This window comes from Streptomyces sp. NPDC006261 (genome assembly GCF_040613515.1).
Classification (GTDB): domain Bacteria; phylum Actinomycetota; class Actinomycetes; order Streptomycetales; family Streptomycetaceae; genus Streptomyces.
In genome coordinates this window covers 1-55,999 of the sequence record NZ_JBEXSI010000041.1, presented here as the reverse complement: position 1 = coordinate 55,999, position 55,999 = coordinate 1, and the positions used below count along the sequence as shown (strand labels likewise).

55 protein-coding genes and 2 riboswitches (1 of these 57 cut by a window edge) are annotated in these 55,999 nt (G+C 72.3%); of the genes, 32 read left to right on the top strand and 23 right to left on the bottom strand.

Going from position 1 to position 55,999, the window contains the following annotated elements:
* Positions 1-500, top strand: partial view of an anthranilate phosphoribosyltransferase gene (trpD, locus tag ABZ154_RS24835; protein ID WP_356836052.1) — the 3' portion only. Its footprint begins 565 nt before the window's first position; the window shows 500 of its 1,065 coding nt (coding positions 566-1,065); its start codon lies beyond the left edge, outside the window; the stop codon is at positions 498-500.
* Positions 501-583: 83 nt separating this feature from the next.
* A riboswitch (SAM riboswitch) is annotated at positions 584-701 on the top strand.
* A gap of 175 nt (positions 702-876) precedes the next feature.
* The gene (locus tag ABZ154_RS24830) at positions 877-2,256 is read left to right on the top strand and encodes an aminotransferase class V-fold PLP-dependent enzyme (protein ID WP_356836050.1); all 1,380 of its coding nucleotides are present in this window, start codon (positions 877-879) and stop codon (positions 2,254-2,256) included.
* A gap of 67 nt (positions 2,257-2,323) precedes the next feature.
* On the opposite strand, the gene ABZ154_RS24825 is transcribed toward ABZ154_RS24830, so the two are convergent.
* Together ABZ154_RS24825 and ABZ154_RS24820 are read right to left on the bottom strand one after the other, a co-directional pair.
* Entirely contained in the window at positions 2,324-2,605 is a 282-nt protein-coding gene (locus tag ABZ154_RS24825) for an Lrp/AsnC ligand binding domain-containing protein (RefSeq protein WP_356836048.1), read from the bottom strand.
* Positions 2,602-3,366, bottom strand: a complete 765-nt coding sequence (locus ABZ154_RS24820) for a rhomboid family intramembrane serine protease (RefSeq protein ID WP_356836046.1) — start codon at positions 3,364-3,366, stop codon at positions 2,602-2,604. The genes ABZ154_RS24825 and ABZ154_RS24820 overlap by 4 nt, the downstream gene beginning before the upstream one ends.
* A gap of 194 nt (positions 3,367-3,560) precedes the next feature.
* Between ABZ154_RS24820 and ABZ154_RS24815 the strand changes: the two genes are divergently transcribed.
* The 5 genes from ABZ154_RS24815 (at position 3,561) to ABZ154_RS24795 (ending at position 9,147) form a co-directional block, all read left to right on the top strand.
* The gene (locus tag ABZ154_RS24815; RefSeq protein WP_015608051.1) at positions 3,561-3,803 is read left to right on the top strand and encodes a hypothetical protein; all 243 of its coding nucleotides are present in this window, start codon (positions 3,561-3,563) and stop codon (positions 3,801-3,803) included.
* Positions 3,804-3,842: 39 nt separating this feature from the next.
* A complete protein-coding gene (locus ABZ154_RS24810; protein ID WP_356836044.1) occupies positions 3,843-5,204 on the top strand; it encodes an NYN domain-containing protein in 1,362 nt (453 codons plus the stop codon).
* A 289-nt stretch (positions 5,205-5,493) separates the two neighbouring features.
* Positions 5,494-6,528: an NlpC/P60 family protein gene (locus ABZ154_RS24805; RefSeq protein ID WP_356836042.1), complete on the top strand. Its 1,035-nt coding sequence runs from the start codon at positions 5,494-5,496 to the stop codon at positions 6,526-6,528.
* Positions 6,529-6,792: 264 nt separating this feature from the next.
* Positions 6,793-7,821 (top strand): C40 family peptidase, encoded by a 1,029-nt coding sequence (locus ABZ154_RS24800; RefSeq protein WP_356836040.1) that lies wholly within the window; start codon positions 6,793-6,795, stop codon positions 7,819-7,821.
* A 69-nt stretch (positions 7,822-7,890) separates the two neighbouring features.
* Positions 7,891-9,147: a hypothetical protein gene (locus ABZ154_RS24795; RefSeq protein WP_356836038.1), complete on the top strand. Its 1,257-nt coding sequence runs from the start codon at positions 7,891-7,893 to the stop codon at positions 9,145-9,147.
* Here ABZ154_RS24795 and ABZ154_RS24790 read toward each other — a convergent pair.
* Positions 9,123-10,403: a glycosyltransferase family 87 protein gene (locus ABZ154_RS24790; protein ID WP_356836036.1), complete on the bottom strand. Its 1,281-nt coding sequence runs from the start codon at positions 10,401-10,403 to the stop codon at positions 9,123-9,125. The genes ABZ154_RS24795 and ABZ154_RS24790 overlap by 25 nt on opposite strands.
* 112 nt (positions 10,404-10,515) lie before the next feature.
* Here ABZ154_RS24790 and ABZ154_RS24785 point away from each other — a divergent pair, with 112 nt between their 5' ends.
* Entirely contained in the window at positions 10,516-11,658 is a 1,143-nt protein-coding gene (locus ABZ154_RS24785; RefSeq protein WP_356836034.1) for a glycosyltransferase family 4 protein, read from the top strand.
* Positions 11,659-11,725: 67 nt separating this feature from the next.
* On the opposite strand, the gene ABZ154_RS24780 is transcribed toward ABZ154_RS24785, so the two are convergent.
* On the bottom strand, positions 11,726-13,522 hold the full coding sequence (locus ABZ154_RS24780; protein ID WP_356836032.1) for an AMP-dependent synthetase/ligase: 1,797 nt from the start codon (positions 13,520-13,522) through the stop codon (positions 11,726-11,728).
* A gap of 279 nt (positions 13,523-13,801) precedes the next feature.
* Here ABZ154_RS24780 and ABZ154_RS24775 point away from each other — a divergent pair, with 279 nt between their 5' ends.
* The 6 genes from ABZ154_RS24775 (at position 13,802) to ABZ154_RS24750 (ending at position 18,864) form a co-directional block, all read left to right on the top strand.
* Positions 13,802-14,611, top strand: a complete 810-nt coding sequence (locus ABZ154_RS24775) for a metallophosphoesterase (RefSeq protein ID WP_356836031.1) — start codon at positions 13,802-13,804, stop codon at positions 14,609-14,611.
* A 109-nt stretch (positions 14,612-14,720) separates the two neighbouring features.
* Positions 14,721-15,170: an SRPBCC family protein gene (locus ABZ154_RS24770; RefSeq protein ID WP_356836030.1), complete on the top strand. Its 450-nt coding sequence runs from the start codon at positions 14,721-14,723 to the stop codon at positions 15,168-15,170.
* Between the two features lie 5 nt (positions 15,171-15,175).
* Positions 15,176-16,369 (top strand): ArsA-related P-loop ATPase, encoded by a 1,194-nt coding sequence (locus tag ABZ154_RS24765; RefSeq protein ID WP_356836029.1) that lies wholly within the window; start codon positions 15,176-15,178, stop codon positions 16,367-16,369.
* Positions 16,370-16,486: 117 nt separating this feature from the next.
* Positions 16,487-16,975, top strand: a complete 489-nt coding sequence (locus ABZ154_RS24760; protein WP_356836027.1) for a DUF5304 domain-containing protein — start codon at positions 16,487-16,489, stop codon at positions 16,973-16,975.
* A gap of 119 nt (positions 16,976-17,094) precedes the next feature.
* Positions 17,095-18,036 carry an ROK family glucokinase gene (locus ABZ154_RS24755; protein WP_356836025.1) on the top strand — a complete coding sequence of 314 codons (942 nt, stop codon included), beginning with the start codon at positions 17,095-17,097 and terminating at the stop codon, positions 18,034-18,036.
* A 69-nt stretch (positions 18,037-18,105) separates the two neighbouring features.
* Positions 18,106-18,864 (top strand): endonuclease/exonuclease/phosphatase family protein, encoded by a 759-nt coding sequence (locus ABZ154_RS24750; RefSeq protein ID WP_356836023.1) that lies wholly within the window; start codon positions 18,106-18,108, stop codon positions 18,862-18,864.
* 162 nt (positions 18,865-19,026) lie between these two features.
* On the opposite strand, the gene ABZ154_RS24745 is transcribed toward ABZ154_RS24750, so the two are convergent.
* Both ABZ154_RS24745 and ABZ154_RS24740 read right to left on the bottom strand, forming a co-directional pair.
* A complete protein-coding gene (locus ABZ154_RS24745; protein WP_356836021.1) occupies positions 19,027-19,749 on the bottom strand; it encodes a hypothetical protein in 723 nt (240 codons plus the stop codon).
* Positions 19,742-20,521, bottom strand: a complete 780-nt coding sequence (locus ABZ154_RS24740) for an alpha/beta fold hydrolase (protein WP_356836019.1) — start codon at positions 20,519-20,521, stop codon at positions 19,742-19,744. Before ABZ154_RS24740 ends, ABZ154_RS24745 begins: the two co-directional genes overlap by 8 nt.
* A 183-nt stretch (positions 20,522-20,704) precedes the next feature.
* On the opposite strand from ABZ154_RS24740, the gene ABZ154_RS24735 reads away from it, so the two are divergent.
* The 4 genes from ABZ154_RS24735 (at position 20,705) to ABZ154_RS24720 (ending at position 24,567) form a co-directional block, all read left to right on the top strand.
* Entirely contained in the window at positions 20,705-21,463 is a 759-nt protein-coding gene (locus tag ABZ154_RS24735; RefSeq protein ID WP_356836068.1) for a lysophospholipid acyltransferase family protein, read from the top strand.
* 33 nt (positions 21,464-21,496) lie between these two features.
* Positions 21,497-22,747, top strand: a complete 1,251-nt coding sequence (locus tag ABZ154_RS24730) for a DUF5931 domain-containing protein (RefSeq protein WP_356836017.1) — start codon at positions 21,497-21,499, stop codon at positions 22,745-22,747.
* On the top strand, positions 22,744-23,463 hold the full coding sequence (locus ABZ154_RS24725; protein WP_356836015.1) for a response regulator transcription factor: 720 nt from the start codon (positions 22,744-22,746) through the stop codon (positions 23,461-23,463). Before ABZ154_RS24730 ends, ABZ154_RS24725 begins: the two co-directional genes overlap by 4 nt.
* Positions 23,464-23,571: 108 nt before the next feature.
* The gene (locus ABZ154_RS24720; RefSeq protein ID WP_356836013.1) at positions 23,572-24,567 is read left to right on the top strand and encodes a 2-hydroxyacid dehydrogenase; all 996 of its coding nucleotides are present in this window, start codon (positions 23,572-23,574) and stop codon (positions 24,565-24,567) included.
* A 10-nt stretch (positions 24,568-24,577) separates the two neighbouring features.
* On the opposite strand, the gene ABZ154_RS24715 is transcribed toward ABZ154_RS24720, so the two are convergent.
* Complete coding sequence (locus ABZ154_RS24715) at positions 24,578-26,476, bottom strand: anthranilate synthase family protein (protein ID WP_356836011.1); 1,899 nt, start codon at positions 26,474-26,476, stop codon at positions 24,578-24,580.
* A 128-nt stretch (positions 26,477-26,604) separates the two neighbouring features.
* A complete protein-coding gene (locus ABZ154_RS24710; RefSeq protein WP_106429850.1) occupies positions 26,605-26,673 on the bottom strand; it encodes a trp operon leader peptide in 69 nt (22 codons plus the stop codon).
* A 102-nt stretch (positions 26,674-26,775) separates the two neighbouring features.
* Here ABZ154_RS24710 and ABZ154_RS24705 point away from each other — a divergent pair, with 102 nt between their 5' ends.
* Both ABZ154_RS24705 and ABZ154_RS24700 read left to right on the top strand, forming a co-directional pair.
* The gene (locus ABZ154_RS24705; RefSeq protein WP_026241475.1) at positions 26,776-28,122 is read left to right on the top strand and encodes a class II 3-deoxy-7-phosphoheptulonate synthase; all 1,347 of its coding nucleotides are present in this window, start codon (positions 26,776-26,778) and stop codon (positions 28,120-28,122) included.
* 163 nt (positions 28,123-28,285) lie between these two features.
* Positions 28,286-28,588, top strand: coding sequence for a (2Fe-2S)-binding protein (locus ABZ154_RS24700; RefSeq protein ID WP_356836010.1), 303 nt, complete (start codon positions 28,286-28,288; stop codon positions 28,586-28,588).
* Positions 28,589-28,611: 23 nt separating this feature from the next.
* On the opposite strand, the gene bfr is transcribed toward ABZ154_RS24700, so the two are convergent.
* Positions 28,612-29,091, bottom strand: coding sequence for a bacterioferritin (bfr, locus tag ABZ154_RS24695; RefSeq protein ID WP_084745461.1), 480 nt, complete (start codon positions 29,089-29,091; stop codon positions 28,612-28,614).
* 152 nt (positions 29,092-29,243) lie between these two features.
* Between bfr and ABZ154_RS24690 the strand changes: the two genes are divergently transcribed.
* Positions 29,244-29,876 (top strand): sulfite oxidase-like oxidoreductase, encoded by a 633-nt coding sequence (locus tag ABZ154_RS24690; RefSeq protein ID WP_356836007.1) that lies wholly within the window; start codon positions 29,244-29,246, stop codon positions 29,874-29,876.
* Here ABZ154_RS24690 and ABZ154_RS24685 read toward each other — a convergent pair.
* The 5 genes from ABZ154_RS24685 to thiO all read right to left on the bottom strand — a co-directional run bounded on the left by ABZ154_RS24685 (position 29,840) and on the right by thiO (position 35,035).
* Entirely contained in the window at positions 29,840-30,727 is an 888-nt protein-coding gene (locus ABZ154_RS24685; RefSeq protein ID WP_356836005.1) for a deoxyribonuclease IV, read from the bottom strand. The genes ABZ154_RS24690 and ABZ154_RS24685 overlap by 37 nt on opposite strands.
* 28 nt (positions 30,728-30,755) lie before the next feature.
* A complete protein-coding gene (pknB, locus tag ABZ154_RS24680) occupies positions 30,756-32,678 on the bottom strand; it encodes a Stk1 family PASTA domain-containing Ser/Thr kinase (protein ID WP_356836003.1) in 1,923 nt (640 codons plus the stop codon).
* A 133-nt stretch (positions 32,679-32,811) separates the two neighbouring features.
* Entirely contained in the window at positions 32,812-33,606 is a 795-nt protein-coding gene (locus ABZ154_RS24675) for a thiazole synthase (protein ID WP_356836001.1), read from the bottom strand.
* Positions 33,607-33,608: 2 nt separating this feature from the next.
* A complete protein-coding gene (gene thiS / locus ABZ154_RS24670; protein WP_356836000.1) occupies positions 33,609-33,830 on the bottom strand; it encodes a sulfur carrier protein ThiS in 222 nt (73 codons plus the stop codon).
* Positions 33,827-35,035, bottom strand: a complete 1,209-nt coding sequence (gene thiO / locus ABZ154_RS24665; protein WP_356835998.1) for a glycine oxidase ThiO — start codon at positions 35,033-35,035, stop codon at positions 33,827-33,829. The genes thiS and thiO overlap by 4 nt, the downstream gene beginning before the upstream one ends.
* A riboswitch (TPP riboswitch) is annotated at positions 35,033-35,145 on the bottom strand. Its footprint overlaps the gene before it by 3 nt.
* A 52-nt stretch (positions 35,146-35,197) precedes the next feature.
* On the opposite strand from thiO, the gene ABZ154_RS24660 reads away from it, so the two are divergent.
* The 6 genes from ABZ154_RS24660 to ABZ154_RS24635 all read left to right on the top strand — a co-directional run bounded on the left by ABZ154_RS24660 (position 35,198) and on the right by ABZ154_RS24635 (position 40,059).
* Positions 35,198-35,539, top strand: coding sequence for a hypothetical protein (locus tag ABZ154_RS24660; RefSeq protein ID WP_356835996.1), 342 nt, complete (start codon positions 35,198-35,200; stop codon positions 35,537-35,539).
* Positions 35,540-35,568: 29 nt separating this feature from the next.
* Complete coding sequence (locus ABZ154_RS24655) at positions 35,569-36,813, top strand: FAD-dependent oxidoreductase (RefSeq protein WP_356835994.1); 1,245 nt, start codon at positions 35,569-35,571, stop codon at positions 36,811-36,813.
* Positions 36,814-36,907: 94 nt separating this feature from the next.
* Positions 36,908-37,273, top strand: coding sequence for an Rv2175c family DNA-binding protein (locus ABZ154_RS24650; protein WP_128847804.1), 366 nt, complete (start codon positions 36,908-36,910; stop codon positions 37,271-37,273).
* An 82-nt stretch (positions 37,274-37,355) separates the two neighbouring features.
* Positions 37,356-38,006, top strand: a complete 651-nt coding sequence (gene thiE, locus ABZ154_RS24645; protein WP_356835992.1) for a thiamine phosphate synthase — start codon at positions 37,356-37,358, stop codon at positions 38,004-38,006.
* Positions 38,007-38,127: 121 nt separating this feature from the next.
* Positions 38,128-39,045, top strand: coding sequence for a methylenetetrahydrofolate reductase [NAD(P)H] (gene metF / locus ABZ154_RS24640; protein ID WP_356835990.1), 918 nt, complete (start codon positions 38,128-38,130; stop codon positions 39,043-39,045).
* A 48-nt stretch (positions 39,046-39,093) separates the two neighbouring features.
* Entirely contained in the window at positions 39,094-40,059 is a 966-nt protein-coding gene (locus ABZ154_RS24635) for a hypothetical protein (RefSeq protein ID WP_356835988.1), read from the top strand.
* Between the two features lie 24 nt (positions 40,060-40,083).
* Here ABZ154_RS24635 and ABZ154_RS24630 read toward each other — a convergent pair whose 3' ends face one another.
* From ABZ154_RS24630 to ABZ154_RS24610, 5 genes are all read right to left on the bottom strand, one after another.
* Positions 40,084-41,586, bottom strand: a complete 1,503-nt coding sequence (locus tag ABZ154_RS24630) for an NAD(P)/FAD-dependent oxidoreductase (RefSeq protein WP_356835986.1) — start codon at positions 41,584-41,586, stop codon at positions 40,084-40,086.
* Positions 41,587-41,617: 31 nt separating this feature from the next.
* A complete protein-coding gene (locus ABZ154_RS24625; RefSeq protein ID WP_356835984.1) occupies positions 41,618-42,235 on the bottom strand; it encodes a DUF4126 domain-containing protein in 618 nt (205 codons plus the stop codon).
* A gap of 375 nt (positions 42,236-42,610) precedes the next feature.
* The gene (locus tag ABZ154_RS24620; protein ID WP_356835982.1) at positions 42,611-43,222 is read right to left on the bottom strand and encodes a TetR/AcrR family transcriptional regulator; all 612 of its coding nucleotides are present in this window, start codon (positions 43,220-43,222) and stop codon (positions 42,611-42,613) included.
* A gap of 29 nt (positions 43,223-43,251) precedes the next feature.
* Positions 43,252-45,339 (bottom strand): YhgE/Pip domain-containing protein, encoded by a 2,088-nt coding sequence (locus ABZ154_RS24615; RefSeq protein ID WP_356835980.1) that lies wholly within the window; start codon positions 45,337-45,339, stop codon positions 43,252-43,254.
* The gene (locus ABZ154_RS24610) at positions 45,311-46,081 is read right to left on the bottom strand and encodes an ATP-binding cassette domain-containing protein (protein WP_356835978.1); all 771 of its coding nucleotides are present in this window, start codon (positions 46,079-46,081) and stop codon (positions 45,311-45,313) included. The genes ABZ154_RS24615 and ABZ154_RS24610 overlap by 29 nt, the downstream gene beginning before the upstream one ends.
* A 196-nt stretch (positions 46,082-46,277) precedes the next feature.
* Here ABZ154_RS24610 and ABZ154_RS24605 point away from each other — a divergent pair, with 196 nt between their 5' ends.
* The 3 genes from ABZ154_RS24605 (at position 46,278) to ABZ154_RS24595 (ending at position 48,396) form a co-directional block, all read left to right on the top strand.
* The gene (locus ABZ154_RS24605; protein WP_356835976.1) at positions 46,278-46,805 is read left to right on the top strand and encodes an SAV_6107 family HEPN domain-containing protein; all 528 of its coding nucleotides are present in this window, start codon (positions 46,278-46,280) and stop codon (positions 46,803-46,805) included.
* A 125-nt stretch (positions 46,806-46,930) separates the two neighbouring features.
* On the top strand, positions 46,931-47,689 hold the full coding sequence (locus ABZ154_RS24600) for a methyltransferase (protein ID WP_356835974.1): 759 nt from the start codon (positions 46,931-46,933) through the stop codon (positions 47,687-47,689).
* Between the two features lie 302 nt (positions 47,690-47,991).
* Positions 47,992-48,396: a DUF3040 domain-containing protein gene (locus ABZ154_RS24595; protein WP_356835972.1), complete on the top strand. Its 405-nt coding sequence runs from the start codon at positions 47,992-47,994 to the stop codon at positions 48,394-48,396.
* A gap of 156 nt (positions 48,397-48,552) precedes the next feature.
* On the opposite strand, the gene ABZ154_RS24590 is transcribed toward ABZ154_RS24595, so the two are convergent.
* From ABZ154_RS24590 to ABZ154_RS24575, 4 genes are all read right to left on the bottom strand, one after another.
* Positions 48,553-50,973 (bottom strand): DUF3488 and transglutaminase-like domain-containing protein, encoded by a 2,421-nt coding sequence (locus tag ABZ154_RS24590; RefSeq protein ID WP_356835970.1) that lies wholly within the window; start codon positions 50,971-50,973, stop codon positions 48,553-48,555.
* Positions 50,970-52,349, bottom strand: a complete 1,380-nt coding sequence (locus tag ABZ154_RS24585; RefSeq protein WP_356835968.1) for a DUF58 domain-containing protein — start codon at positions 52,347-52,349, stop codon at positions 50,970-50,972. The genes ABZ154_RS24590 and ABZ154_RS24585 overlap by 4 nt, the downstream gene beginning before the upstream one ends.
* Positions 52,349-53,401 carry a MoxR family ATPase gene (locus ABZ154_RS24580; RefSeq protein ID WP_356835967.1) on the bottom strand — a complete coding sequence of 351 codons (1,053 nt, stop codon included), beginning with the start codon at positions 53,399-53,401 and terminating at the stop codon, positions 52,349-52,351. Before ABZ154_RS24580 ends, ABZ154_RS24585 begins: the two co-directional genes overlap by 1 nt.
* Positions 53,402-53,609: 208 nt before the next feature.
* The gene (locus tag ABZ154_RS24575; RefSeq protein WP_356835965.1) at positions 53,610-54,173 is read right to left on the bottom strand and encodes a carbonic anhydrase; all 564 of its coding nucleotides are present in this window, start codon (positions 54,171-54,173) and stop codon (positions 53,610-53,612) included.
* Between the two features lie 427 nt (positions 54,174-54,600).
* On the opposite strand from ABZ154_RS24575, the gene rsmH reads away from it, so the two are divergent.
* Both rsmH and ABZ154_RS24565 read left to right on the top strand, forming a co-directional pair.
* On the top strand, positions 54,601-55,566 hold the full coding sequence (rsmH, locus tag ABZ154_RS24570; RefSeq protein ID WP_356835963.1) for a 16S rRNA (cytosine(1402)-N(4))-methyltransferase RsmH: 966 nt from the start codon (positions 54,601-54,603) through the stop codon (positions 55,564-55,566).
* 19 nt (positions 55,567-55,585) lie between these two features.
* On the top strand, positions 55,586-55,999 hold a 414-nt coding region (locus ABZ154_RS24565), incomplete at its 3' end, for a septum formation initiator family protein (protein WP_356835961.1).

Sequence of the window (55,999 nt, the reverse complement as noted above, 5' to 3'; positions counted from 1 at the left end):
TCAACATCCTGGGCCCCCTCACCAACCCGGCCCAGGTGCGCTCCCAGGCCATCGGGGTGGCCGACGCCCGGATGGCGCCCATCGTCGCGGGCGTGCTCGCGGACCGGGGCAACTCGGCCCTCGTCTTCCGCGGCGACGACGGCCTCGACGAGCTGACCACCACCGCCACCTCGCGGGTCTGGGTGGTCCGCGACGGCACGGTCCGCGAGGAGCCCTTCGACCCGCGTGACGTCGGCCTCCCCCTCGTCCCCGTCGAGGCGCTGCGCGGCGCCGACGCGTCGTACAACGCCGATGTGGCCCGCCGACTGCTGGACGGCGAGGGCGGCGCGGTACGCGAGGCGGTGCTGCTCAACTCGGCGGCGGCGCTGGTCGCCCTCGACCCGGGGCCCGGCACGCTGACCGAGCAGATCGCGGCGAAGATCCCCGTCGCGACCGAGGCCGTCGACTCCGGCGCGGCCAAGCGGGCCCTGGAGCGCTGGGTGGCGGCCAGCAACGCCTGACCGGCAGGACACCCCCCTGGGCGCAGTCCGGATGCCGGACTGCGCCCTTGCGCGTTCGCGTGCATATGGCAAGATGCTGCGCAGGTCATGAGTGACAGCGACTACGGCCCCGGCCCGCTGTCCGGCAACCCTCCGTCCGTGGCGGGGTGCCCCGGGTGAAGACCAGGCCGTAGGCAGCGAGGTCTGCGGCAAGCGCGGGCCCCTCGGCGTCCAGTGGACGCCAGCCCCCGGGGTCCTGGTCCCTAGGGAGCCTCTTGTGAGCAAGCGAATGCGCTAGGGCTGAACGCCCTCTTCAAGCGCACCTCTTTCCTTCCCCCTCCCGCGCTGCCGCGTACCCGCCGGCGCCGGATTTCGCCTGCCTTTACGGGAGTTCGCCATGTCTGTCTCCACTGCTGCCATCGAACCGTCGGTTTGTGCCCCGCTGCCCGTTCTGGGGCAGGATGTCACTGTTCCGCTCGTCACCGGCGGTGAAGTCACCTACGCCGCACTCGACTACGCCGCCAGCGCCCCGGCCCTCCGGCGGGTCTGGGACGACGTCGCCGCGTACGCCCCGTACTACGGCAGCGTCCACCGCGGGGCCGGATACCTCTCGCAGCTCTCCACCGACCTCTTCGAGAACAGCCGCCGCACGGTCGCGGAGTTCCTCGGCTGCCGCGCCGACGACCAGGTCGTCTTCACCCGCTCCACCACCGACTCCCTCAACCTGCTGGCCGCCGCGCTCCCCGCCGACTGCCAGGTCTTCGTGTACGAGACCGAGCACCACGCCTCCCTGCTGCCCTGGCGCGACGCCCAGGTCACCTACCTCGACGCGCCCCGCACCCCCGGCCAGGCGGTGGAGGCCCTGGATCGGGCGCTGGCCGACCGCGACCCCTACGGCCCCGCCCTGGTCTGCGTCACCGGCGCCTCCAACGTGACCGGCGAGCTGTGGCCGGTCAGGGAGCTGGCCGCCGCCGCCCACGCGCACGGCGCCCGGATCGTCCTGGACGCCGCGCAGCTCGCCCCGCACCACCCCGTCGACATCGCCGAACTGGACGTCGACTGGGTCGCGTTCTCCGGCCACAAGCTGTACGCGCCCTTCGGCTCGGGAGTCCTCGCCGGCCGCGCCGACTGGCTCCAGGCAGCCGAGCCGTACCTCGCCGGCGGCGGCGCCTCCCGCAAGGTCGCCCGGCGCGCCGACGGCGGCGTGGAGGTCGACTGGCACACCACCGCCGCCCGTCACGAGGCCGGTTCGCCCAACGTGATCGGCGTCTACTCCATCGCCTCCGCCTGCAAGACCCTCAACGAGGCGGGCTTCGACGCCCTGGTCGCCCGCGAACAGGAGCTGGTGAGCCGGGTCCGCGCGGGGCTCGCCGAGGTCCCCGAGGTCCAGGTGCTCTCGCTCTTCGGCGACGACGCCCCCCGGGTCGGCGTCATCTCCTTCGTGGTGCGCGGCTGGAACAGCTCGCACTTCGCCGCCGCCCTCTCCGCCGAGTACGGCATCGGCGTCCGCGACGGCCTCTTCTGCGCCCACCCGCTGGTGCGCACCCTCCTCGGCAGCGACCCGCAGGGCCCGGGCGAGTGCGGCGCCCCCGAGGCCGAGCCGGGCGAGCTCTCGCTCAACGCGATCCGGGTCAGCTTCGGCGCCGGTACGCCGGACGAGCACATCGAGCGGTTCCTGCGCGCGGTCACCGAGCTGGTCCGCGAGGGCGCCCAGTGGAAGTACCGCACCGAGGACGGCCGTTGCGTCCCGGACCGGGGCACCGCCGCCCAGGTCTGAGACCTCGTGGAACCACTTCGGCCGGGGACAGGCGCGCTGCCTGTCCCCGGCCGAAGTGGTTACGGTTCTACGCGTCCAGGCCGATGGCGAACGCCGCTTCCAGGTCGTGCTGGGAGTACGTACGGAACGCCACGTGGGTGTCGGTGCCCTCGACGCCCGGGATCCTGCTGATCCGGCCGGGGATGACATCGGCGAGGTCGTCGTGCTTGGCGACCCGGACCATGGCGATCAGGTCGTAGGTGCCGGTGACGGAGAAGACCTCGCTGACACTGTCCAGCGCGGCGATGGCCTCGGCGATCTCCGGAATCCGGTCCACGCTGGTCTTGATGAGCACGATCGCGGTGATCACGGCTGGCTGTCTCCCTCGGTGGCCGTGGCTGGAACCTTCACTCTAGTCCGTCCCCGGTAGCGCCCCCAGGCGTACAGGAACCCCGCCGCGAACCCCGCCACATGCGCCAGATACGCCACCCCCGGCCCGGCGTCCGCCGCCTGGGCGGCCGCCCACTGGAGCCCGAACCAGAAGACCAGCACGATCCAGGCGGGAAAGCGCAGCGGCAGGAAGAAGAGGAACGGGAACAGGCTGGTCACCCGGGCCTTGGGGAACAGACGGAGGAAGGCGCCGAGCACCGCCGAGATCGCGCCCGACGCGCCGACCAGCGTCTGTTCCGAGTCCGCGTGCACCGCGGCGTAGCAGACGAGCGCCAGGTAGCCGCACCCCACGTAGAAGAGGACGAACCGCGCCCGGCCCATGCGTTCCTCGGCCATCGCCCCGAACACGTAAAGGAAGAGCAGGTTGCCCAGGAGGTGCACCCAGCTGCCGTGCACGAACAGGGCGGTGAACGGGGTGACCAGGGCGCGCGGTGAGCCCTCCCACAGATCGGCCGGAATCACCCCCCACCGCTCGAAGTACCCGGCCTGCGCGGCGAGCAGCGCGTCCTGGCTCCCGTAGGAGGCGCCGCCGAACCCGGAGAGCGGGCTGATCAGGAAGATGGCGCAGCACAGGGCGATCAGCCCGTACGTCACCGGCGCCCCGCCAACGGCCCCGCCCGTCGCGCGGCCCCGGACCTTCCCGGGCGAGGCCCGCCGGCCGAACCGCCGTACGTCGATCATGTACAGAGCATGACGTACCGGGGGAGAACGGGACGGAGCGCCTCGCCGTGCCGATGCCTATACGCGAGGCCGTAGGGTTACGCCAGGACTTCCGCAGTTCGACGGCGCACCGCGAGATCCTTGACGTAGGACAGGAAGCGACGCGGCGGCACGCCCGGCGCGCGCTGTCGGAGACGACGAAAGAGGACGCAACGATGACGACGGTTCCCCTGCCGACCGACGGGACCCGCTGGCGCTGCACCCTGTGCGGCAATCTCACGCGCTTCGACGTGACGCGGTCTTCCAAGGTCGTGGAGTACGTGCACCTCGACCTGGCCGGTGAGTCCAGTGTCGAGGAGCGGGAGGTGGTCAGTGAGACCATCGAGTCGGTCCGCTGTCGTTGGTGCAACGCGGTGGATCAGATCGAACTGGTGGACAGGCCGGGTGCCGCCTCCTGAGGGAGCGCACCGACAGACATATCTATGGGGTGACGGACGGTGGATCAGCCGACCAGCGGCGCCGAACCGGCCGATGCGGCCGACGGCGGTGCAGAGGCGCTCGACCGCCCGCTGCCCGAAGGCGTACGGCGGCGGGTCATCGCCCTGGTCGCGGACGCCTTCGGTGGTCTGACCGTCTCCGAACTGCCCGCCCAGTTGCGGCAGTATGCCCGGTTCACCCCGACCCGGCGGGCCAAGTTCGCCGGGAACGCGATGGCCGCCGCCCTGGAGGGCGACCCGCTGTTCCGGCAGCGCATCGGTGAGCGACTGGGCCAGGCCCAGCCGGAGCTGGCCGGTGCGCTGGAGGCGGGGTCGCCGCCCGCGGCCGCCGACCCCGTCGATGTGGCCGCCGCCGCCTATGTGCTGCGCCCGGTGGGCTGGGTCAAGCTGGTCGAGGCGGCCGGCGAGGAGGTCCAGCGCGCCGACGCGGAGCGCGTGGACGAGGAGACCCGGCGCGAACTGGTCCAGCTGCGTGAGGAGCTGGAGCGGGCGCGCGCCCACACCCGGAGCGAGACCGAGCGGCTGCGCGCCGAGCTGGACGCGGCCCGCAAGGAGTCCGAGTCGCTCCACCGTAAGCTCCGCTCCGCGCTGAGCGAGGTGAAACGCGGCGAGGCGGCCCTGCGCCGCAGCGCCGCCGAGGCCGACGCCCAGCGCGCCGAGGCGGCCGCCCAGCTCTCCGCCGCCGAGAGCGAGTCACGCCGGCTCAAGGGCAGGCTCGGCGAGGCCGAGGCGGCCATGGAGGCGGGCCGCAGGGCCTCCCGCGAGGGGCGGTCGATGGAGGACATGCGGCTGCGGCTGCTGCTCGACACGGTCCTGGACGCGGCCTCGGGGCTCCGGCGCGAGCTGGCCCTGCCCCCGGTGACGGCCCGCCCGGCCGACAGCGTGGACGCGGTGGAGCCGGGCCGGATGTCACACAAGGACATTGCCGCCAGGGCCCTTTCGGACACCGATCCGGCGCTGCTCGACCAGCTGCTGGCGCTCCCGCAGGCGCATCTCATCGTGGACGGCTACAACGTCACCAAGACCGGCTATCCCCAGATGCCGCTGGAGAAGCAGCGGTTGCGGCTGCTGGGCGGCCTCTCGGTGCTCGCCGCGCAGACCGGTGCCGAGATGACCTGTGTCTTCGACGGCGCCGAACTGGCCGCTCCGGTGCTGCTCGCGCCGCCGCGCGGGGTGCGGGTGCTGTTCAGCAAGGCGGGGGTCACGGCGGACGAGCTGATCCGTCAACTGGCCCGTGCGGAACCGCCGGGACGGCCCGTGGTGGTCGTCTCCACCGACCGCGAGGTGGCGGACGGGGTGGCCAAGGCCGGCGCCCGGCCCGTCGCGTCCGTCTTGCTCCTGAAGCGTCTTTCGCGCGTCTAGGGACAGATGTGCGACATGTGTGGCATGCCGGATTTTTGGGAACGTACCGTCAAGTCATCGCTACACGTGGTGCGCTGAGAGTAAAGAAGTGCCTGGTGTGACAAGAAAAATCCTGTGAGGATTTGAACTGATCACAAGATGGTCACTAGGTTTAGGCCTCGAACCTTCGCACGGTCGATCACCCATTGGGGGTGACGGCGAAGGAACCGCCGAATCCGTGAGTGCACGGAGCCGGGGATTCTTTCCCCCAGCCCGGTAGGCGGCTCTGAGGAAGAAGGAGCTCGCCTTCGTGGCGTCCCACCGTCGTCCCAAGCAACCGAGCCGCACCCGCGTGACTGTGCTCACCGCGACCGCCGCTGCGGCCGTGGCCCTGACCTCCCAGGCCGCCCACGCCGACCCCAAGCCGACCAAGAACGAGGTCAAGGCGAAGGTCGACAAGCTCTACCACGAGGCCGAGGCCGCCACCGAGAAGTACAACGGCGCCAAGGAGCAGCAGGACAAGCTCACGAAGCAGGTCGACGCGCTGCAGGACAAGGTCGCCCGCGGTCAGGACGAGCTCAACGACCTGCGCGGCGAGCTGGGTTCGATCGCCACCGCGCAGTACCGCTCCGGCGGTATCGACCCCTCGGTCGCCCTCTTCCTCGCCTCGGACCCGGACAGCTTCCTCGACCAGGCCTCCGCGCTCGACCAGCTGACGGTCAAGCAGACGGAGTCGCTGCAGAAGATCCAGGCCAAGCAGCGCACCCTCGCCCAGCAGCGCAAGGAAGCCCAGGACAAGCTCGGCGACCTCGCCGACGTCCGCAAGGCGCTCGGCGAGAACAAGAAGAAGTACCAGGGCAAGCTGGCCGACGCGCAGCGGCTGCTCAACAGCCTGACCGCCGCCGAGCGAGCGAAGATCGCCCAGGAGGAAGAGGCGAAGGACCGCGCCAGCCGCGCCACCAGCGAGCGGGTCCAGCTCGGCAACGAGGCTCCCGCCTCCAACCGTGGCGCCGCCGCCCTCGCCGCCGCCGCCACCCAGCTCGGCAAGCCGTACGTCTCCGGTGGCTCGGGCCCCAACTCCTACGACTGCTCCGGGCTGACCCAGTGGGCCTTCGCCCAGGCCGGCGTCAACATCAGCCGGACCACGTACACCCAGCAGAACGACGGCGTGAAGATCGGCCGCGGCCAGCTCAAGCCGGGCGACCTGGTCTTCTTCAACGGCCTGTCGCACGTCGGCTTCTACGCCGGCAACAACCAGATCCTGCACGCCCCGAAGCCGGGCACCGTCGTCCGCTACGAGTCGATGAACTACATGGGCACCTTCCAGTTCGGCGTCCGCATCTGACGCCACGCCCACCGGGAGCGACGCCCGAACGAGGGAATCGCCCCACCCCACGCTGACGCCCTGCCCCGCCGGAGACCGAGGTCACCGGCGGGGCAGCGCTGTTCGACGCCCCTTCCGCCACCGGCGAGGTCTTTGGCCGCCCGGTAGTCGTCCGATTACTGTCTGGCTGCTGTGCGGCTCCCGCTCATCGGTCCGCCCGTCCCGGGCGGCAGGGGCCGCGCGTTACTGCGTCAACTGCGTCAGCGGAAGGGAGTGCGGCTTCCTGTGGTGTCCCATCGCCGTCCCACACAGTCCTGCCTCAATCGGAGCGTCCGCGTCACGGTCATCTCGGCGGCCGCCGCCACGGCGGCCGCGAGCCTGACCGGGACCCCGGCGAGCGCCGACCCGAAGGACACCCGTGAGAGCGCCAAGGCGGCCGTCGACCGGCTCTACGGCGAGGCCGAGAAGGCCACCGAGCTCTACAACGAGGCCGGGGAACGGGTGGAGCGGCTGCGCGGCGAGGCGGACCGCGCCCAGGACGCGGCTGCCCGCGGCCAGGACTCCATCAACCGGATGCGCAACGCGCTCGGTGCGATGGCGGGCGCCCAGTACCGCACCGGCTCCATCGATCCGGCGCTCGCCCTGCTGCTCTCCTCCGACCCGGACACCTACCTGGAGCGGGCCGCCGCCCTCGACCGGGCCGGCGCGCGCCAGGCGCTGACCCTGGACAAGCTCAGCCGCGCCCAGCGCGGCGTCGCCCGGACCCGCACCGAGGCCACCCGCGCCCTCACCGAGCTGGAGCGCAACCGGGCCGCCGTCACCCGCCACAAACGCGCAGTCGAGGCCAAGCTCCGCCAGGCCCGGCAGCTGCTGAACTCCCTGCCCGCCGAGGACCGCGCCTCCTTCGACCGGGTCTCCCGCTCCGGCCGCGACGGCGCCCCCGACCTCTCCGGCGTCGCCCCCGGCTCCGCCCGGGCGATGTCCGCCGTGGCCGCCGTCCGCCAGGCGCTGGGCAAGCCGTACGTGTGGGGCGCCAACGGGCCCTCCGGCTTCGACTGTTCCGGGCTCATGCAGTGGGCCTACGCCCAGGCCGGGGTGAGCCTGCCCCGCACCTCGCAGGCCCAGCGGTACGCGGGCCGCATGGTGCCGCTCTCCCAGGCCCGGCCCGGCGACCTGGTCGCCTACCGCGCCGACGCCAGCCACATCGGGATGTACGTGGGCAACGGCCAGGTCATCCACGCCCCCTACCCGGGCGCCCCGATCCGCTACGACCCCGTCGGCATGATGCCCGTCTCCTCGGTGACCCGGATCTGATCTGCACCACCGCCCGGATCCGGCCGCCGTGCCGACCGCCTACCTGGAACGGACCGTACGATCGGCAGGGTGGCCGTAGAAGGACGTGGTGCGCGGGGGAGACGCCCTCGGCGGCGTCGGCGTGCGGCGGGACCGGTGCTGGCCGCCCTGCTGACCGCCTCAGCCTGCGTGGCCCCGGCTGATGCGGACACCTCCCTCACCGTCCGCGAGATCGACGCCACCCTGGAGCGGCGCGCCGCCGCCGTCCTCGCCAGGGATCCGGCGGGCTACCTCGACACCCTCGCCCCCGACGCCGCGAAGCTGCGGGCCGCCCAGCGCACGGAACTGGCCAACCTCGCCGACGTACCCCTGAAGTCCTGGACGTACGAGGTGAAGGGCATCACCGAGGAGGACGGCGACTGGGCCACCGCCGAGGTGGAGCTGCGCTACCGGATCGACGGGTACGACACCGCGCCCGTCGCCGCCCGCCGCACCCTGGAGCTGATGCGGGACGGCGAGCGGTGGTACGTCAGCGCCGACCGGCCCGCCAAGGGCGCCTCCGACCAGCTCTGGCACCAGGGGGAGGTGGAGGTCGTCCGGGGCGCCCACAGCCTCGTCCTGGGCGTCGGACGGCCCGAGGAGGAGCTGCGCCAGGTCGCGGACACCGTGGACCTGGCCGTCCCGGCCGTGTCCCACGCCTGGCCGCAGCCCTGGGCGCGCAGGGTGGTCGTCCTCGTCCCGGACTCCGTGGAGTCCATGGCGGGGCTGCTGGGCTCCCCGGAGACCAGCTACCGGGGGATCGCCGCCGTCACCACCGGCGAGGCCGGCACCACCGGGGAGCGCCCCGCCCTCGCGGACCGGGTGATCGTCAACCCGCAGGCGTACGCCACCCTCGGCAGCTTCGGCCAGCGGGTGGTCCTGACCCATGAGACGACCCATGTCGCCACCCGGACCAGCACCTCCACGGCCACCCCTGTCTGGCTCTCCGAGGGCTTCGCCGACTGGGCCGCCTACCGGGGCGAGGACCGCACCCCCGACCTCATCGCCCCCGAGCTGACGGGCGCGGTCCGGGCCGGTGACGTACCCGCCGACCTCCCCGTCGACAAGGACTTCGGCTTCGACGGGGACCCCGCCGAGCTCGCCCGGGCCTACGAGAGCGCCTGGATGGCCTGCGAGCTCATCGCGGAGCGGTGGGGCGAGGAGAAGCTCACCGCCTTCTACGCGGCCGTGGGGGCCCACCCCGGGCGGGACGGGGCGGTGGAGCAGGCGATGGGATCCGTACTCGACACGACGCCCGAGGAGTTCACCGCCGACTGGCGCGACTACCTGAGTGCCCGGCTCGGCTGATCCCCGTGGACCGGGCCCGCCCCGGCCGCCGCCCCGGACCGCGCCCCCGGCACCGTCTCCCGCCACAGCCGCCGTGCGGCCAGCAGCGAGGCCGCCACCAGCAGCCCGTTCCGTACGGACAGGAGCGCCACGCCCCACGCGCCGCTCGCCACCACCTGGGCGAAGTACACCGGGAACTCCAGCACCGTCACCCCGGCCGCGACCAGCACCAGCACGGCGGGCCGCACCATCCCGCCGCCCCGGAACGCCAGGCAGACCGCGGCCAGCCCGACCAGCCACACCACGTACTGCGGGCTGATCACCCGGCTCGTCGTGGTGAACACCAGCACCGCCGTGAACGCGGCCTGCGCCGGGGTGTGGGCGGCGAACGTACGGGCCCGCAGCCGCCACACCAGCAGCCAGCCCAGAGCGAGCGCGGCCAGCCCCAGCGCCAGCGTCGAGACCAGTCCCACGTGCGGGCCGAGGAACTCCATGGAGCCGTAGTGCAGCTCCACCCGCCCCTCCCAGCCGACGTGCCGCGCCAGGTGGAAGTACAGCGCCCCCAGCGACTCGATCTCCAGGCCCCGGTCCCGCTGGAAGGCCCAGAACGCGTACGCCCCCGGCATCCACAGCGCGAAGCCCACACCGAGGCCGGCCGCCGTCAGCGCCGCCGCCGACCAGGCCCCACGGGTCGGCCGCCCCCGCCGGACCCCCACCAGCACCAGCGCCGGCCACACCTTCAGCAGCGCCCCGAACGCGGCCAGGACTCCCAGCACCTTCGGGTGGCGCACCCCTGCCAGCAGCGCCGCCACCGCGACCGCCGTCACCATCAGGTCGTACCGGGCGTACACGGTCGGCCCCAGCAGCGGCACCCCCACGACCCAGACCCACGCGCCCGCCGCCCTTATCCCCGGCCGGCGGCCCGCGTACAGCAGCAGCCCGAACACGAGCGCGTCGCAGAGCAGGACGAGAGCGTAGAAGGCGCTCGCGTACTCCCAGAAGGGCAGCAGGGCGGGGGAGAGGATCGCGAGGGCGGCACCGGGCGGGTACTGCCAGGTGACGTCGTGCAGCGGGTACGTACCGGTGAGCAGCGTCTCGTACCAGCCCCGGTAGATCACCGACACGTCCACCGTGACGTCCGGGCCCGGCACGGACAACACGCCGTGAACGCCGAACACACAGAGCAGCAGCGCGGCCCGGGTCAGCGCCCAGGCCGCGCAGGGCGGAAGTCCGTAGGGCAGGAGTCGTACGCCGGTGGGTGCCCCTCGTCCCGTCATCGCCGCCGCCCTCATCGTCCGGGGCCCTCTCCGGCCCGGGTCCGGCGGCCCATGATGCCGGGGGGTGAGGGCGTGGGCCGTGAAGCGCGGCCGTTCGGTACTGTCAGCCGCGATGGACAAGACCTTGATCGTGACCAACGACTTCCCGCCCCGCCCCGGTGGCATCCAGGCGTTCCTGCACAACATGGCGCTGCGCCTGGACCCCGACCGGGTCGTCGTCTACGCCTCCACCTGGAAGCGCGGCGAGGAGGGCGCGGCGGCCACCGCCGCCTTCGACGCCGAGCAGCCGTTCACCGTGGTCCGCGACCGGACGACGATGCTGCTGCCGACCCCGCGCGCCACCCGGCGGGCCACCGCCCTGCTGCGCGAACACGGCTGCACCTCCGTCTGGTTCGGCGCCGCCGCCCCGCTCGGCCTGATGGCCCCGGCACTGCGTCGCGCGGGCGCGAGGCGGCTGGTGGCCACCACCCACGGGCACGAGGCCGGGTGGGCCCAGCTGCCCGCCTCCCGGCAGCTGCTGCGCCGGATCGGTGAGGGCACGGACACGATCACCTATCTGGGGGAGTACACCCGCTCCCGGATCGCCGCCGCCCTCACCCCGGACGCGGCCGCCCGCATGGTGCGACTGCCGCCGGGCGTCGACGAGAGGACCTTCCACCCGGCGTCCGGCGGCGACCGGGTCCGCGCCCGCCTCGGGCTCTCCGACCGGCCCGTCGTCGTCTGCGTCTCGCGCCTGGTCCCGCGCAAGGGCCAGGACACGCTGATCCTGGCCATGCCCGCGATCCTGGCGCAGATCCCGGACGCGGTGCTGCTGATCGTCGGCGGCGGCCCGTACGCCAAGGACCTCGAGCGGCTCGCGGTGGAGACCGGGGTGCAGGACTCGGTGCGGTTCACCGGGCCCGTGCCGTGGGCGGAGCTGCCCGCGCACTACGGGGCCGGGGACGTCTTCGCCATGCCGTGCCGGACGCGGCGCGGGGGGCTCGACGTGGAGGGGCTCGGGATCGTCTACCTGGAGGCGTCCGCGACCGGGCTGCCGGTGGTGGCCGGGGACTCGGGCGGTGCGCCGGACGCGGTGCTCGACGGCGAGACCGGGTGGGTGGTGCGCGGCGGCAGCGCCCAGGAGTCGGCGGACCGGATCGTGACGCTGCTCGGCGACCCGGAGCTGCGACGGCGGATGGGGGAGCGGGGCCGGTCCTGGGTCGAGGAGAAGTGGCGCTGGGACCTGCTGGCACAGAAGCTCAGGACCTTGCTGTGAGCACGGGGAAGGGGCCCGCGCCTTCGACGGCGCGGGCCCCTTCCCCCTACATTCCGCTTCCCACCGCTCAGGCGCGGTAGATCGACTCCACCTCGTCCGCGAAGTCCTTCGCCACCACGTTCCGCTTCAGCTTCAGCGACGGCGTGATGTGGCCCGCCTCCTCGGTGAACTGGGCCGGCAGGATCCGGAACTTGCGTACGGACTCGGCCTTGGAGACCGCCGCGTTGCCGTCGTCCACCGCCCGCTGCACCTCGGCCAGCAGCTCCGCGTCCTCGCGCAGCGACAGGGCCGTCGACCCGACAGGCTTGCCGTGCTCCTCGGCCCAGCGGCCCAGGAACTCCTCGTCCAGGGTGACCAGCGCGCCGACGAACGGGCGGCCGTCGCCGACCACCATGCACTCGGCGACCAGGGCGTGGGCGCGGATGCGGTCCTCGATCACCGCCGGAGCGACGTTCTTCCCGCCCGCCGTGACGATGATCTCCTTCTTGCGGCCGGTGATCGCGAGGTAGCCGTCCTCGTCGAGGGTGCCGATGTCGCCCGTGTGGAACCAGCCGTCGGCCAGCGCCTCGGCGGACGCCGGCTCGTTCTTCCAGTACCCGGTGAACAGGTGCTCGCCGTGGAGCAGCACCTCACCGTCGTCCGCGATCCGGACCACCGAGCCGGGCAGCGGCTGGCCGACCGTACCGATCTTCTGCCGATCCCACGGGTTGAACGCGGTCGCCGCACAGGTCTCGGTCAGGCCGTAGCCCTCCAGGACCGTGAAGCCGATGCCCCGGTAGAAGTGGCCGAGCCGCTCGCCCAGCGGGGCACCGCCGGAGATCGCGAACTCGCCCTTGCCGCCGAGGACCGCGCGCAGCTTGCCGAAGACCAGCTTGTCGAAGAGCTTGTGCTTGAGTTTCAGCCCCAGCGAGGGGCCCTGCGGGGTGCTCAGCGCCCGGCTGTAGGCGATCGCCGTGTCGGCGGCCCGGTCGAAGATCCTGCCCTTGCCGTCCGCCTGCGCCTTGTCGCGGGCCGCGTTGTAGACCTTCTCGAAGACCCGGGGCACACCGAGGATCAGCGTCGGCCGGAACGAGGCCAGCTCGTCGGTGAGGTTCTTGATGTCGGGGACGCAGCCGAGCTTGATCGGGGCCATCACCGAGGCCACCTCGACCAGCCGGCCGAAGACGTGCGCGGCGGGCAGGAACAGCAGCACCGAGCACTCGCCCGTACGGAACAGCGGCTTCAGCCGCTCCACCACGTTGCCGCACTCCGCGAAGAAGCTGCGGTGGGTCAGCACACAGCCCTTGGGACGGCCGGTCGTGCCGGAGGTGTAGACGATGGTCGCCGGGTCGTCCGCCTTGGCGCTGACCATCCGCAGGTCCATGGTCTCGTCGGAGACCTCGGCGCCCGCCTTGCCCAGGGCCTCGACCGCGTCCGCGTCGATCTGCCAGACGTGCGCCAGCTCCGGCAGCGCGTCCCGCACCGAGGCCACGGACGCCGCGTGCGCGTCGCTCTCCACGAACACCGCCACCGCGCCGGAGTCACCGAGGATCCACTGGACCTGCTCGGCCGAGCTGGTCTCGTACACCGGCACGGTCACCGCGCCCGCGCTCCAGATCGCGAAGTCCAGCAGCACCCACTCGAAACGGGTACGGGACATCAGGGCGACCCGGTCGCCGGGCTGCACGCCCGAGGCGATCAGGCCTTTGCCGGCGGCTCTCACCTCGGCCAGGAACTGGGTGGCGCTGACGTCGCTCCAGGCACCGGCCACCTTGCGGCTCATCACCGCGACATCAGGATGCTGAGCGGCGTTGCGGCGGATGAGATCCGTCAGATTGCCGTCCGTCGGGACCTCGTACAGGGCCGGAAGGCTGAACTCGCGCAAGACTGCTGCTCCTCATCGGGCTCCGGTGCCACGGCTCTGTGTGACGCACCGGCTGCGGTCCAAGAATGGCGGGTGCTCAGTGGGGTGAGCACGACTGGACTGCCCGGACGTTACCCACCGGTACCAGGTTCCCGATAGGGGGTTCCGGCCAGATGTCTTATGCATCACACATGTAAATGGCCCTTTCGCGCACAGTAGTCCACCGGCGTGACGACTCGAAAGTAACCGCAGGTCCGGCCGGTCTACCCGCGCGTGGACGGGCGCTTTAGGGTGATCCGCATGCGAGGCAGCGAAGCGGACGGGCCGGCGCCGGGCGCACGGCGTTCCACCCGGATCCACGTCGTCAGCGATGTGCACGGCAACACCGAGGCCCTGGCCCGCGCCGGGGACGGCGCCGACGCCCTCGTCTGCCTCGGTGACCTGGTGCTCTTCCTCGACTACGCCGACCACTCGCGCGGCATCTTCCCCGACCTGTTCGGCCAGGAGAACGCGAGCCGCATCGTCGCGCTGCGCACCGCCCGCCGCTACGAGGAGGCCCGCGCCTTCGGCCGCGGGCTGTGGGCGGGCCGCGACCGCAACACCGAGATCATCGGCGCGGTACGCAAGCAGTACGCCGAACTCTTCGCCGCCTTCCCCACCCCGACGTACGCCACCTACGGCAACGTCGACGTCCCCCGCCTGTGGCCCGAGTACGCCCTTCCCGGAACCACCGTGCTGGACGGCGAGCGGGTGGAGATCGGCGGCCGGGTCTTCGGCTTCGTCGGCGGCGGCCTCAGGACCCCGATGAACACCCCGTACGAGATCAGCGACGAGGAGTACGCCGCCAAGGTCGAGGCGCTCGGCCCGGTCGACGTGCTCTGCTCGCACATCCCGCCCGAGGTCCCCGAGCTGACGTACGACACTGTCGCCCGCCGCTTCGAACGCGGCAGCACCGCCCTGCTGGAGGCGATCCGCACCACCCGCCCCCGGTACGCGCTTTTCGGCCATGTTCACCAGCCGTTGGTCCGCCGGATGCGGATCGGTGACACCGAGTGCGTCAACGTCGGCCACTTCGCCTCCACCGGAACGCCCTGGGCGCTGACCTGGTGACCGCAAGGGCCCGGGCCGTGGACCGGAGCGCGGCGGGCACGCGATAGCCTGCACAGCGGCAGGCTTCTGCCGAACGCGACCGGTTACACCGCACTGGAGGGCCACGGCGATGGCTGAACACACCAGCTCGAGCATCACGATCGAGGCGGCACCGGCCGACGTCATGAGCGTGATCGCCGACTTCGCCCGCTACCCCGAGTGGACCGGCGAGGTGAAGGAGGCCGAGGTCCTGGCGTCGAACGACCAGGGCCGCGCCGAGCAGGTCCGCCTCGTCCTGGACGCCGGAGCCATCAAGGACGACCACGTCCTCAAGTACTCCTGGCTGGGAGACAGGGAAGTCAGCTGGACCCTCGTCAAGTCCCAGATGCTGCGCTCGCTGGACGGCACGTACGCCCTCGCGCCGATGGCCGGCGGAGTGCGCACCGAGGTCACCTACCGGCTCGCCGTCGACGTCAAGATCCCGCTCCTGGGCATGATCAAGCGCAAGGCCGAGAAAGTCATCATCGACCGCGCGCTCGCCGGTCTGAAGAAGCGCGTCGAGTCCATGCCCCAGGGCTGAGAACGATGCGTACGGTCCTGGTCACCGGCCCCGGCGGCGCGGGCCGTACCACCCTCGCCGCCGCGAGCGCCCTGGCCGCCGCCGCGAGCGGCCGCCGCACCCTCCTGGTCTCCGCCGAGTCCATACCCGGCTTCCCCACCGGCACGGAGCCCACCGCGGTCACCGACCGTCTCGACCATGCCCGGATCGACTCCGGCGAGCACTTCCGCGCCGAACTCACCGAGCTCCAGAAGCGCGCGTCCAGCGTGCTGGACCTGGTCGGCGCCGGGCGCCTCGACGGCGAGGAGCTCACCGAACTCCCCGGCTCCCCGCAGCTCGCCCTCCTGCACACCCTGCACCGGGCCGCCGTCGGCGACTGGTCCACCGGCGGCTACGACACCCTCGTCGTCGACCTCCCGCCGCTCACCGAAGCCCTCGCCCTGCTGGCCCTCCCCGAGCAGCTCCGCCGCTACCTGCGCCGCCTGCTGCCCGCCGAACGCCAGGCCGCCCGCGCCCTGCGCCCGGTCCTCGCCCAGCTCGCCGGGGTTCCGATGCCCGCGCAGTGGCTGTACGAGGCCGCCGCCCGCAAGGACGAGGAGCTGTCCGCCGTCCAGGCCCTGATCGAGGACGGCTCCACCACCCTCCGCCTGATCGCCGAACCGGGGCCCGCCGGCGAGGACGCCCTGCGCACCGCCCGCACCGGCCTCGCGCTGTACGGGCTCCGTGCCGACCTGGTCGTGGCCTCCCGGGTCCTGCCCCGCCACTCCTTCGACCCCTGGTTCGCCGATCTCGCCGCCCAGCAGGAGAAGTGCCTGGGCCACTGGCACGAGGAGTGGGCCCCGCACGTCCCGGTCCACGAGGCCGCGCACCTCGGCCGTGACCCCCGGTCCACCGACGACCTGGCCGCGCTCGCCGTCCCCGCGCCGGACGAGCGGGGACCGGGCCGGGTGGACGACCCGTGGTGGATCGAGGAGGAGCCGGGCGAGGAGGGCCGCCCGTCCGTGCTGGCCTGGTGCCTGCCGCTGCCGGGCGCCACGAAGGAGGACCTGCGCCTGGTCCGCCGGGGCGAGGAACTGCTCCTGACCGTGGGCCCCTTCCACCGGATCCTCCGGGTCGCCTCGGCCCTGCGCCGCTGCACGGTCTCGGGCGCGGCCCTGGCCGACGGGGTCCTGCGGGTCCGCTTCACTCCGGACCCGGCGCTCTGGCCGCGCAGCTCCTGACCCCCTGCGTCCCGGTTCCTGAACGGGCCGCGGCCATTCGGGTAACGTCGGTAGTACGAGTCACGAGCCCCGCCGGCCGCCCGTCGGCAGTCGGCACCCGCGTCGCAGGAGTCCGCCATGAGTGAAGCCACCGATCGTCCCGTCGACGGCGACGCGTGGGCCGACGCCTGCGCCGAGGACCTCGCGGAGGAGAAGGCCCGCCGCCGGGCCCGGTACGGCCCGCAGCCCGGCTCGGCCGCCGAGGAGCTGCGCAAGCTGGTCGACGCGGTCGCCGACAAGGTCTCCTCGCTCCAGTCGCCGCTGCTCGGCGTCGCCGCCCAGGGCGCGGTCCAGCAGGCCATCCGACAGGCGAAGTCAGCCGTCGAGCCGGTCATCGAGCGCAACCCGCAGGTCTTCGACCACCTCGCCGCCGCGGGCAACGAGCTGCTGGCCGCCTACCGCTCGGCGGTGGAGGGCCAGGAGAGCCGCTGGACCCGCACCGCGGCCGGTCCCTCGGAGAAGACCTCCGGGAAGGCGGCCGAGAAGGCCGCCGACGACCCGTCCGACCCGCGGGACGAAGGCCGCGACGAAGGCCCCTCCGGCACCGAACGCATCGACCTGGACTGACCGGGCACACCGGCCGGCAGCGCACTCCACATCGGCCGGGACCGACCGGTCCCGACCGAGCGGAGTCCTGCCTCGGGTACGGTTGCCCCTAGCGGGGCTCGACCGAAACTGAGGGATTCATGGGACTCACCATCGGCGTCGATATCGGCGGCACGAAGATCGCGGCTGGAGTGGTCGACGAAGAGGGCCGGATCCTCTCGACGTTCAAGGTGGCGACGCCCCCGACGGCCGAAGGCATCGTCGACGCGATCTGCGCGGCGGTGGCCGGGGCGAGCGAGGGCCACGAGGTGGAGGCCGTCGGCATCGGCGCTGCCGGTTACGTCGACGACAAGCGCGCCACCGTGCTGTTCGCGCCCAACATCAACTGGCGTCACGAGCCGCTCAAGGACAAGGTCGAGCAGCGTGTCGGCCTGCCCGTCGTCGTCGAGAACGACGCCAACGCGGCCGCCTGGGGCGAGTACCGCTTCGGTGCCGGCCAAGGCCATGACGACGTCATCTGCATCACGCTCGGTACCGGCCTCGGCGGCGGCATCATCATCGGCAACAAGCTGCGCCGCGGACGCTTCGGCGTGGCCGCCGAGTTCGGCCACATCCGGGTCGTCCCGGACGGTCTGCTCTGCGGCTGCGGCAGCCAGGGCTGCTGGGAGCAGTACGCCTCCGGCCGTGCCCTCGTGCGGTACGCGAAGCAGCGCGCCAACGCCACCCCCGAGAACGCCGCCATACTGCTGGGTCTCGGCGACGGCACGGTGGACGGTATCGAGGGCAAGCACATCAGCCAGGCCGCCCGCCAGGGTGACCCGGTCGCGGTCGACTCGTTCCGCGAGCTGGCCCGCTGGGCAGGAGCCGGACTGGCCGACCTCGCCTCGCTGTTCGACCCGTCCGCGTTCATCGTCGGCGGCGGCGTCTCGGACGAGGGCGAGCTGGTCCTCGACCCGATCCGCAAGTCGTTCCGGCGCTGGCTGATCGGCGGCGAGTGGCGTCCGCACGCCCAGGTGCTCGCCGCCCAACTCGGCGGCAAGGCCGGGCTCGTGGGCGCGGCCGACCTGGCCCGCCAGGGGTAGTCACCACGCACGAGGCGCCCGCCGCCGCCCTCCCGGGCAGCGGCGGGCGTCCGTCGTATCGTGGCCCGCATGGTCCTGACGCCCCTGCCCGACTCCCGGATCGAGCCGGACGGTTCAGCCGTGATCCGGGTGCTGAGCTACAACGTCCGGTCGATGCACGACGACACCGCGGCCCTGGCGCGGGTCATCCGCGCCTGCGCCCCCGACCTCGTCCTCGTCCAGGAGGCGCCGCGCTTCTTCCGCTGGCGCAAGGCGGCCGCGAGGCTGGCCAGGAGCAGCGGTCTCGTGGTCCTCGGCGGAGGCGCCACCGCCGCCGGACCGCTGCTGCTGTGCTCGCTGCGGGCGGCCGTCGAGCGCACCGAGGACGTCCTGCTGCCGCTCACCCCGGGCCTGCACCGCAGAGGCTTCGCCACCGCCGTCGTCAGGATCGGCGGGGTCCGGCTCGGGGTGCTGAGCTGCCATCTGAGCCTCCAGCGCGACGAGCGCCTCACCCAGGCCGGCCTGCTGCTGGAGCGGCTGGCGTCCATGGGCGTCCCGCACGCGGTGGCGGGCGGCGACCTCAACGACGTACCGACGGGGAAGGCGTTCTCACACCTGGCCGGGCACCTTCAGGACTGCCGGGCCGTCGCCCCCTGGGGCGGCGAGCGCACCTTCTCCCCCGACGCCCCCCGCAAGCGCATCGACGCGGTCTTCGCGACGCCGGGCATCGAGGTGCTCGGATGCGGGGTCCCGGACGGGCTCCCCGGGGTGAGCGAGAGCGACCTGAGGGCGGCCACGGACCATCTGCCGGTCCTGGCCGCCCTCAGAGTCCCGGCCGCGACCGGCTGATCCAGAGGGGACGTCTTGCCGCCATGCCGGGCTCGCGTGCCCTGGCACCGCGCCTCGCGGCGTCGTCGTCACTCGCCGACGCTCCGCGTCGACTCCCTCCTCCGCCTGCGATGCACGGACCAGACCCCGCTCCCTGATCCGGCCTGACCGACAAGACACCCCCTACACGACCGCGCCACGCCCCGGGTCGCCGTAGGTGTCGTCATCGTCGTCGTGCGGCATCCGGGCCACCAGGGTGGCGAAGCCGCCAAGGAAACCGCCGACGCAGAGCGTGGTGAGCCACCACGTCATCTCCCACTGGAGCAGCACCGCCAGCAGCATCAGGACCGGCCCGCCGATCACCGCGAGCCAGGCGAACCTCGCCGTGGTGTCGGTCTCCGGCAGCGGCGGCGGCTCCGGGGGCACGAAGTGGCCCTCCTCGCTCTCGTCCGGCACGTCGATGCCGTCGTCCTTGGACTCGGGCAGCTCGTAGTCGCGGGGACCGGCGACACCGGGCGCGAAGACGACGGAGCTGCCGAGGGGCTTCTTCTCCGGCGGCTTCGGGGGCTTCTTCCCCGACCCCTTGTCCGCCGGATCCCCGGCCCGGCCGCTGTCCGGCCCCACCACATTGCGCTGATCGTCCTCCAGCAGGGCGAGGTCCTCGACCGACTTGAAGGGCTTGGCGCCCGGCGGGTCCGGCGGCTCCTCCCCGTACCCCTCGACGATCGCGGCCCAGGCCGCGTCCTCGTCGATCACGCGCTCCTCGTCCGCCCTCTTCTCGGGCCCCGCTCCCTCCGCTCCCTCCGGAACAGCGGCCTTCGCCCCCTCCGGGACGGCCGCGCTCTCCGTGGGGCGCGGTTCGCGCTCCTCGTCGCTGCCTGTGCGTTCCGCGTCGTGCTCAGCCACCGGACGTGCTCCCCTTCATCCCGACGCTCGGTGCGAGACGGCCGATGAACCGGTAGCTCTCATCGAAGATCCGCTCCGCATCATGGTCCAACGTCGCCACGTGGTAGCTCTGTTCCAACAGGATCTCCGAGACGTCCGTGGAGGAGATCCGGCTCAGGATCCGCACGCTGTCCGCGGGCGGTACGACATGGTCCTGCGGGCTGTGCAGCAGCACCACCGGCTGGGTCACCTGCGGCAGCTCGCCGTCGACCAGCCGGAAGAACTTCCGCACCGAGTGGGCGGCGTGCAGCGGCACCTTCGTGTAACCCACCTCGTGCGAGCCCGGGAGCGCGATGTCGTCGGCCAGCCCCTTCGTCGTCCGCACCAGGTGGCGGGCGACCGGCAGGGCGTACGCCGAGAGGCCGTGGACCTTGTTGGCCGGGTTGACCAGCACCAGACCGCTGATCGCGTCCCCGTGCTTGGCCGCGAGACGCAGGCTCAGCGCGCCGCCCATGGAGAGGCCGAAGACGAAGACCTGCTCGCACGTCTCGCGCAGCACCCGCAGCTCACGGTCCACCTCCGCGTACCAGTCCTGCCAGCCGGTGACCGCCATGTCCTCCCAGCGGGTGCCGTGGCCGGGCAGCAGCGGCAGGGAGACGGTGAGCCCGCGCTCGGCGAGGTAATCGGCCCAGGGACGCAGCGACTGCGGCGATCCGGTGAAGCCATGACAGAGGAGGACGCCGACCTCTCCGCCCTCGTGGCGGAACGGCTCGGCTCCAGGGAGGACCGGCACCGGGGTCTCCTGTTCGTGAGGTGAGACGGGGGCGGGGGCGCGCACCGGGGGGCGTGCTTGACGGATGACTTCACCGTACGCGACCGGACCGACACCGACCAGGGCCGTCACCGCCTCTCCGAGGCCCCGGGTTAAGGTCTGACCGACAGCACACAGGAGGCACCACAGTTGATCTACGGCGCAATGAAGTTCTCCATCGGCGGGTCCCTGAAGCTCGCCTTCCGGCCGTGGGTGGAGGGCCTGGAGAACATCCCCGAGCGGGGGCCGGCGATCCTCGCGAGCAACCATCTCTCCTTCTCGGACTCGTTCTTCCTCCCCGCTGTCCTGGACCGCAAGGTCACCTTCATCGCCAAGGCCGAGTACTTCACGGCCCCCGGGGTGAAGGGCAAGCTCACCGCCGCCTTCTTCAAGGGTGTCGGCCAGCTCCCCGTCGACCGCTCCGGAGCCCGTGGCGCCGGTGAGGCCGCCATCAAGGCGGGCATCCAGGTCGTCGAGAGCGGCGGCCTCTTCGGCATCTACCCCGAGGGCACCCGCTCGCCCGACGGCCGCCTCTACCGCGGCAAGCCCGGCGGCCTGGCCCGGGTGGCCCTGGCCACCGGCGCCCCCGTCATCCCGGTCGCGATGATCGACACCGAGAAGATCCAGCCGCCCGGCCAGGTGATGCCCAAGCTGATGCGGCCCGGCATCAGGATCGGCAAGCCGCTGGACTTCAGCCGCTACCAGGGCATGGACGGCGACCGCTTCATCCTGCGCTCGGTGACCGACGAGGTCATGTACGAGATCATGAAGCTCTCCGGTCAGGAGTACGTGGACATCTACGCCACCGCCGCCAAGCGCCAGATCGCCGACGAGGCGAAGGCCAGGGCGGAGGAGGCCAAGCGTGACCGGAAGCAGGCACAGGCGGCGGGCGACGAGGACGGAACGGAACGGTCCGGCGCGTAACGGCGTCGTACACCGTCGGGGGGGTGGGGTCGGATGGCCAGGCGTGAGCGGGTCGTACGGATGTCGGTCGAGCAGCCGCTGTGGCGTGCGCTGACGGGCTACCGCGTACTGACGATGGTCTACGCGGTGCTGCTCGCGGTGTTCGGGAAGGACAACTTCGGCCGGGAGAGGTTCGAGCGGCCCTGGGTCGCCTTCGCGTACCTCGCGTTCCTCGCCGTGTGGACGCTCGCCACCCTGCCCAAGGTCCGTTCGGCGGCGAGCTGCACCAAACGCTTCCTCGGCGCGGACCTCGTCGTGGCGCTGACCGGGATCATGCTCACCCCGCTCGCCGACGTCCACTCCCAGACCTTCGACGGCCCGACACTGCCCTCGATCTGGACAGCCGGGGCGGTCCTCGCCTTCGCCATCAAGGGCGGCTGGCGGTGGGCGGCCTTCGCCTCCACCTTCGTCGCCGCCGCCAACATCATCCAGCGCGGCGACCCGAGCCGGGACACCTTCCACAACGTCCTGCTGGTCTGGGTCGCCTCCATCGCCATCGGGTACGTCGTCGAGGTCGCCCGCGCCAGTGAACGCACCCTGGCCCGCGCCCTGGAGATCGAGGCCGCCACCCGCGAACGCGAACGGCTCGCCCGCGACATCCACGACAGCGTGCTCCAGGTCCTCGCCATGGTGCAGCGCCGGGGCGCCGCGATCGGCGGTGAGGCGGCCGAGCTGGGCCGGATGGCCGGGGAACAGGAGGTCGCGCTGCGCACCCTGGTCTCCAGCGGCCTGGTGCCGCCCACCCGGGTCTCGGAGGACGCCGCCGAGGGCGCGGTCGTGCGCACGTTCGACGCGGAGGAGGGCTTCGGAGACGAGGCCACCCCCTGCGACCTGCGCGCCCTGCTCGCCCCGCACGCCGGCTCCCGTACCAGCCTCGCGGAGCCCGGCGCCCCCGTGCTCCTGCCGGCGGAGGCCGCCCGTGAGCTGGCCGCCGCTGTCAGTGCCGCCCTGGACAATGTGCGGGTGCACGCCGGAGCCGGGGCCCAGGCGTGGATCCTGGTCGAGGACGAGCCCGGCGAGGTCGTTGTCACCGTCCGGGACGACGGCCCCGGCATCCCGGAGGGGCGCCTCGCCCAGGCCGAGGGGGAGGGACGGATGGGGGTCGCGCTCTCCATCCGCGGCCGGCTGCGCGATCTCGGCGGCACGGCCGAGGTGATCTCGGTGCCGGGACAGGGCACCGAGGTCGAGTTGAAGGTTCCGAAAGCACCGAAGGTTTCCCGGGGGAAGGCAGGATCGGCCCGATGAGCACGCAGAACGCACCGCAGGACGCACCGAAGCAGGACGACACGGAGGCCACCGGCCGGCCCATCAAGGTCATGGTGGTCGACGACCACCCCATGTGGCGCGACGCCGTCGCCCGCGACCTGGCCGAGTCCGGCTTCGACGTCGTCGCGACCGCCGGCGACGGCCCGCAGGCGGTCCGCCGGGCCAAGGCGGTCAACCCCGACGTCCTGGTCCTCGACCTCAACCTGCCCGGCATGCCCGGCGTCCAGGTCTGCAAGGAGCTCGTCCCCTCCCACCCCGGACTGCGCGTCCTGGTCCTCTCGGCGAGCGGCGAGCACGCCGACGTCCTGGAGGCGGTGAAGTCCGGCGCCACCGGCTACCTCCTGAAGTCCGCCTCCACCCAGGAACTGACCGACGCCGTCCGCTCCACCGCCAACGGCGACCCGGTCTTCACCCCTGGACTCGCGGGCCTGGTCCTCGGCGAGTACCGCAGGCTCGCCTCCGATCCCGCGCCCGTGGCGTCGAACGAGCCCAAGGCCCCTCAGCTCACCGACCGGGAGACCGAGGTGCTGCGACTGGTCGCCAAGGGACTCTCGTACAAGCAGATCGCCGAACGCCTCGTCATCTCGCACCGCACCGTCCAGAACCACGTGCAGAACACCCTGGGCAAGCTCCAGCTGCACAACCGGGTGGAGCTCGTGCGGTACGCGATCGAGCGCGGCCTCGACGACGTCTGACCGGGACCCCGGCCAGGGACGACCCGGGCCCGGTGCTGGGGCCTGTGGCCGGGGGAGCCGGGCCGTACGGCCCCTGCGCGCCCGGGGGCGGAGCGGTATGTTCGCGCTATGGAGATCCTGGCGTTCGGTGTGCAGTCAGACGAGAAGCCCCTGATCGAGAAGGCCTTCGCGGGACTGCACGAGGTCCGCTGCCTGGACGTCTTCCTGAACCGGGACACCGCCCCCATCGCGGCCGGATACGAGATCATCTCCACCAGCGTCAACGCCGACCTCGGCTCCCCGGTGCTCCAGACCCTCGCCACCGGCGGCACGCAGATGATCGCCCAGCGCTCCACCGGCTTCAACAACATCGACCTGGACGTGGCCGAACGGCTCGCCCTGCGCGTCGCCCGGGTCTCGTCCTACTCGCCGTACTCGGTCGCCGAATTCGCCTGGACCCTGGCCCTGGCGGTCAACCGGCGCATCATCCGGGCCGCGGGCCGCACCCGCGACTTCGACTTCCGCCTCGACGGGCTGCTCGGCCGCGACATGCACGGGCGGACCGTCGGCGTGGTCGGCACCGGCAAGATCGGTGAGGCGTTCACCAAGATCGCCCACGGCTTCGGGATGAAGCTGCTCGGCTGGGACGTCGTGGAGAACCCGGCCTGCCTGGAACTGGGCATGGAGTACGTGGAGAAGGAGCGCCTCTTCGCCGAGGCCGACCTCATCAGCCTCCACGTCCCGCTGCTGCCCGCCACCCAGCACATCATCAACGAGGCCGCCCTGAAGTCGATGAAGGAGGACGCGATCCTCGTCAACTCCAGCCGCGGCGGCCTCATCGACACCGCAGCCCTGGTCACCGAGTTGCGCGCCGGGCGTTTCCTCGGCGTGGGACTCGACGTGTACGAGGCGGAGGCCGGGCTCTTCTTCCTGGACAAGTCCCTGGAGGGCGTGGACGACGACACCCTGGCCCGGCTCGTCACCTTCCCCAACGTCATCGTCACCTCGCACCAGGCGTACTACACCGAGGACGCGGTGGGCCAGATCATCGACGCGACGGTACGGAACGTCACCGACTACCTGGCCCGCCGCACCAGCGAGAACGTGCTCGTGCCGCGCAGCTGAACCGGGGGGCTCAGCTCGGCACCGGCAGCCCCGCCAGCAGCTCGGTCACGATCGCGGCCCCCCGCACGGTCAGCACCGACTCCGGGTGGAACTGCACCGAGGCGAAGCCGGGCCCGCGCAGCGCGTGCAGCTCCCCGCTCGCCCCGTCCCGGCTCACCTCGATCCCGTGCGCGGCCAGCTCGGCGGCGGCCTGGGAGTCGCACCGGCCGGTGAAGCTGTTGTAGAACCCCACGGTCTCCGGTCGGCCGAACAGTTCGACCCTGGTCTGCGCCCCCTGGTACGGCACCGCCTTGCGCACGATCTCCAGGCCCAGCTCCGCCGCGATCAGCTCATGCCCCAGGCAGACGCCCAGCAGCCCGTACCGGTGCTCCCGCACCAGCTCGGCCGCCAGCTCCCGCAGCAGCCGCATCTTCGGGTCCGTGAGATCGCCCGGATTCCCGGGGCCGGGGCCCAGCACGACCGGCCCCTGATGCGCCCGGACCGCCTCACGCAGCCCCGGCTCGTCGTACCGGCGCACGGACACATCGAGCCCCGAGGAGCGCAGCAGGTGGGCCAGCATCGCGGTGAACGTGTCCTCGCCGTCCACCACCAGCGCGTGCCCGGCCAGGTCCCGGGTGCGCTCCTGCATCCGCAGCCAGAACGGGGCGAGCCCGCCCCGCCGGTCGTCCAGCGCCGCCTGCACCCGGGGGTCGGCGGCCAGCAGCGGCCGCCCCGCCTCCGCCTCCGGCCGCCCCGGCCGCACCCCCAGCGCGGCCAGCACCCCGGCGGCCTTGGCATGCGTCTCGGCGACCTCGCTCTCCGGGTCCGAGTGGCGTACGAGCGTGGCGCCGACCGGCACCTTCAGCGAGCCGTCAGGGGCGATGTCCGCGGTCCGGATCAGGATCGGCGAGTCCAGCGTCTGCGCCCCGTTGGCGTCCTGCCCCAGGAGGGCCAGCGCGCCGGCGTAGTAGCCGCGCCCGCCCTTCTCGTACCGTTCGATGACCCGGCAGGCGTTCTGCACCGGAGAGCCGGTGACGGTGGCCGCGAACATGGTCTCGCGCAGCACCTCCCGTACGTCCAGGGAGGAGCGGCCGCGCAGCTCGTACTCCGTATGGGCGAGGTGGGCCATCTCCTTGAGCCGGGGTCCGACGACCACCCCGCCCATGTCGCCCACCGTGCACATCATCTTCAGCTCCTCGTCGACCACCATGGACAGCTCCTCGCTCTCCTTGCGGTCCCCGAGAAACGCCAGCAGGCCCTCGGCGGTGGGCCCCTCGGCCGGGTAGCGGTAGGTCCCGCTGATCGGATTCATCACGACCGTCCCGCCGGACATCCGTACGTGCACCTCGGGGCTCGCCCCCACCAGCGTCCTGTCCCCGGTATGCACCACGAACGTCCAGTACGCGCCCCGCTCACCGGCCAGCAGCCGCCGGAACAGCGCCAGCGCATCGGCCCGCCCGAACCCCGGGATCCCGCCCCGGAACGTCCGCCGGATCACGAAGTTCGCGCCCTCGCCCTGCCCGATCTCGTCCCGGATCACCTGCCGGACGATCTCCGCGTACTCCCCGTCCGCCACGTCGAAACCCCGGTCCTCCACCGTCACGTCATGGGCGGGGAGCGCGGCCAGCACCTCCGCCGGCTCCAGCTCGTGGCTCTCGTCCGCGACCAGCACGCTCAACGGCGTCCCGTCGTCCCGCACGTCGAACCCGCGCTCGGCGATCTGCCGGAACGGAACCAGGGCCAGTGCGGGCGACGAGCCCACCGGCAGATCGGCCAGCCGCTCCGCCTCCCGCACCTGGCCGATCAGCACTTCCACGTGATCGTGGTCACGGCCGGGCGTACGCCGACGCAGCAGGGCGAACGGGGGCGCGTCGTCGGCCAGCAGCCGGCGGACGAGGTCGGAGGCGGGGCGGGAGGGGGTGCGGGACATGGGAGCGGGTTCCTTCCGGACGGTCCGTACGAGGGCTTCGTGCGGGATTCACGGGGGAGAGGAACGGCTCCGAAACGCAGGAAGGCCGCCCCTCGGGCGGCCTTCGCGAAGTGTGTCAGCGCGATGAGTCAGCGGGCCGCCGGATGAGCGGTCCACCACCAGTTCTGGATCGAGATCTGGATCTGTTGCGTCGACATGCTGCGACCCTAGCGGACCTTCCGGGCATCGGAGCGGGTGTCTCAACCACTGAGCGCTCGAATGGACGCCCCCCGCGACCCCGTAATGTTGTGTACGTGACCGTGAACGCCAATACCTCCGTCGCCGGTGGCAACACCTGGCGAGACCTTCCCGCGGCGCAGCAGCCCGAGTACCCTGACTCCGAGGCCCTGCGCGATGTACTCGCGGACCTCGCGTCGTATCCGCCGCTCGTCTTCGCGGGCGAGTGCGACCAGCTGCGCGCCCGCCTGGGAGCCGTCGCCAAGGGCGAGGCGTTCCTGCTGCAGGGCGGCGACTGCGCCGAGGCCTTCGACGCCGTGTCCGCCGAGCACATCCGGGCCAAGCTGAAGACGCTGCTCCAGATGAGCGCCGTCCTGACCTACGCGGCCTCCGTGCCCGTCGTGAAGGTCGGCCGGATCGCGGGCCAGTACTCCAAGCCGCGCTCCAAGTCGACCGAGACCCGCGACGGCGTGACCCTGCCGACCTACCGGGGTGACTCGGTGAACGGCTTCGCCTTCACCGAGGAGGCCCGGATCCCGGACCCGGCGCGGCTGAAGCAGATGTACCACGCGTCCTCCTCCACGCTGAACCTGGTCCGCGCCTTCACCACCGGCGGCTACGCCGACCTGCGGCAGGTGCACGCCTGGAACCAGGACTTCGTGAAGTCGTCCCCCGCAGGCCAGCGCTACGAGGCCCTGGCCCGCGAGATCGACAACGCGCTCAACTTCATGAAGGCGTGCGGCACCGACCCGGCCGAGTTCAAGGCGGTCGAGTTCTACGCCTCGCACGAGGCGCTGCTGCTGGACTACGAGACGGCGCTGACCCGCACCGACTCGCGCACCGGCGAGCTGTACGACACCTCCGGCCACATGGTCTGGATCGGTGAGCGCACCCGGCAGATGGACGGCGCGCACATCGAGTTCGCCTCCAAGGTCCGCAACCCGATCGGCATCAAACTCGGCCCGACGACCACCGTCGACGAGGCGCTCGGCTACGTCGACCGCCTGGACCCCGAGCGCGAGCCCGGCCGGCTGACCTTCATCGTCCGCATGGGCGCCGACAAGGTCCGCGACAAGCTCCCCGAGCTGGTCGAGAAGGTCACCGCATCCGGCGCCACCGTGGCGTGGGTGACGGACCCGATGCACGGCAACACTTTCGAGGCCGCCTCCGGCCACAAGACGCGCCGCTTCGACGACGTCCTGGACGAGGTCAAGGGCTTCTTCGAGGTCCACAAGGGACTCGGCACCCACCCGGGCGGCATCCACGTGGAGCTGACCGGCGACGACGTCACCGAGTGTGTGGGCGGCGGCCACGAGATCTTCGTGGACGACCTGCACCAGCGCTACGAGACGGCCTGCGACCCGCGGCTCAACCGCAGCCAGTCCCTCGACCTGGCCTTCCTGGTCGCCGAGATGTACCGCGACCAGTAGGTATTCCCGCCAGTCGCACCTGTGGGGCACGGATCCATGTGATCCGTGCCCCACAGTCCGTCTCCGGGCTTTTGCGCGCCTTGGCAGGCGGGTAAGCTTAGGTTAGCCTCACCGACGAAGACGGGGACGGCACCAGTGACCGGCCCGCAGGGAGGTGAACCGCATGTACGTCTGCTCCTGCTTCGGCATCACCGAGGCGCAGGTCAAGAAGCACGCGGACGCCGGGGCCTGCACCCCGCGCCAGATCGCGTCGGCCTGCAAGGCCGGCACGGACTGCGGCGGCTGTGTGCGCCGGATCCAGGCCCTGCTGGGGCGTGACTGCTCGCGCCGCGACCTCATGGGCCAGCAGCGGGAGCCCGTGGCGGCGTCCGTCCCACACCCGGTCACCGCGCCGGTCGCGTCCCCGGTCACGGCGGCGGCCGCCCTCTCCTCGATCCGGGACGTCCGGCTCTCCGACGCGGCCTGACCCACTCCTCGTAGCGCGTCGGATCAGCTTTCCGGCTGCTCGATCAGCTGTGCGATGTAGAGCGGTTCACCGAGCTTCTCGACCAGCTCCAGCTGGGTGTCGAGGTAGTCGATGTGGTGCTCCTCGTCCGCCAGGATGGACTCGAAGATGTTCGCCGAGGTGATGTCCCCCTTGGCGCGCATCAGCTCGATCCCGCGCTTGAGGCGGTCGATCGCCTCCACCTCGACCTGGCGGTCCGCCTGGAACATCTCGGTGACCGTCTGGCCCACCCGGACGTGGAAGAGCCGCTGGTAGTTCGGCAGCCCGTCCAGGAACAGGATCCGGTCGGTGAGGATCTCGGCGTGCTTCATCTCGTCGAAGGACTCGGCCCGGGTGTACTTGGCGAGCTTGGTCCAGCCGAAGTTGTCCTGCATCTTCGCGTGCAGGAAGTACTGGTTGATAGCGGTCAGTTCGGCGGTCAGCTGTTCATTGAGGAACTCAAGGACCTCGGGGTCGCCCTGCATCGCTAAGGCTCCTTCCAAGCGTGATCGACAAGGTGGCCGCATCCTCGCACCGCACTCACCGGCCGTCCAGTAAGTGCACGCTTAGTACGAGTTGACCCCATGAGGGTCTGCCCTGGTCATGACCACCCCTGCCTGTCTGTCACCATGGAGGCATGGGTCAGCCGGAAAGCCGGGAACACCGCGAATCAGAGCAGTCCGAGCTTCCGCCGGGACAGCGACTGCAGCGCGGATGGCCGGTCACCCACTACGGGCCCGTTCCCAAGTTCAAGCCTGAGCGCTGGGAGTTCCGGGTCTTCGGGGCCACCGCCGACGGCGACAAGCACTGCTGGAACCACCAGGACTTCTCGGCGCTGCCGTTCTCCTCGGTCGTCGCCGATCTGCACTGCGTGACGAAGTTCAGCATGATCGGCGCCGAATGGGGCGGAGTCCTCGCCCGTACGGTGCTCGACCTGGCACCGCCCGCGCCCGAGGTCACCCATGTGATGGTCTGGGCCGAGTACGGCTTCTCCTCGAACCTGCGCCTGGACGACTTCGCCTCCGAGCGCACCCTCTTCGCCACCCACAAGGACGGCGAGCTCCTCACCGCCGAGCACGGCTTCCCGCTCCGCCTCGTCGTCCCGCACCTCTACGCCTGGAAGGGCCCGAAATGGGTCCGGGGCGTGGAGTACATGACGACCGACCGGCGCGGGTTCTGGGAGGAGCGGGGCTACCACAACATCGGCGACCCCTGGAGCGAGCAGCGCTACTCCTACCAGGAGGAGCCCGGGGACGGCCCCGAGCTCTGAAGGCCCCGGAGCTTCTTCAGCCGGGCCACGTCCGCCGCGTGCCCCTCCTTGCCGCCGGGTGTCTCGATGACCAGCGGTACGCCCTCGGTCGCCGGGTGCGAGAACAGCTCCCGGAAGGGCTCCGCACCGATGTGACCGGCGCCGATGTTCTCGTGCCGGTCCTTGTGCGCGCCCACGACGTCCTTGGAGTCGTTGGCGTGGATCAGCTTCAGCCGGCCCTCACCCACCGTCTCCACCAGCAGGTCCAGCGTCTGCCGCATCCCCGACGGGCCGGCCAGGTCGTGCCCCGCCGCGTAGATGTGGCAGGTGTCCAGGCAGATACCCAGCTTGGGGTGGGAGTCCAGGGCCTCGAAGTACGGCCCGAAGTCCCACGTACGGGAACAGAGCGAGGAGCCCTGGCCCGCGGTGGACTCCAGCAGCAGATGCGGGTCGTCGTCGTGGGTCAGCTCGTCCAGCAGCGGCCGCATGTGCTCCCGTACCTGGGCCAGTGCCTCGGAGCGGGGCCGCCCGCCCGTCGCCGAGCCGGTGTGCACCACCACGCCCAGCGCGCCGATCTCCCGGGCCCTCCGCAGCGAGTGACGCAGGGACTCCACGGACTTCTCGACGGTCGCCTCGGTGTGCGAGCCGAAGTTGATCAGATACGGGGCGTGGACGTACGCCGGGATCGACGCCGCCGCGCACTCCGAGCGGAACAGCTCGTCCTGGGCCGGGTTCCCGGTGGGCGTCGCCCAGCCGCGCGGGTTGGCGACGAAGACCTGCACCGCCTCGGCCGCCAGCTCACGGGCGTACTCCAGGCCGACCTTGGCGAGGCCGCCGGCCACCGGGACATGTCCGCCTACGGGGTTACGCATATATCGCTTCCGGCCTTCGCATGTCGTCCTAGAACCCCTTGGTCCTGATGGTGATGGTGGAGCCCTCGGGGGCCTGCTCGCCGCCCTCCACGGACTGGCTCGCGATGGTGTTGCTGAAGGAGAGGAACGGCCGGTCGACCTTCACCTCGAAGCCCGCCTCCTCCAGGGTGGCCCTGGCCTCGTCGACGTTCCGCCCGGTGACGTCGGGGACGTCCAGCGTCCGGGGGCCCTTGGAGACGGTCAGCTCGATCGTGTCCCCCCTCGCCGCCTCGGTGCCCGCGCCGGGGGACTGCTGGGCGATGTCCCCGTCGACCTCGGAGGAGTGGACCCGGCCGGGCACCACCTCGACCTTCAGCCCCTCCTCCGCCAGCTCCGCGGTGGCGTCCTCGACCGAGAGGCCGGTGACGTCGGGGACGTCGACGGGGCTGCCCTTGCTGACGACAAGGGCCACGGCCGTGTCCGGGTTCCGGTCGGTGCCCGCGCGGGGGTCCGTACGGATCACGTCACCGCGCGCCACGTCCTCGCTGAACTCCCTGGTCACCATGCCGGGGGCCAGGCCCACCTTCTTCAGGGAGCGCCGGGCGTCCGCGAGCGAGGACCCCGCGACATCGGGGACCCGGACGATCTCCGGCCCTCGTGAGACGACGAGCTTCACCGAGCCGTTGCCCCGGATCCGGTCGCCGGAGGCGGGGTCGCTGCCGACCACCGAGCCCCGCTCGACGGTGTCGCTGAAGACCCGCTCCACGCTCTTCAGGCCGAGCCCCTCGTCCGCGAGCCGCTGCTCCGCCACCTTCTGGGTCTGGCCGAGCAGCGAGGGGACCTGGGTGAACTGTCCCGAGTTGATGTACCAGACGCCCGCACCGACGGAGAGGATGAGCAGCACGGCGGCGACGATCGTGATCAGCCTGCGGTGCGGTCCGCCGAACGGGCCGCGCCGGCCGCCTCCGCGCCGGGACGGTGCGACCGGCGGAGGCGTCTCCAGACGGCTGGTGCGGTGTACGGCACCGCCGTCCACCGGAAGGGCCCGCGGAATCACGCTCGTACGGTCCTGGGCTCCGTCGTGGGTGTCCGACAGCGCCTGCGGCGGTACGGCGTCCAGATCGGCCTCGGTCAGCCCGGAGCGGGCCTCCCGGGCCTCGGCCAGCAGCAGGACCGCGTCGTGCGGTCGCACCTCGGGATTGCGGGCGGTCGCGCTCGCCACCAGGCTGTCCAGCGCGGCGGGGAGCCCCGGCACGACTGCGGACGGGGCCGGGACGTCGGTGTTGAGGTGCTGGTAGATGACCTGGGCGGCGTTCTCCCCGGTGTGCGGCTTGGCGCCGGTCAGCATCTCGTACAGCACGACCCCGCAGGCGTAGACGTCGCTGCGGGTGTCGGCCGTGCCGTGCTCGATCTGCTCGGGCGCCAGATACGACACCGTGCCCAGCAGCGAACCGGTGGTGTCGGTGGCCGTGCCGACCGCCCTGACCAGGCCGAAGTCGGCGACCTTGACCCGGCCGTCGTCCCCTATCAGGACGTTCTCCGGCTTCATGTCACGGTGCACGAACCCCGCCCGGTGCGCGGCGCCGAGCGCGGCGAGGACCGGCTCCAGGATGTCCAGCGCGGCCCGGGGCTGGAGGGCGCCGCGCTCGCGCAGGACGTCGCGCAGGGTGCAGCCCGCCACATACTCCATCGCGAGGTAGACGTACGCGCCCTCGGCGCCCTGGTCGAAGACCGCGACGACGTTGGGGTGGGCCAGCCGGGCCACCGACTTGGCCTCGCGGATGAACCGCTCGACGAAGGCGGCGTCGACGGCGAGCGCCGGGTGCATCACCTTGAGGGCGAGCACCCGGTCCAGGCGGGTGTCCACGGCCCGGTAGACCGTGGCCATCCCGCCGACGGCGATGCGCGCCTCAATACGATACCGGCCGTCGAGCAGCTGCCCGACGAGAGGGTCCTGGAGGGTCGTGTCCACTCCGAGAGTCTACGAGCCGCCACCGACACCCCGGACGGGCCGGGGCACTTCCGGGGCCGTTCCATGACCAATCCGTGACAGGGACACGTCCCAGGTGGCGGGCCTGCGGCGGGTGCTCTGGAGGCGGGGCCCCTCAGAACGCCGGACGCTCCGGGTCGAGCGCCGCCCGCCCGTCCACCGGCGACGAGGCCTCGGCGAAGTGGCGGCGCGGGATGCGGCCCGCCCGGTAGGCGAGGCGGCCACCGTCCACCGCGTGCCGCATCGCGGCGGCCATCAGCTCCGGCTCCTGCGCCCGGGTCACCGCTGAGGCGAGCATCACAGCCGCGCACCCCAGCTCCATCGCCAGCGCCGCGTCCGACGCGGTACCGGCCCCCGCGTCCAGGATCACCGGCACCCCGGCCCGCTCCACGATCAGCTCGAAGTTGTGCGGGTTGCGGATGCCGAGCCCGGAGCCGATGGGGGAGCCGAGCGGCATGATCGCCGCGCACCCCACGTCCTCCAGCTTCCGGGCCAGGACCGGGTCGTCGTTGGTGTACGGCAGCACGGTGAACCCGTCGTCCACCAGGATCTCGGCCGCGTCCAGCAGCTCGATCGGGTCGGGCAGCAGCGTTCGCTCGTCGGCCACCACCTCCAGCTTGACCCACTGGGTCCCGAGCGCCTCCCGGGCCAGCCGGGCGGTCAGCACCGCCTCACCGGCCGTGAAGCAGCCCGCCGTGTTCGGCAGCACCTGGATGGAGAGCCGCTCCAGCACGGAGAGGACGGAGCCCTGCACGGTCGGGTCGAGCCGGCGCATGGCGACGGTGGTCAGTTCGGTGCCGGAGGCGATCAGCGACCGCTCCAGCACCTCCAGGCTCGGCGCCCCGCCGGTGCCCATGATCAGCCGGGAGCCGAAGGTGCCGGGCCCCAGCGTGAAGACGTCGTCGGACACGGTCAGCCTCCCTGGACGGCGGTCAGGACCTCGACGCGGTCGCCCTCGCCGAGCGTGGTGGCGGCCCACTGCCCGCGCGGTACGACGCACTCGTTGACGGCGGCGGCGACCCCGGAGGGTGCGGTGGTCAGGGTGGCGACGAGGTGGTCCAGCGCGGTGCCGGCGTCAAGGGTGCGCGGCTCCCCGTTGACCGATACCGACACGGGCGGGCTCAGCGTGCTCATACGGGCTGCTCCTGGGGTACGGGGGCCGCGACGGCGGACGCGAACCGGCCCGGCGTGAAGGGGCGGGCCACCTCCGGCAGTTCGCCGGTGGCCAGCGCTTCGGCCATCGCGTCGCCGGTGACGGGCGTCAGCAGGACGCCGTTGCGGTGGTGGCCGGTGGCGAGGAGGAGACCGGGCAGGGCGGTCGGGCCGAGCAGCGGGGCGTTGTCGGGGGAGGCGGGGCGCAGACCGGCCCGGGTCTCGGTGAGCGGCAGCTCGGTGATGCCGGGCACCAGTTCGTGGGCGTCGCGCAGCAGCTCGTAGACCCCGCCGGCGGTGACCGTGGTGTCCCAGCCCATCTCCTCGCTGGTGGCGCCGACGACCAGCTCGCCGTTCGCGCGCGGTACGAGGTAGAGGTGGCCGCCCCGGACGACGGCGCGCACGGTCCGGCTGAGGAAGGGGGCGTACGCCCGGGGCACGGTGAGCCGCAGGACCTGGCCCTTGACCGGGCGGACGGGCGGCACGATCTCCTCCGGCACCCCGGCGAGCCGCCCGCTGAGGCTGCCCGCCGCGAGGACGACCTGGTCGGCCCCGAGTCCCGTACCGTCGTCCAGCACGGCTCCGGCCGCCCGGCCCCCGCTGACGGTGAGCCGCTCGGCGGCCGCCCTGCGGAACACCACCCCGGCCCGCTCGCAGGCGGCCAGCAGCGCGGCGGCGAGCCTGCGCGGATCCACCTGGTGGTCGCCGTCGACCCGCAGCCCGCCCCGTACGCCCGGCGCCAGCATCGGCTCCAGACGGCGGCACTCGCGGCCGCTCAGCCAGACCGACTCCAGGCCCGAACGCTCCTGGAGGGCGTGCAGCTCCCGCAGATGGGCCCGGTCGTCGGAGTCCAGCGCGACGGCCAGCGTCCCGCAGGCGCGGAAGCCGGTCTCCCGGCCGCTCGCCGCCTCCAGCTCCGCGACGAACTCCGGATAGCGGGCGGCGGAGGCGAGGTTGAGGCCGAGCAGCAGCTCCTCGCCGTAGTGCAGTTCGGTGACGGCGGCCAGCATGCCCGCCGCGACCTGGGCGGCGCCGCCGCCCGGATCGGGATCGGCCACGGTGACGGTCAGCCCGCGCTGGGCCGCCCGCCAGGCGGTGACCAGGCCGATGATGCCGCCCCCGATGACGAGGACATCGGATCCTGAACTCTCCTCCGGGATTCCGGAGGTGTTCCCTGAGACGCGCATGGGTGTCCAGCCCCTCCCTTCGCCGGCATGACCCGGATCAGGTTCGTACGGTCGGAGGCGCTCCAGCCTCCCTCTCAGCCCGGTGCGTCCGGGCTCCCGCGAGTGTTCTACCTTGGCCAGCCTAAACCCACCCGTCTCTCGCCCGGCAAGGGAGCAGCCACCGTGGCCCGTTCACTCGACGGACTCGTCCTCTCGCCCGTCGCCGACCAGGCCCCGGGCCAGGTCGGCACCCGTACCCGCTTCACCTACCACGAGCGGGACGGCCGGATCTGGGCCGAGTACGCGGGCGGTGACGTGGTCCGCGGCCATCTCGTCGGCACCCGTGAGGGGGACGCGCTCGACTTCCGCTACGTCCAGCTCAAGCAGGACGGGACGACCTCGTCCGGCCACTGCCTGTCCACCGTCACCGACCTCGCCGACGGCCGGGTGCGGCTGGAGGAGCGCTGGGAGTGGGAGTCCCAGGAGGGCAGCGGGACGAGCGTGGTGGAGGAAGTAGCTACCTGACATGTAGTCAGATGAATAGACTGGTGCATGTGATCGAGCAGACGGAACACCACGCGGCGCGGCAGCGGACACGGAACGTCGTGGTCGTCGGAGCGGGCATGGCGGGCGTGCAGACCGCCGTAGCCCTGCGGGAAGCCGGCTTCACCGGCCCCGTCACCCTGATCGGCGCCGAACCCCACCAGCCCTACGACCGGCCGCCGCTCTCCAAGGCGGTGCTGCTGGGGAAGGCCGAGGACTCAGCCTTCGACGTCGACTTCGAGGCGCTGGACATCACCCTCCGCCTCGGCATCGACGTCACCGCCCTGCGCGCCGCCGACCACGTCCTGGACACGGCGGACGGCCCCGTTCCCTACGACGTCCTCGTGCTGGCGACCGGCGCGGAGCCCGTCGCCCTGCCCGGCACCGACGGCGTCCCCGGTGTCCATCTGCTGCGCACCCTGGACGACGCCGCCCGGCTGCGGCCCGTCCTGGAGCGGCAACACGACGTGGTCGTCGTCGGGGCCGGGTGGATCGGCGCCGAGTTCGCCACCGCCGCCCGCGCCGCCGGCTGCGCGGTCACCGTCGTCGAGGCCGCCGCCCGCCCGCTGGCCGGTACCCTGCCCGCCGAAGTCGCCGCCCCGATGGCGGACTGGTACGCGCGAAGTGGCGCCGAACTCCTCACCGACGCCCGGGTGGAGCGCGTCGAGGAGGGCACGGTGATCCTCGCGGACGGCCGGACGCTGCCCGCCGGGGCCGTGGTGGTCGGCATCGGCGCCCGCCCCGCCACCGGCTGGCTCGCCGGCTCCGGGATCGAACGCGGCCCGGACGGCGCGATCACCGCCGACAGCGCGCTGCGCACCTCCCTGCCCGATGTGTACGCGGTCGGGGACTGCGCCTCCTTCCCCTCCGCCCGCTACGGTGAGCGGCTGCTGATCCACCACTGGGACAACGCCCTCCAGGGCCCGCGCACCGCCGCCGCCGCGATCCTCGCCGCCGAAAGCGGTGAGCCGCTTCCCGTCCACGACCCCGTCCCGTACTTCTGGTCCGAGCAGTTCGGCCGCTTCGTGCAGTACGCCGGCCACCACGCCCACGCCGACACCCTCGTCTGGCGCGGCGACGGTGCGGAGCCCACCTGGTCGGTGTGCTGGCTGAAGGCCGGGGCCCTGGTCGCCGTCCTCGCGGTGGGGCGCCCGCGCGATCTCGCCCAGGGCCGCAAGCTCATCGAGTCCGGGGCCGTGCTCGACCCCGAGCGGGTCGCCGACCCCGCCGTACCGCTGAAGTCCACCGCCCTGTGAGCTTCCGGGCCGACCGTACGGCGGCCGGTCCGTGCGCCCCCCGTACGGTCGGCCCGGCTACCGGCTGTCACTCCGGGATGGCACGCTTGTCCTTGTGACCGAGATTGACGCAAAGACCGATGCTCTCGTCCCCGCCTGGCTCCACCTCCCCGACATCGCGGAAAAGCTCGATGTCGAGGTGACGCGTGTACGGCAGCTGGTCAGGGATGGCCAGCTCATCGCCGTACGCCGTGGGGAGAAGCGGACGCTTCAGGTACCCGCCGCCTTCATCGACGGCGACAAGGTGGTCAAGGGCCTCTCCGGCACCCTGACCCTCCTGAGGGACGACGGCTATTCCGACGAAGAGATGCTGGAGTGGCTCTTCACTCCCGACCCGACCCTGCCCGGCACCCCGGCGCAGGCGCTGAGCGAGAATCGCGGTACGGAGGTGAAGCGCCGCGCCCAGGCGCTCGCCGTCTGACCGAGAACGACAGGAAGCGGCGTACGGGCCCCGCGTGCCGCGCGGGCCCCGTATCCCGCCACGACCACGGGGGGACTCCACCATGCCCACGCCTCGCGAGCAGCTGTCCGACGCCCGGCTCTATCTGTGCACGGACGCCCGTAAGCGGCAGGGCGACCTTCCCGCCTTCCTGGACGCCGTGCTCTCCAGCGGGGTCGACATCGTCCAGCTCCGGGACAAGGGCATGGAGGCCGCCGAGGAGCTGGAGCACCTCGCGGTCCTCGCCGACGCCTGCCGGCGCCACGGCAAGCTCCTCGCCGTCAACGACCGGGCCGACGTCGCCCACGCCATCGGCGCCGACGTCCTGCACCTGGGCCAGGGCGACCTGCCCGTGCCGGCCGCCCGCGCGATCATCGGCTCCGACCGGCTGATCGGCCGCTCCACGCACGCCGAGTCCGAGGTCGACGCCGCCGTCGCGCAGGACGGCGTGGACTACTTCTGCACCGGCCCCTGCTGGCCGACCCCCACCAAGCCCGGCCGCCACGCCCCCGGCCTCGGCCTCGTGCGGTACGCCGCCTCCCTGGAGCAGCACCGCCCCTGGTTCGCGATCGGCGGGATCGACGCGGGGAACCTGGACGAGGTGCTGGAGGCGGGCGCCCGCCGCATCGTCGTCGTCCGGGCGATCACCGCGGCGGACGACCCGGCGGCCGCCACCGCCGAGCTGGCGAAGAGGCTCCGGGCACACGCGCTCTGAGCAGCTCTTACGCGGCCTCCGGGGTCCCGTCGTCCCAAGGGATGGACGGCAAACCGGCAAAACGAGACAATCTCGGCTGCTCTGGTTGGGGAGGTGTCCACCCCCTGGTTAACCTCGCCATATGGCCCTTGGGACAGCTTCCACCAGGACGGACCACGCACGCACGGTGCGTGACCTTCTCGCGACCGGCAAAACCTCGTACTCCTTCGAGTTCTGGGCGCCCAAGACGGAGAAGGGCGAGCGCAACCTCTGGAACGCGCTGCGCCGGATCGAGTCGGTGCGCCCTAGCTTCGTCTCGGTGACCTACGGGGCCGGTGGTTCCACCCGGGCCGGGACCGTGCGGGCGACCCAGCAGATCGCCGCGGACTCCACGCTCACCCCGGTCGCCCACCTCACCGCGGTCAGCCACTCGGTCGCCGAGCTGCGCAACATGATCGGCCAGTACGCCGACGCCGGGATCAGGAACATCCTCGCGGTCCGCGGCGACCCGCCCGGCGACCCCATGGGGGAGTGGGTCGAGCACCCGCAGGGCGTGAAGTACGCGGCCGACCTCGTCCGCCTCATCAAGGAGTCCGGCGACTTCTGCGTCGGCGTGGCCGCGTTCCCCGAGATGCACCCGCGCTCCGCCGACTGGGAGACGGACATCGGTCATTTCGTCGACAAGTGCCGGGCCGGGGCCGATTATGCGATCACCCAGATGTTCTTCCGCCCGGAGGACTACCTCCGGATGCGTGACCGGGTGGTCGCTGCCGGTTGCGCGACGCCGGTGATTCCCGAGGTCATGCCGCTCACCAGTGTGAAACAACTGGAAAGATTCTCCCAGCTCAGCAACGCGACCGTGCCTGAGCCGCTGAAAGAGCGCATCCTCGCGGTCAAGGACGATCCGGCCGCTGTACGCTCCATCGGTATCGAGTTCGCAACGGAGTTCTGCGCGAAACTGCTGTCCGAGGGTGTGCCCGGGCTGCACTTCATCACGCTCAACAACTCGACGGCAACGCTCGAGATCTACGAGAATCTCGGACTGCACAAGCAGTCGTGACCGGCCGTACCCGCCCCCGAGCGGCTGCGGCCGCAGGAGGGGGCGGGCGTGGGCTGGACGGTCCTCTACATCGCATTCGGCTTGGTGGCACTGTGGCTGCTGGGTGAGGTGCTGCTGCAGTACAAGGCGCGGCTGCGCTGGAGGCTCCTCGCCTTCGGCGGCTTCCTCGGTGTGGTCGTGGGGGTCCTGCTCGCCTCCGTCCCGGTCATCGTCGTCGGCACCCTCGCCTTCGCCACCGGCCAGACCTATGTGACGCTCTCCTTCCGGCGCGGCTTCTCCACCGGCTGGGCCATAGGCGGCAGCCCGGGCGAGAGCCGCCGTCGCCGGGGCGGCGGTGAGCGCGCGGCCGTCACGGAGCCCACGCTGGAGGTCTCCGACCTGGAGGTCTCGGACCTCGCGGCCGAACGGGGCTTCGACTCCTTCGGCCACGACGCCGGGGCTCCGGCCACCACGTCCGAGGCCCCCGCCTCGGTGTACGAACCGCAGCCGCTGCCCGACGACACCGGCCAGTACGGCGTGTACAGCGACTCCGGATACGCGGCGAACACCCCCGGCCAGGCGAGCCAGGACCAGTACCCGTACGAGACGGATCCCGCGGCCCAGCCGCAGTTCGCCGCGTACGAGCCCTACTCCGGCTACGAGCAGCAGCAGGCCCAGGACGCCTACACGGGCCCCTACGACTACGGGACCGGCCGGCAGAGCTACGCGGCCTACTCCGACCCGTACATCGGCACCACCAACGGGACGGCCCCCTACGGCGGTTACGACGCCTACGGCAGCGGCGACGGCACCGGCTACGACAGCCAGGGCGGCCGGCAGGGTTACGCCGACCCCTACGCCCAGAGCTACGGCACGGACGCGTACACCACGGACACCCCGCCCGGAGGCGTCTGGGTCCCGCAGCAGCGCGACGCCGAGCAGCACCCTCCGATGCCTCCCGAGCAGCCCGCTCCGTACGGCCAGGGCAACGGCAGCGGCTACGACACCGGCCAGGACGAGCAGTACCGCTACTGACGCTGGGCCCCGCGGCTCGAAGGCCTACTGCGAGCCGCGGAAGTCGTCGCCCTCCACCACGAGCCCGGCCACCAGCGTCCCCGACATCCCGGCGTGCGCGAGCCCGCCGCCCGGGTGCGACCAGCCGCCCGCCAGATACAGCCCCGGCAGCCGCGTGAGGTTGCCGGGGTGCAGATACGCGCCCTGGGCACCGGCCAGCGCGGGCGGCGGCACCGCACCGCCCTCGGCCCCCGTCTGAGCCTCGGTCTCCGCAGGCGTACGGACCTCCGTGTGCAGGGTCCGCTCCCGCAGCCCGGGCACGGCCGCGCCGGCCCGCTCCACCAAGGCGTCGGCGAACCGCTGCCGCACCGCAGGGTCCGTCCAGTCCACCGGACCCTGCGGGGCCACCACCGCCGTCGCCGTCACCGCCTCGTGCGCGTCGTCCGGGCGGGTCGCCGGGTCGTCGGGCCGCAGCACCGTCACCGTGGGGTGCGCGGCGACCCGGCCCCCGAACACCGCCTCCTGCTCCGCCGCCCGGTCGGCGCTGTGCACCACGGTCCGGTGCACCGCGTCCGCCTCCCGGCCCCCGCGCAGCGACAGCAGCACCACGAACCGCCCCGGCACCGAGCCCGCCCGCACCGCCACATCGCCCGCGCCCCACACCTGCCGGCCCGGCACCAGCCCGGCGTGCGGCCGCGCCCCCAGCACCACCCGGTCCGCCTCGGCCACCTCACCGCCCGTCAGCTCCACGCCCGCCGCCCGGCCGTCCTTCTCCACGACCCGGACCACCTCGGCCCCGAAGACGAACTCCACCTTCCGGGCCACGCACCGCTCGTACACCGCCCGGGCCAGCTCCCGCACCCCTCCCATCACGTACCAGCTGCCGAAGGTCTGCTCCATGTACGGCAGCAGCGCGGCGCTCGCGGGGGCGGTGCGCGGGTCGAGGCCGTAGGAGAGGGCGTACCCGTCGAGCAGGGCGGCCAGCCGGGCGTCCGCCAGCTCCCAGGCGCCGATCTCCGCCACGGTGGCCGCCTGCCGGGTGCGCAGCAGCCGCCGCTGCTTGAGGGCGGGGTACGGGTCGCGCCCCAGCACCTGGTGGTCCGCCCGCAGCGGCTCCTCCAGCAGCGGCCGCCGCGACCGGTCCCAGGCGTCCCGGGCCCGCTCCAGGAACCCGCTCCAGCGCTCCCCGGCACCGGCGCCGAGCACCGCGTCCAGGGCGGAAGCCACCTTGGCCCGGGAGGCGTTGGGCAGGGAGACGGCCGTGCCGTCCGCGAAGAGGTGACGGCTCGCCGGGTCGACCTGGGTCAGCGTGACGCACTGCTCCAGGGACTCCCTGCCGGTCTTGACGAAGAGGTCCCGCTGGACGGCGGGCAGATGCAGCAGCCCGGGGCCGGTGTCGAAGACGAAGCCCTCGCGCTCATGGCGGCCGAGCGAGCCGCCGTAGCTCGCGGACCGCTCGTACACCGTCACCTTGTTGCCCGCGACGGCGAGCCGGGCGGCCGCCGTCATGGCGCCCGTCCCGGCGCCGATCACCGCAATTCGTGCCATGGCGCTGATTTTATCGACCACCACCGACAGCTCAGCCGGGAGGCCAGGGCCCCTCCGCGCCGGCCAGGTGTTTCTCCTCGCGACGCTGCGCCCGGCGGCGCAGGAAGCGGCGGATCCGCGAGGCCAGGAAGAGCACTGTGACGATCCCGAGCACCAGCAGCACCGCCGCGACGATGGCGGCCGCCACCGGATTGAATATGGCGAACGTGACGACCCCGGCGACCCCGAGGTCCTCGGCGATGCTCATGCCGATGTTGCTGAAGGGTTCCGGGGAGGTGTTGACCGCCATCCTCGTGCCGGCCTTCACCAGATGGCTCATCAGCGCCGTCGACCCGCCGATCGCACCGGCCGCGAGCTCCGGCAGCGAACCGCTCTCCCCGGCGAGCAGCGCCGCGATCACCGCCCCCGCCACCGGACGGATCACGGTGTGCGCGGTGTCCCAGACCGAGTCCACGTACGGGATCTTGTCGGCCACCACCTCGCAGAGGAAGAGCACACCGGCCACGATCAGCACATCGGTGCGCTGCAACGCGGCGGGCACCTCGTCGGAGACGCCGGTCGCGCCGAAGACGCCGAGCAACAGGACCACCGCATAGGCGTTGATCCCGCTCGCCCAGCCGCTTGTGAACACCAGAGGGATTACGGACACGCAGGAGATCGTAACGACCCCGCCCCAGGGGCGCGTGGGCCCGGGCACGCAGCCCTGAGTACCCGTACTCAGGGAGCGAGATGAGTAGGTGCGCGGATAGGCCCGGACCTCCTGGGACGGAAGAGTGGTGACCACGGAAGGGGCGCGGCGCCCGGACCGCCGACACGGGGCGGCGGAACGGCGCGGCCCCTGACGGAACGGGGGTGCACGACGTCAGACCCGGGGGCCACGGGGGACATACGGGGTCACGGGGAACGGGTCCGACGGATGCACGGAAGACGCCGGTCCGGTGGAGTGCGCGGGGATGCGAACTCCAGCGGCCGGCGTCTTCGTGCTGGTCGCCCGGTTTGCCGCCCGGCGTCCGGGGCGGCCCGCTCAGTGCCCGCTGACCCGCCCGTGCAGCAGCAGGGACAGCGCCGAGTGGACCTCGTCGATCGACCGCTCCGGCTGGAACGCCTGCCAGTCCAGCGCCGCCACCAGCACCATCCCGACCAGGGCCGCGGCCGTCAGCGGGACGTCGATCTCCTCGCTCAGCTCACTGCTGCGCACCGCCTCGCGCAGCACGTCCTCCACCACCGCGACGGCCTCCTGCCGCACCACCAGCAGCGTGGACTGCCAGGCGCGGTTGGTGCGCCAGAGTTCGGCCACGTACAGCTGGGTGAAGGCCGGGTAGCGGTCGATGAAGGCCAGACCGGCCCGGATCATCGCGTCCAGCGCCTCGACCCGGGTGCCGCCGCGCTCCTGTGACTCCTCGGCGGCGGCCCGCAGCGAGGCGGTGAGAAGCCCGACGCCGTGCCGGAGCAGCTCCTCGAACAGTTCGGTCTTGCTCTTGAAGTTGTAATAGACCGTGCCCTTGGCGACCCCTGCCCGCTCGGCGATCTCGTCGACGGTGGTCGCCGAGAAGCCCTGCTCGGCGATGAGGGTCACCGCCGCCTCGTAGAGCTTCTGCCGGGTGGCCTGGCGGCGCGTGGTGCCACTGCTTTCCATGAGGCCGATTCTCCCAGCTTCCGGCGCGCTCACAGGCTCAGCTCCGGGTGCAGCCGGCTCAGGCTCCACACCTGCTTGCGGCGCGCGGTGAACGCGGTCAGGGTGAGGGCGCCGACGGTGAAGGCGCCCAGCACCGCGCAGCCAAGCCAGACCGGGCCGAGGGGGCCGCCGGTGATGAGCCTGCGCAGCCCCTCGACGACATACGTCATGGGCAGGTACGGGTGGATCGCGCCGAAGAAGCCGGGACTGGTCTGGACGGGGTACGTGCCCCCGGCCGAGGTCAGCTGGAGCATCAGCACGACCAGCACCAGGATGCGTCCCGCCGCGCCGAAGCAGGCGTTGAGCCACTGCACGATCGAGGCGAAGCAGCAGGTCACCAGGGCCAGGAAGGCGATCGTCCCGGCCGAGCGCTCCATTTCCAGGCCCAGGCCCCAGTGCAGGACGGCCATCAGGGCGCCGACCTGGAGGATGCCGATGGCGGCGACCGGCAGCCAGCCGGCGAAGGCGATCCGCCAGGCGGAGGCGCCGGTGGAGAGCGCCCGCCTGTTGAGCGGCAGGATGATCATGTACGCGACCATCGCGCCGACCCAGAGGGAGAGCGGGATGAAGTACGGGGCGAAACCGGTGCCGTAATTGGGTGCCGCGTGAAGAGACTTGGAGGCCAGTTTCACCGGGTCGGCCATGACGTCGGTCCGGGCGTCGCGGTCCTTCTTGTCGTAGTCGGGGATCTTGTCGACGCCGTCGTGGAGTCCCTGGGCGAGCTCGGTCGAGCCGTCGCCGAGCCGGAACAGCCCGCCGTCGAGGTTCTCGGCGCCCGTCTTGAGCTTGCCCATGCCGGTGTCCAGATCGGCCGAGCCGGTACGGGCGTTGCCGAGGCCGGTGTGCAGGTCCGCCGCGCCCGTGGCGACCTTGTGGGCGCCGGTGTTGAGGGCGTTGACGTCCTTGACGGCCTTCTCCAGGTCGCCGTCCAGGGTCGGGGCGCGCTTGGCCAGCGCCTCGGCCTGCTTCTGGAAGTCGGCCAGATGAGCGCTGAGCTTCTTCAGCTCGCCCCCCTGGCCGGTGACCACCTTGCTGACGTCGGCGGCGACCACGGCGACGTCGGATGCCGCCTCACTGGCCTTCCTCAGCGCGGGGCAGGACGCCGCGTCGGGCTCGGCGGCCTCCTCGCAGCGGGTGCGGTACATCCCGCCGAGCTCGTCGGAGGCCGTGCGGGCGTCGGCGGCCGCGGTCGGGGCGGCGGCCACCAGCCGGTCGAGCTCCGCGCGCCAGGTCTTCGATCCGTCGGCGACCAGGCGGGCGGTGTCCCCGATGGCCTTCCCGTTGTCCTTGAAGAAGGGACGGGCGTCACCGGCGATCTGGTTGACCTTGTCGGCCAGTGCCTGGGTGCCGCCGGCCACCTGCCGCGACCCGGAGGCGAGTTCGCCCGCCCCGGTGTTCAGCTTCACGATCCCGTCGGAGAGCCGCTTGCTGCCCGCCTTGGAGTCCTTGAGGCCGTCCGCGAGCTCCTTGGAGCCCTTCTTCGCCTTTGATATGCCGCCCTTGAGCTCGTCGGCGCCCTTGGCCGCGTCGGCGGTCTTGTCGTGCAGATCGGAGAAGTTGACGAAGATGCGGTCCAGGAAGCCCCGCGAGGCGTTGGTGGAGGCGGCGTTGCGCACCTCGCCGAAGACGGTCTTGGAGATCTGCCCGACGATGTAGTTGTTGGCGTCGTTGGTCCGCACCTGGAGCGCGCCCGTCTCGGGTGAGTCCCCGCCGCTGGACGCGATCTTCTTGCTGAAGCCGGACGGCATCGTCAGCGAGAGGTAGTACGTCCCGTCCTCGACGCCCTTGTCCGCTTCCGCGGAGCTCACCTCATGCCACGCGAACACCTTGGAGTCGAGGAGCTTGTCGCTGATCTCGTCCCCCGCGTTGACGCGCTTGCCGTCGCTGGAGGCACCCTTGTCGTTGTTGACCAGGGCGACGGGCAGTTTGTCGAGATTGCCGTACGGGTCCCAGAACGAGAACAGGTACAGGGCGCCGTAGAGCAGCGGCAGGAGCAGCAGGGCGACCAGCGCGGCGGCCGGCAGCTTCCCCCTGCGGAACCGCCTCAGCTCAAGCGCGGCCAGTTTCGGCGAACGCATCGGCCGTCTCCTCTTCGGTGGTGGGTGCGGCCGGGGCGTCTTCGGCGGCGGGTGCGGTACGGACGACCTGGGCGTTCTCAGGGGCCTCGCTGCACACGGCGAGCACAGTGGTGCCGGAATCGGCTATGGAGCGCAGCAGTGCCCAGGCGTCGGCGCGTTCGGCGGGGGAGAGCTTGAGGTCGGCGTCGTCCAGGGCGAGGAGCCGTGGAGTGCCGATCAGCGCGAGGGCGACGGAGAGCCGCAGCGCTTCGAGCCGCTCCAGATCCCTCACGGAGGTCCGCTCAGCCTTCGGAAGGGTGGCGGGGTCGAGCCCCGCGGCTTCGAGGGCCGCGTCGATCCGGGCCCGGGCGGTGGCCCGGCGCTCGGCGCGCGGGCGGAGCAGGGTGCGCAGGGAGGACCCGTATCGGCCCTGGAGCAGGGCCCGTTCGCGCAGATGCTCGGCGACGGTGAAGGCCGGATCCAGCTCGCTGACGCCGGGCACCGGGCCGAGGGCCGCGATCCTGCGGACGGCGGCGGCCTTACGGGGCAGTTCGAGGCCGCCGACTTGTGCGCTGCCCTCGGTGGCGCGCATGCGGCCGGTCAGAGCGAGCAGAAGGCAGGTGCGCCCGGAGCCGGACGGCCCCTCGACGGCGACGAGCGACCCCGGCGGAGCGCTGAACCCCACCTTGCGAAAGGCCCAGCCGCGCGGCCCCCTGAGTCCGAAGTCCTCGGCGCCGACCGCGGCACCGTGCGGGCTTTCCACAGACCCTCCCCTGATCTCGTCCGTGATCCGACCCGGTCGTTCTTTTACACTGACCGGTCAGTACAAAAAGTTAGCCCGAACTCGCGCTCGAAGCAAAACGGCAGGTCAGGGAAGGGTTCTGACCGATTGTCAGTGGGAGCCGCCACCATGGACACATACGGCCACGGAGCCGTCACACGACGACAGGAGGTTCGTCATGGCCAGCTCGTCCGCAGCCGCCGCCCCGCGGCGCCGCGCAGGCAGCCCTGCCCCCTCACTGACCGGTCCCGCCGACGATGTGCACCCCGTGCTGCGCCGCACCACGGCACCGCCCGCCGCCCTCGACCTGCTCGCCAAGGCCCGCAACGGCCTGGACGAGGCCGCCGTGCTCCACGAACCGAACGAGCGCTACGCCACCGCCCACCTCGCGGCCCTGCGCACGGCGGCCGCCGTGCTGGCCGCCCGTGGCCGCCCCGAGACGAACAAGCGCCACCGCGACCGCATCCGGAGCGTCTGGGAGGTCCTCCCGGAGATAGCTCCCGAACTCACCGACTGGAGCGACCTCTTCGCCTCCGGAGCGCCCCGCCGGGCCCGCGCGGAGGCGGGCATGCCCGGCGCCGCCGGCGACCGGGACGCGGACGACCTGCTGCGTGACGCCGCACAGTTCCTGCGCCTGGTGGAGCGGCTGCTGGTCCTCCAGCCGGTGCTCCCGCAGCCGAGGCCGGGGAGGCCCGCCACGGGGTGAGACGGGCGGGTGCCGGATGACCGGGACGGCGGCGCGAGGCAATAGGGTGGTCAACGCTCACACCACCACCCGCACTGTTCACGCTCCGCCGTCCCAGGCGGCACCGTGCCGAGGAGTCATCTGCCGTGTCGGACCAGCTGCGCCCCCGCGCCTCCCTTCGTACCGCCGTGGTCTGGGAGGTCCTGAAGGACGCTCTGGACCGTCAGGTCAAGGCGGCCGGCCGGGACGCCCTGGATGTTCTGGACACCGGCGGCGGCACCGGCAACTTCGCGGTCCCCGCCGCCCGGCTCGGCCACCGCGTCACCGTCGTCGACCCCAGCCCCAACGCGCTCTTCGCGCTGGAGCGCCGCGCCGCCGAGGCCGGGGTCGCCGACCGCGTCCGGGGCGTCCAGGGCGACATCCTCGGCCTGTTCGACGTCGTGGAGCGCGGCGGCTTCGACGCGGTGCTCTGTCACGGCGTCCTGGAGTACGTCGACGACCCCGCCGAGGGCGTACGGAACGCGGTGGCGGCCCTGCGCCCCTCCGGTGCCCTCAGCCTGCTCGCCGCGGGCCTGGGCGGGGCCGTCCTGGCCCGTGCGCTGGCCGGTCACTTCACCGAGGCCCGGCACGCGCTCGCCGACCCGTCGGGCCGCTGGGGCGAGGGGGACCCGGTGCCTCGCCGCTTCACCGCCGAGCAGCTCGCCGAGCTGGTCTCCTCGGCCGGACTGGAGGTCGGCGCCGTGCACGGCGTGCGGGTCTTCGCCGACCTCGTGCCGGGCGTCCTGGTGGACACCGAGCCCGGTGCCGTGGAGGCGCTCCTCAAGCTCGAAGCCGCGGTCGCCGAGCTGCCCGCCTTCCACTCCGTCGCGACCCAGCTGCACGTTCTCGGCGAGAAGCGCCCCTGAACCAGCCGGGTGAACCGGCCCCCGTGAGCCTCCGTGAGGGCCGGTACGGGGCTGATCAGCAACGAAGCTGCGCACGGAGTGGGACTCGGGAGCCCCGTAGCGGGCAGGAGCCCCGTATGATCGGGTGACACCATCCGGCATGACGGATCGGTCGTCGGGGAATCTACGCCTCAGCAGCCGAGCCGACATGGCGGTCCGGACTGGCTGAACGCTAGAGGGCGGGTTTCACGGGGGCGAATCCCTGCCTATCCTGGAAGGGCCGCATACCGGTCGCCCCCGCGGCCGACGACGAGGAGGATCCCGTGCCGCTCTCGGAGCACGAGCAGCGCATGCTCGAGCAGATGGAGCGAGCGCTGTACGCCGAAGATCCCAAGTTCGCGACAGCGCTTGAGGGAAGCGGGCTGCGTACGTACACCCGACGAAGGGTCTACCAGGCGGTCGCTGGCTTCCTGGTGGGTATCGCGCTCCTCATGGCCGGAATGGTCGCCCAGCAGATCTGGATCAGCGTGGTGGGGTTCCTCGTCATGCTCGGCTGTGCCGTGCTCGCGGTCACCGGATGGCGCAAGGCGCCGAAGCCCGGTGAACAACAGCAGGCCGCCGCGGACAGCGGGGACAGCGGCTCGCGCCGCCGACCGAGACAACGTCGGTCGATGATGAACCGCATCGAGCAACGGTGGCAGCGCCGCCGCGACGAACAGGGCAAGTAAGACCCTTTGCGGCCCGGCTCCGGCGCTCATGGCGGGGCGAGCCGTGCTTGGTACGACGTACGACACTGATGGGTGAGGGGCGGCCGCATTTCTGCGCCGCCCCTCAGCCGTCGCACCGCGTCGCGCCCTCGACGTCCGTGCCGGGCGCGCGCCCCCTCAGCCGTGCTGGCGCGACAGCCTGCGCCACCGGGCCGTCCAGCGACCCCGCCCCGGACGGTCCGTCCACCGCTGGACCAGCGCCGCCCACCGGTCCGAGACCGCCCAGGTCACCCGGACGGCCGATCGGGGTGCCAGCCTCGCCCGCAGCCGTGCGCCCCGGCCGGCCGAGGCCTCCAGCCCAGCCCGTACCGTCAGCGCATCCTCGGTCAGACCGGCCGCCGGGCGCGGCTCGGGGGCGTACAGCACCTGTTCCACCGCACCCGCGATCCGGTGCACGGCCTCGGCCGCCATGATGTCGAGCCCGCCCAGACGCACGATCCGGGCCGCCGCCTTCCGGGGCGTCAGTGACTCGTCCGGCGCGATGCCGTAGTCCCAGGCGCTGTCGGTGATCTCCTGCCAGGCCGCCAGGGCCCTGGTCGCCGCGTCCGCGGGCGTACGCCCCCCGGAACCGAGCCGCCGGTTTCTGGCCCGGATCCGCCAGAGCAGCGGCAGCAGGGGCAGCAGCAGGACCAGGAGCGCTCCGAGAACCACCAGCAGGACCGTCCCGGCCGGGGTGCCCTCCTCGGTCGAAGACGTCGGGCCGGGCGCGGCGGACAGACCGCACTCACCCTGTCGGCGCATCTGCGGCGAGCAGCTTTCCGGGGCGGACGGGGCTGCGGACGGGGCGGTGGAGGCACCGGCCGACGGCTGCGCCGGGGCGCTCGCACCACCCGTGGGGGTCTCCGGCAGGGTGTACGTCGGTGTGGACCCCCGGCTCGGGGTGGGCTCGAACCGGGTCCACCCGACGCCCTCGAAGTAGAGCTCGGGCCAGGCGTGCGCGTCGCGCAGCCCGACCGAGGTCGAGCCGTCCGCCTGGAGGGTACCCGGGGTGAACCCCACCGCGACCCGGGCCGGGATGTCCAGGGTCCGGGCCATCGCGGCCATCGTGAAGGAGAAGTGGATGCAGAACCCCTTCTTGTCCCGGAGGAACCGGGCTATGGCCGAGGAGCCCGTCCCCGAACTGACCGAGGTGTTGTACGTGAAGCCGCCCTCGGAGGCGAACCAGCTCTGGAGCTTCACGGCCCGCTCGTAGGCGCTGGCCGAGCCTTCGGTGATCTTGTCGGCCTCCTCGGACACCACGTTCGGCAGCGAGTCGGGGACCTGCGTGTACTCGCTGCGCAGCTTCTCCGGCGGTGGTCCGGCCGCCGCCAGCTGGGCCGCGGTCGGCTCGACGATCAGGCTGGAGACCTCGTACTGCGCGCCGCCGGTGTTCTGCCCGTCGTCGCCGATGAGGGTGCGGCCCTCCGGCTCGTACCGCCACCGGCCCTCGATCCCCACCTCGCTCGCAGGATAGGGGAGCGGCAGATAGTCCTGCTGGTAGGAGGGCGAGGAGGAGATGTTCGTCCGGATCTCGGTGACGTCGACGTCCCGGCCCAGACCGGGAGGCTGCGGGAGGCGGTCCGGTACATCCGTCAGACGGCGGGTCGAGGAGCGCCACTCGCTGCCGTTGAACTCGTCCAGGGAGATGATCCGCAGATAGAGGTCGCGTGGGTCCTGGGCGTTGGTGCGGTAGGTCATCACCTCCCGGTTCTCCGGCTGGTTGAGGTTGTCCTTGAGCGACACCAGCGGGTTCACCGCGGTGATGGTGCCGCCGCCGCTGCCCTTGCCGCTCCCGCCGCCCCGGCCGCCCAGCAGACCGCTGTCCAGGGCGGGCAGGGCGAGGGGGACCACCAGGGCGATGCCCAGCGCCAGCACACCGATGCGCCGCCCGGTACGGACCGGTGCGGACGCACCGCCGCCGCGGCCGGACAGGCCGTCCGCCAGGCCTCCCGGGGACCGGTTGGCACCGCCGAAGACGCGCCCCCACTGGGAGAGCCGGTCGCGGCCCTCGGCCAGCAGGAGCAGCAGATAGCCGCAGGCCGCCAGCAGGAACCAGAGCCAGCCCGTCCTGCCGTCACCGAGTCCGGCGGCGACCGAGTACAGGGCGAGCAGCGGCAGTCCGGCCGGGGCCGCGCTGCGGAAGGTCACCGCCAGGGCGTCCACCGCCAGCCCGATCGACACCACCCCGCCGACCGCCATCAGCCGGATGCCGTCCGTCATCGGGGCCGGGATGGCGTACGTACCGATGTCCTCCCCGCCCGCCACCAGCAGCTCACCGAGCCGTACGACGGCCTGCGGGCCCGGGACCACACCGAACAGGGCCTGGTCCCGCGCGAAGACCACGGTCAGCAGCAGCAGGGTCACCAGGGCCTGGGAGGCGATCGTCAGCGACCGGGCCAGCGGGACCCGCCGGGCGAGTGCGCCCACCCCGCCCTGGGCCCCGAGCAGCAGCGCCGCCTGCACGAGCCAGCCCGACCCCTCCACCAGCGGGAGCAGTGCCCCCGACGCCAGGAGTGTCGCCGCAAAGGCGCACAGCGCCAGCCGGGCACGCCCGCTCATGACCATCCCCCCGGAAAACCTGTCGAACCGCCGTTCCCGGCGGACTCGGTGTCGGTGCGCGTCCGGCCCGCCAGCTGCCACAGCGCCGGCAGCTCGGCCCCGGGCGGTACGGGCACCACGATCCAGCCGGCCTCGCGCATCTGCCGCAGCCGCTCCTCGGCCGGGGCGGCCGGCATCGCCGAGGGCTCCACGCCGCCGGACCAGCGGGCGCTGTCGAGGACGAAGGCGACCGCGGCACCGGTGCGCTGCCGCATCCGGGCCGCCACCGAGACCTGCTCCTCGTCGAGATCGCCGAAGAACGCGATCAGCAGGCCTTCGTTGCTGCCGCGCAGCACGTCGTGGGCGCGCGAGAGCCCGCCCCCGTCGGAGTGGTCGACGACCGCGAGCGTGTCGAGCATCAGCCCCGCAGAGTCCGCGGACTCCTGGGTCGAGCCCGCGAAGCCGTCGGACCCGTTTCCGGGCACCGCGTTCCCGTCGTCCGTGAGCAGCCGTACGGCGAAGCCGCGCTCCAGCATGTGCACCAGTGCGGAGGCCGCCCCCGAGACCGCCCACTCGAACGCGGAGTCGGGCCCGGCGCCCACGTACCCGACCTGCCGGGTGTCCAGCAGCACCGTGCAGCGGGCCCGCTGCGGCTGTTCCTCGCGGCGGACCATCAGCTCGCCGTAACGGGCGGTGGAGCGCCAGTGGACCCGGCGCAGGTCGTCGCCGTGCCGGTAACCGCGCGGGATGATGTCGTCCTCACCGGCCAGGGCGAGGGAGCGCTGGCGCCCGTCGCCGTACCCCGAGGCCTCGCCCGCCAGCCGCAGAGCGGGCAGCGGGACCGTGCGCGGGATGACGACGAGGGTGTCGTACGCGCTGAAGGAACGGGTCAGCTCGCACATCCCGAACGGGTCGCTGAGCCGCAGCTGCAACGGACCCAGCGGGTAGCGGCCGCGCAGGTCGGAGCGGACCCGGTAGGACACCTCGCGCCGGCCGCCCGCCTCCACCCGGTCCAGCACGAACCGGGGCCGCGGCCCCAGCACGTACGGCACGCGGTCCTGGAGCATCAACAGCCCCGTGGGGAGCCGGGACACGTTGTCCATCCGCAGGTGCACCCGGGCCTCCGAGCCCGTGGGCACCCGGGACGGCGTCAGCCGCCGGGTCCCCGTCACCCGGTAACGGGTGCGGTAGAGCACGATCACGCAGACCAGGGGCAGCACGGCCAGCAGCAGCCCGACGCGCAGCAGGTCGGCCTGGCCCAGGACGTAGGCGCAGACGGCGGCGGCCACCCCGGCGGCGAGGAAGGAGCGCCCCCGCGTGGTGAGCCCGCCGAGAGCCGCGCGCAGTCCGCCCTTGCTGGAGCCGTCCTGCACGGCGCCGGGCTCGCCGGCCGTCATCACAGCCGCCGGGTGCCGGGCTGCTGCTGGCCGTACAGCGGGCGGCCCGGGTCGTGCGCGCCCTGCGCCGGGGGCACGGGGCCACCGGCCGAGGTCGGGACCGGGGTGCGCTGGATGATCTCCAGCACCACCTGCTCCGCCGTGCGGCGGTTCAGCTGGGCCTGCGCGGTGGGCAGCAGCCGGTGGGCGAGCACGGGCGCTGCCAAGGCCTGCACGTCGTCCGGCAGGGCGTAGTCGCGGCCGCTGAGGGCTGCCGAGGCCTTCGCGGCGCGCAGCAGGTGCAGCGTCGCGCGCGGCGAGGCGCCGAGCCTGAGGTCCGGGTGGCTGCGGGTGGCCCCGACCAGCTCCACCGCGTACCGGCGCACCGCGTCGGCGACGTGCACCGTACGGACCGCGTCGATCAGCTTCACGATGTCGTGGGCGTGCGCCACCGGCTGGAGGTCGTCCAGCGGGGAGAGGCCCCCGTGCACATCGAGCATCTGCAGCTCGGCCTCCGGGCTCGGGTAGCCGATGGAGACCCGGGCCATGAAGCGGTCGCGCTGGGCCTCGGGCAGCGGGTAGGTGCCCTCCATCTCCACCGGGTTCTGGGTGGCCACCACCATGAAGGGGTCGGGCAGCGCGTACGTCTTGCCGTCGATGGTGACCTGGCGCTCCTCCATCGACTCCAGCAGCGCCGACTGGGTCTTCGGCGAGGCACGGTTGATCTCGTCGCCGATCACGATCTGCGCGAAGATCGCACCGGGCTTGAACTCGAATTCGCGCCGCTGCTGGTCGAAGATCGACACACCGGTGATGTCCGACGGCAGCAGATCCGGCGTGAACTGGATGCGGCGCACCGAACAGTCGATGGACCGCGCCAGCGCCTTGGCCAGCATCGTCTTGCCGACCCCGGGGACATCCTCGATGAGGAGATGCCCCTCAGCGAGCAGCACGGTCAGCGAAAGCCGTACGACCTCAGGCTTGCCCTCGATCACACCCTCCACCGACCTGCGCACCCGCTCCGCTGTGGTGGTCAGATCTGTGAGGCTCGCTCGATCGTCATAGGTCGTCACCCGGCCCTCCTCGGCCCTTCTTGCGCACGGGCCGGCGCACCTACCCGCCCGGCCCACCCCGAAATACGGACGCTCCTCCGGACGGCCCGGGGGAGGTCACCCACGCATTCTTGTTGCCGTTACCGCTTCGTGTCACTCGCCTGTGGATAAGTGGGTGCGATATGTCGGTCTCTGCCGTGTTTCGCCGGGTGGGCGGAGCGGGTGGAGGTCAGGAGGCGGGCTGGATCTCGCGGAGCAGGCCGGTGGTCACGTCGAAGACGAAGCCGCGGACGTCGTCGGTGTGCAGGAGGAACGGCGAGGTCCGCACCCGCTGCATCGACTGACGCACGTCCTGGTCGGCGTCCGTGTAGGCCTCCACCGCCCAGACCGGCCGCTGGCCGACCTCGCGCTCCAGCTCCTGCCGGAACTCCTCGGTGATGGATTCGAGGCCGCAGCCCGTGTGGTGGATGAGGACGATGCTGCGGGTGCCGAGCGCCCGCTGACTGATGGTGAGCGAGCGGATCACGTCGTCGGTGACGACACCGCCCGCGTTGCGGATGGTGTGGCAGTCGCCGAGTTCGAGACCCAGCGCGGCGTGCAGGTCGAGCCGGGCGTCCATGCAGGCGACGATGGCGACCTGGAGGACCGGCTTGGCGTCCATGCCGGGGTCGCGGAAGTCCTTCGCGTACGTGGAGTTCGCCGCGACCAGCTGATCGGTGACCTGGCCCCCCTCACGGACTGCCGCGGCGGCGGGCGTCACGGACAGGGCGGGGGAGTGAGCAGAAGTCGACATGGTGACGACGTTAGCCTTCCCACCTGGCCCGGGGGTGCTGTGAGAGCGGACAAAGAACATCAACGCGGTTTGTTGTGAGCTAACCCACAAGCACCAGGGAACGCGTCCGTTCGGGTGAGGTCGCCGCTTCCGGACGGGTGGCGCGACTCGCTGCCCGGTTCGTTGATCGCGAATCGATCGAATGGCAGGGTGGACTAAAGTAACGCGAAGTCACCACCTCGAACCCGCACCACCCTCACTCCGCACACCCTGCACCTCCTGCATATTCCGTTTTTCCCCCGTGATGTGCGGCGTACGTGCGGCCCGGCCCTCTCCCGCTCTCGGTCGGCCGACGCCCCTTCCCCGGCGCCGGCAGACCTCCCCTTCAGAGCGGGCGGGGACCAGGACGTACGTACCGGCCGCGCGGGACAGAGCCTGAGAGGGCGCATTGAGCCAGACCCGACACGTCCCGGTGATGCTCCAGAGGTGTCTGGACCTGTTGGCCCCGGCTCTCCAGGACCCGGCCCGCCCCGAGCCCGTGGTCGTCGACTGCACCCTCGGCCTCGGCGGCCACAGCGAGGCGCTGCTGGAGGCCTTCCCCACCGCCCGGCTGATCGCCCTGGACCGCGACAAGGAGGCCCTGCGGCTCTCGGGCGAGCGGCTCGCCCCCTACGGCGACCGCGCCACCCTCGTCCACGCCGTCTACGACGAGCTCCCCGACGTCCTCGCCCGGCTCGGCGTCCCCAAGGTCCAGGGCATCCTCTTCGACCTCGGCGTCTCCTCCATGCAGCTCGACGAGGCCGACCGCGGTTTCGCGTACGCCCAGGACGCCCCCCTCGACATGCGCATGGACCAGTCCACCGGCATCGGCGCCGCCGAGGTGCTCAACACCTACCCGCCCGGCGAGCTCGTGCGGATCCTGCGGGCGTACGGCGAGGAGAAGCAGGCCAAGCGGATCGTCTCCGCCGTCGTGCGCGAGCGCGACAAGGAGCCGTTCAGCAACAGTGCCCGGCTCGTCGAGCTGATCCGCGACTCCCTGCCCCAGGCCGCCAAGCGTACCGGCGGCAACCCGGCCAAACGGACCTTCCAGGCCCTGCGCATCGAGGTCAACGGCGAGCTCAGCGCCCTGGAGCAGGCCATTCCGGCGGCCGTCGGGAGCCTCGCGGTCGGCGGCCGGATCGCCGTCCTGTCCTACCACTCGCTGGAGGACCGGCTGGTCAAGCAGGTCTTCGCGGCCGGCGCCGCCAACACCGCGCCCCCCGGACTGCCCGTCGTCCCCGAGCGCTACCAGCCCCGCCTCAAGCTGCTCACCCGGGGCGCGGAACTGCCCACCGAGGACGAGATCGCCGAGAACCGGCGCGCCGCCCCCGCCCGGCTGCGCGGCGCCCAGCGCATCCGGGAGGACGAGCGATGAGCACCACGGGGGGCCCGCGGTGAGCAGGCCGGCCGCATCTCTGAAGGGGCGGGCCGGACGGCTCGCCCGGCTGATGCCGTCCGCGTCACCCAGCAGCGCGGCCCGCACCCCCTTCGTCCTGCTGGTCGTGCTCCTCCTGGGCGGCGGACTGATCACCCTGCTCCTGCTGAACTCCGCGCTCAACGAAGGGTCGTTCAGGCTCAGCAAGCTCAAGCGGGACACCACCGAGCTCACCGACGAGCAGCAGGCCCTCCAGCGCGACGTCGACAGCTACTCCCAGCCCGACGCCCTGGAGCGCCGCGCCCGGGAACTCGGCATGGTCCCCGGCGGCAGCCCCGCCTTCCTAAGGACCTTGAATCTAGTGGAAATTGAAGAACGCTTCTGGTCGAAAGTTGACCGTGACCTTGGTGACACTTCCCGTTGCTGGGAGTGG

What these genes read in the sequence shown, in the direction of transcription:
- ABZ154_RS24830 (WP_356836050.1), top strand. Translation starts at nt 877, where the DNA reads ATGTCTGTCTCCACTGCTGCCATCGAACCGTCGGTTTGTGCCCCGCTG.
- ABZ154_RS24820 (WP_356836046.1), bottom strand. Translation starts at nt 3,366, where the DNA reads ATGATCGACGTACGGCGGTTCGGCCGGCGGGCCTCGCCCGGGAAGGTC.
- ABZ154_RS24815 (WP_015608051.1), top strand. Translation starts at nt 3,561, where the DNA reads ATGACGACGGTTCCCCTGCCGACCGACGGGACCCGCTGGCGCTGCACC.
- ABZ154_RS24790 (WP_356836036.1), bottom strand. Translation starts at nt 10,403, where the DNA reads ATGACGGGACGAGGGGCACCCACCGGCGTACGACTCCTGCCCTACGGA.
- ABZ154_RS24785 (WP_356836034.1), top strand. Translation starts at nt 10,516, where the DNA reads ATGGACAAGACCTTGATCGTGACCAACGACTTCCCGCCCCGCCCCGGT.
- ABZ154_RS24775 (WP_356836031.1), top strand. Translation starts at nt 13,802, where the DNA reads ATGCGAGGCAGCGAAGCGGACGGGCCGGCGCCGGGCGCACGGCGTTCC.
- ABZ154_RS24770 (WP_356836030.1), top strand. Translation starts at nt 14,721, where the DNA reads ATGGCTGAACACACCAGCTCGAGCATCACGATCGAGGCGGCACCGGCC.
- ABZ154_RS24765 (WP_356836029.1), top strand. Translation starts at nt 15,176, where the DNA reads ATGCGTACGGTCCTGGTCACCGGCCCCGGCGGCGCGGGCCGTACCACC.
- ABZ154_RS24760 (WP_356836027.1), top strand. Translation starts at nt 16,487, where the DNA reads ATGAGTGAAGCCACCGATCGTCCCGTCGACGGCGACGCGTGGGCCGAC.
- ABZ154_RS24755 (WP_356836025.1), top strand. Translation starts at nt 17,095, where the DNA reads ATGGGACTCACCATCGGCGTCGATATCGGCGGCACGAAGATCGCGGCT.
- ABZ154_RS24750 (WP_356836023.1), top strand. Translation starts at nt 18,106, where the DNA reads ATGGTCCTGACGCCCCTGCCCGACTCCCGGATCGAGCCGGACGGTTCA.
- ABZ154_RS24735 (WP_356836068.1), top strand. Translation starts at nt 20,705, where the DNA reads ATGAAGTTCTCCATCGGCGGGTCCCTGAAGCTCGCCTTCCGGCCGTGG.
- ABZ154_RS24730 (WP_356836017.1), top strand. Translation starts at nt 21,497, where the DNA reads ATGGCCAGGCGTGAGCGGGTCGTACGGATGTCGGTCGAGCAGCCGCTG.
- ABZ154_RS24725 (WP_356836015.1), top strand. Translation starts at nt 22,744, where the DNA reads ATGAGCACGCAGAACGCACCGCAGGACGCACCGAAGCAGGACGACACG.
- ABZ154_RS24720 (WP_356836013.1), top strand. Translation starts at nt 23,572, where the DNA reads ATGGAGATCCTGGCGTTCGGTGTGCAGTCAGACGAGAAGCCCCTGATC.
- ABZ154_RS24715 (WP_356836011.1), bottom strand. Translation starts at nt 26,476, where the DNA reads ATGTCCCGCACCCCCTCCCGCCCCGCCTCCGACCTCGTCCGCCGGCTG.
- ABZ154_RS24700 (WP_356836010.1), top strand. Translation starts at nt 28,286, where the DNA reads ATGTACGTCTGCTCCTGCTTCGGCATCACCGAGGCGCAGGTCAAGAAG.
- bfr (WP_084745461.1), bottom strand. Translation starts at nt 29,091, where the DNA reads ATGCAGGGCGACCCCGAGGTCCTTGAGTTCCTCAATGAACAGCTGACC.
- ABZ154_RS24690 (WP_356836007.1), top strand. Translation starts at nt 29,244, where the DNA reads ATGGGTCAGCCGGAAAGCCGGGAACACCGCGAATCAGAGCAGTCCGAG.
- ABZ154_RS24685 (WP_356836005.1), bottom strand. Translation starts at nt 30,727, where the DNA reads ATGCGTAACCCCGTAGGCGGACATGTCCCGGTGGCCGGCGGCCTCGCC.
- thiS (WP_356836000.1), bottom strand. Translation starts at nt 33,830, where the DNA reads ATGAGCACGCTGAGCCCGCCCGTGTCGGTATCGGTCAACGGGGAGCCG.
- thiO (WP_356835998.1), bottom strand. Translation starts at nt 35,035, where the DNA reads ATGCGCGTCTCAGGGAACACCTCCGGAATCCCGGAGGAGAGTTCAGGA.
- thiE (WP_356835992.1), top strand. Translation starts at nt 37,356, where the DNA reads ATGCCCACGCCTCGCGAGCAGCTGTCCGACGCCCGGCTCTATCTGTGC.
- metF (WP_356835990.1), top strand. Translation starts at nt 38,128, where the DNA reads ATGGCCCTTGGGACAGCTTCCACCAGGACGGACCACGCACGCACGGTG.
- ABZ154_RS24630 (WP_356835986.1), bottom strand. Translation starts at nt 41,586, where the DNA reads ATGGCACGAATTGCGGTGATCGGCGCCGGGACGGGCGCCATGACGGCG.
- ABZ154_RS24620 (WP_356835982.1), bottom strand. Translation starts at nt 43,222, where the DNA reads ATGGAAAGCAGTGGCACCACGCGCCGCCAGGCCACCCGGCAGAAGCTC.
- ABZ154_RS24615 (WP_356835980.1), bottom strand. Translation starts at nt 45,339, where the DNA reads ATGCGTTCGCCGAAACTGGCCGCGCTTGAGCTGAGGCGGTTCCGCAGG.
- ABZ154_RS24605 (WP_356835976.1), top strand. Translation starts at nt 46,278, where the DNA reads ATGGCCAGCTCGTCCGCAGCCGCCGCCCCGCGGCGCCGCGCAGGCAGC.
- ABZ154_RS24590 (WP_356835970.1), bottom strand. Translation starts at nt 50,973, where the DNA reads ATGAGCGGGCGTGCCCGGCTGGCGCTGTGCGCCTTTGCGGCGACACTC.
- ABZ154_RS24585 (WP_356835968.1), bottom strand. Translation starts at nt 52,349, where the DNA reads ATGACGGCCGGCGAGCCCGGCGCCGTGCAGGACGGCTCCAGCAAGGGC.
- ABZ154_RS24575 (WP_356835965.1), bottom strand. Translation starts at nt 54,173, where the DNA reads ATGTCGACTTCTGCTCACTCCCCCGCCCTGTCCGTGACGCCCGCCGCC.